The organism is Mesorhizobium sp. M0663, from assembly GCF_040320585.1.
Classification (GTDB): Bacteria; Pseudomonadota; Alphaproteobacteria; order Rhizobiales; family Rhizobiaceae; genus Mesorhizobium.
The window spans coordinates 1-54,621 of record NZ_JAMYPX010000030.1 but is presented as its reverse complement, the minus strand read 5'-3'; the positions used below and the strand labels follow the sequence as shown (position 1 = coordinate 54,621).

Annotated in this window: 53 protein-coding genes and 3 pseudogenes (1 of these 56 only partly in view); 32 read left to right on the top strand and 24 right to left on the bottom strand. The window is 63.6% G+C overall.

The annotated features are described in order from the left end of the window. Positions 1-704, bottom strand: the 5' portion of a protein-coding gene (gene rph / locus NKI54_RS30430) for a ribonuclease PH (protein WP_023678981.1). It extends 13 nt beyond the left edge of the window; 704 of the gene's 717 nt are visible here — the first part of the coding sequence; it begins with the start codon at positions 702-704; its stop codon lies off the left edge, out of view. Between the two features lie 146 nt (positions 705-850). On the opposite strand from rph, the gene hrcA reads away from it, so the two are divergent. The 6 genes from hrcA (at position 851) to NKI54_RS30400 (ending at position 6,303) form a co-directional block, all read left to right on the top strand. Further along, complete coding sequence (gene hrcA, locus NKI54_RS30425) at positions 851-1,963, top strand: heat-inducible transcriptional repressor HrcA (RefSeq protein WP_502898278.1); 1,113 nt, start codon at positions 851-853, stop codon at positions 1,961-1,963. 36 nt (positions 1,964-1,999) lie between these two features. Further along, positions 2,000-2,197, top strand: a complete 198-nt coding sequence (locus NKI54_RS30420; protein WP_023678983.1) for a hypothetical protein — start codon at positions 2,000-2,002, stop codon at positions 2,195-2,197. A gap of 99 nt (positions 2,198-2,296) precedes the next feature. Further along, complete coding sequence (locus NKI54_RS30415; RefSeq protein WP_352636219.1) at positions 2,297-3,652, top strand: PQQ-dependent sugar dehydrogenase; 1,356 nt, start codon at positions 2,297-2,299, stop codon at positions 3,650-3,652. Between the two features lie 87 nt (positions 3,653-3,739). After that, on the top strand, positions 3,740-4,357 hold the full coding sequence (locus NKI54_RS30410) for a LysE family translocator (protein WP_352693339.1): 618 nt from the start codon (positions 3,740-3,742) through the stop codon (positions 4,355-4,357). Between the two features lie 166 nt (positions 4,358-4,523). Beyond that, the gene (gene cysK, locus NKI54_RS30405; protein ID WP_023678986.1) at positions 4,524-5,504 is read left to right on the top strand and encodes a cysteine synthase A; all 981 of its coding nucleotides are present in this window, start codon (positions 4,524-4,526) and stop codon (positions 5,502-5,504) included. Between the two features lie 175 nt (positions 5,505-5,679). Continuing rightward, positions 5,680-6,303, top strand: a complete 624-nt coding sequence (locus NKI54_RS30400; protein WP_352575452.1) for a glutathione S-transferase family protein — start codon at positions 5,680-5,682, stop codon at positions 6,301-6,303. Positions 6,304-6,318: 15 nt separating this feature from the next. On the opposite strand, the gene NKI54_RS30395 is transcribed toward NKI54_RS30400, so the two are convergent. Continuing rightward, positions 6,319-7,575 carry an RNA polymerase sigma factor gene (locus NKI54_RS30395; RefSeq protein ID WP_352591729.1) on the bottom strand — a complete coding sequence of 419 codons (1,257 nt, stop codon included), beginning with the start codon at positions 7,573-7,575 and terminating at the stop codon, positions 6,319-6,321. Beyond that, positions 7,575-7,928, bottom strand: coding sequence for a YciI family protein (locus NKI54_RS30390; protein ID WP_023718846.1), 354 nt, complete (start codon positions 7,926-7,928; stop codon positions 7,575-7,577). Before NKI54_RS30390 ends, NKI54_RS30395 begins: the two co-directional genes overlap by 1 nt. A gap of 258 nt (positions 7,929-8,186) precedes the next feature. Here NKI54_RS30390 and NKI54_RS30385 point away from each other — a divergent pair, with 258 nt between their 5' ends. The 3 genes from NKI54_RS30385 to NKI54_RS30375 all read left to right on the top strand — a co-directional run bounded on the left by NKI54_RS30385 (position 8,187) and on the right by NKI54_RS30375 (position 11,784). After that, a complete protein-coding gene (locus tag NKI54_RS30385) occupies positions 8,187-9,146 on the top strand; it encodes a TAXI family TRAP transporter solute-binding subunit (protein WP_352457892.1) in 960 nt (319 codons plus the stop codon). A gap of 161 nt (positions 9,147-9,307) precedes the next feature. After that, a complete protein-coding gene (locus NKI54_RS30380) occupies positions 9,308-11,404 on the top strand; it encodes a TRAP transporter permease (protein WP_352591726.1) in 2,097 nt (698 codons plus the stop codon). After that, a complete protein-coding gene (locus NKI54_RS30375; RefSeq protein ID WP_352451865.1) occupies positions 11,401-11,784 on the top strand; it encodes a DUF1850 domain-containing protein in 384 nt (127 codons plus the stop codon). Before NKI54_RS30380 ends, NKI54_RS30375 begins: the two co-directional genes overlap by 4 nt. A 123-nt stretch (positions 11,785-11,907) precedes the next feature. On the opposite strand, the pseudogene NKI54_RS30370 reads toward NKI54_RS30375, so the two are convergent. The 3 genes and pseudogenes from NKI54_RS30370 to NKI54_RS30360 form a co-directional block, all read right to left on the bottom strand. Continuing rightward, positions 11,908-13,422, bottom strand: a pseudogene (locus NKI54_RS30370) (DUF4166 domain-containing protein); the annotation flags it as partial. Positions 13,423-13,471: 49 nt separating this feature from the next. Continuing rightward, positions 13,472-13,852, bottom strand: a complete 381-nt coding sequence (locus NKI54_RS30365; protein ID WP_352591904.1) for a thiol-disulfide oxidoreductase DCC family protein — start codon at positions 13,850-13,852, stop codon at positions 13,472-13,474. Positions 13,853-14,109: 257 nt separating this feature from the next. After that, complete coding sequence (locus tag NKI54_RS30360) at positions 14,110-14,256, bottom strand: hypothetical protein (protein ID WP_023678994.1); 147 nt, start codon at positions 14,254-14,256, stop codon at positions 14,110-14,112. Positions 14,257-14,663: 407 nt separating this feature from the next. Here NKI54_RS30360 and NKI54_RS30355 point away from each other — a divergent pair, with 407 nt between their 5' ends. The 3 genes from NKI54_RS30355 to ligD all read left to right on the top strand — a co-directional run bounded on the left by NKI54_RS30355 (position 14,664) and on the right by ligD (position 18,649). After that, on the top strand, positions 14,664-15,170 hold the full coding sequence (locus tag NKI54_RS30355; protein ID WP_352693344.1) for a YciE/YciF ferroxidase family protein: 507 nt from the start codon (positions 14,664-14,666) through the stop codon (positions 15,168-15,170). A gap of 119 nt (positions 15,171-15,289) precedes the next feature. Beyond that, a complete protein-coding gene (ku, locus tag NKI54_RS30350) occupies positions 15,290-16,141 on the top strand; it encodes a non-homologous end joining protein Ku (RefSeq protein ID WP_352591723.1) in 852 nt (283 codons plus the stop codon). A 9-nt stretch (positions 16,142-16,150) separates the two neighbouring features. Then, entirely contained in the window at positions 16,151-18,649 is a 2,499-nt protein-coding gene (gene ligD, locus NKI54_RS30345; protein WP_352693337.1) for a DNA ligase D, read from the top strand. Between the two features lie 119 nt (positions 18,650-18,768). Here ligD and NKI54_RS30340 read toward each other — a convergent pair whose 3' ends face one another. Further along, the gene (locus NKI54_RS30340; protein WP_352591717.1) at positions 18,769-19,443 is read right to left on the bottom strand and encodes an ArsR/SmtB family transcription factor; all 675 of its coding nucleotides are present in this window, start codon (positions 19,441-19,443) and stop codon (positions 18,769-18,771) included. Between the two features lie 69 nt (positions 19,444-19,512). Between NKI54_RS30340 and NKI54_RS30335 the strand changes: the two genes are divergently transcribed. The 3 genes from NKI54_RS30335 to NKI54_RS30325 all read left to right on the top strand — a co-directional run bounded on the left by NKI54_RS30335 (position 19,513) and on the right by NKI54_RS30325 (position 20,498). After that, a complete protein-coding gene (locus NKI54_RS30335) occupies positions 19,513-19,728 on the top strand; it encodes a DUF1127 domain-containing protein (protein ID WP_023678999.1) in 216 nt (71 codons plus the stop codon). 96 nt (positions 19,729-19,824) lie between these two features. Further along, the gene (locus NKI54_RS30330) at positions 19,825-20,157 is read left to right on the top strand and encodes an NIPSNAP family protein (protein WP_352591714.1); all 333 of its coding nucleotides are present in this window, start codon (positions 19,825-19,827) and stop codon (positions 20,155-20,157) included. After that, entirely contained in the window at positions 20,154-20,498 is a 345-nt protein-coding gene (locus NKI54_RS30325; RefSeq protein ID WP_352591711.1) for an antibiotic biosynthesis monooxygenase family protein, read from the top strand. The genes NKI54_RS30330 and NKI54_RS30325 overlap by 4 nt, the downstream gene beginning before the upstream one ends. Before the next feature lie 6 nt (positions 20,499-20,504). Here NKI54_RS30325 and mbfA read toward each other — a convergent pair whose 3' ends face one another. Beyond that, a complete protein-coding gene (gene mbfA, locus NKI54_RS30320; RefSeq protein ID WP_352451856.1) occupies positions 20,505-21,488 on the bottom strand; it encodes an iron exporter MbfA in 984 nt (327 codons plus the stop codon). 181 nt (positions 21,489-21,669) lie between these two features. Here mbfA and NKI54_RS30315 point away from each other — a divergent pair, with 181 nt between their 5' ends. The 3 genes from NKI54_RS30315 to NKI54_RS30305 all read left to right on the top strand — a co-directional run bounded on the left by NKI54_RS30315 (position 21,670) and on the right by NKI54_RS30305 (position 23,914). Continuing rightward, positions 21,670-21,987, top strand: coding sequence for a hypothetical protein (locus tag NKI54_RS30315; protein ID WP_023718860.1), 318 nt, complete (start codon positions 21,670-21,672; stop codon positions 21,985-21,987). Positions 21,988-22,189: 202 nt separating this feature from the next. Next, positions 22,190-23,167: a threonine/serine dehydratase family protein gene (locus NKI54_RS30310; RefSeq protein WP_352693335.1), complete on the top strand. Its 978-nt coding sequence runs from the start codon at positions 22,190-22,192 to the stop codon at positions 23,165-23,167. A 93-nt stretch (positions 23,168-23,260) separates the two neighbouring features. Then, positions 23,261-23,914 (top strand): glutathione S-transferase family protein, encoded by a 654-nt coding sequence (locus tag NKI54_RS30305; protein WP_352636234.1) that lies wholly within the window; start codon positions 23,261-23,263, stop codon positions 23,912-23,914. 36 nt (positions 23,915-23,950) lie between these two features. Here NKI54_RS30305 and NKI54_RS30300 read toward each other — a convergent pair whose 3' ends face one another. Genes NKI54_RS30300 through NKI54_RS30285 form a run of 4 tightly spaced genes read right to left on the bottom strand, consistent with a single transcriptional unit; the run spans position 23,951 to position 27,679 of the window. Continuing rightward, complete coding sequence (locus NKI54_RS30300) at positions 23,951-25,087, bottom strand: ABC transporter permease (RefSeq protein ID WP_023679006.1); 1,137 nt, start codon at positions 25,085-25,087, stop codon at positions 23,951-23,953. A gap of 8 nt (positions 25,088-25,095) precedes the next feature. Continuing rightward, on the bottom strand, positions 25,096-26,016 hold the full coding sequence (locus NKI54_RS30295; protein ID WP_023679007.1) for an ABC transporter ATP-binding protein: 921 nt from the start codon (positions 26,014-26,016) through the stop codon (positions 25,096-25,098). Continuing rightward, on the bottom strand, positions 26,013-26,966 hold the full coding sequence (locus NKI54_RS30290; protein ID WP_023679008.1) for an HlyD family secretion protein: 954 nt from the start codon (positions 26,964-26,966) through the stop codon (positions 26,013-26,015). The genes NKI54_RS30295 and NKI54_RS30290 overlap by 4 nt, the downstream gene beginning before the upstream one ends. Beyond that, the gene (locus NKI54_RS30285) at positions 26,963-27,679 is read right to left on the bottom strand and encodes a CerR family C-terminal domain-containing protein (protein WP_352693333.1); all 717 of its coding nucleotides are present in this window, start codon (positions 27,677-27,679) and stop codon (positions 26,963-26,965) included. The genes NKI54_RS30290 and NKI54_RS30285 overlap by 4 nt, the downstream gene beginning before the upstream one ends. Positions 27,680-27,767: 88 nt before the next feature. Here NKI54_RS30285 and NKI54_RS30280 point away from each other — a divergent pair, with 88 nt between their 5' ends. The 3 genes and pseudogenes from NKI54_RS30280 to NKI54_RS30270 all read left to right on the top strand — a co-directional run bounded on the left by NKI54_RS30280 (position 27,768) and on the right by NKI54_RS30270 (position 30,043). After that, positions 27,768-28,241 carry a CYTH domain-containing protein gene (locus NKI54_RS30280; protein ID WP_023679010.1) on the top strand — a complete coding sequence of 158 codons (474 nt, stop codon included), beginning with the start codon at positions 27,768-27,770 and terminating at the stop codon, positions 28,239-28,241. After that, positions 28,238-29,185 carry a CHAD domain-containing protein gene (locus NKI54_RS30275; RefSeq protein WP_023679011.1) on the top strand — a complete coding sequence of 316 codons (948 nt, stop codon included), beginning with the start codon at positions 28,238-28,240 and terminating at the stop codon, positions 29,183-29,185. Before NKI54_RS30280 ends, NKI54_RS30275 begins: the two co-directional genes overlap by 4 nt. A gap of 41 nt (positions 29,186-29,226) precedes the next feature. Then, positions 29,227-30,043: pseudogene (locus NKI54_RS30270) on the top strand (C40 family peptidase). Here the strand turns inward: NKI54_RS30270 and NKI54_RS30265 are convergent. Next, positions 30,040-30,828: a helix-turn-helix domain-containing protein gene (locus tag NKI54_RS30265; RefSeq protein WP_023679012.1), complete on the bottom strand. Its 789-nt coding sequence runs from the start codon at positions 30,826-30,828 to the stop codon at positions 30,040-30,042. The pseudogene NKI54_RS30270 and the gene NKI54_RS30265 sit on opposite strands and share 4 nt — an antisense overlap. Positions 30,829-30,943: 115 nt before the next feature. Here NKI54_RS30265 and NKI54_RS30260 point away from each other — a divergent pair, with 115 nt between their 5' ends. Then, a complete protein-coding gene (locus NKI54_RS30260) occupies positions 30,944-31,804 on the top strand; it encodes an SMP-30/gluconolactonase/LRE family protein (protein WP_023679013.1) in 861 nt (286 codons plus the stop codon). Between the two features lie 36 nt (positions 31,805-31,840). Here the strand turns inward: NKI54_RS30260 and NKI54_RS30255 are convergent. The 3 genes and pseudogenes from NKI54_RS30255 to NKI54_RS30245 all read right to left on the bottom strand — a co-directional run. Then, positions 31,841-32,065, bottom strand: a pseudogene (locus NKI54_RS30255) (sodium-independent anion transporter); the annotation flags it as partial. A 259-nt stretch (positions 32,066-32,324) separates the two neighbouring features. Further along, positions 32,325-33,026: a phosphatase PAP2 family protein gene (locus NKI54_RS30250; protein WP_023679016.1), complete on the bottom strand. Its 702-nt coding sequence runs from the start codon at positions 33,024-33,026 to the stop codon at positions 32,325-32,327. Between the two features lie 14 nt (positions 33,027-33,040). After that, entirely contained in the window at positions 33,041-33,379 is a 339-nt protein-coding gene (locus NKI54_RS30245) for a hypothetical protein (RefSeq protein WP_023679017.1), read from the bottom strand. A gap of 203 nt (positions 33,380-33,582) precedes the next feature. Between NKI54_RS30245 and NKI54_RS30240 the strand changes: the two genes are divergently transcribed. After that, positions 33,583-35,574, top strand: coding sequence for a PhoX family protein (locus NKI54_RS30240; RefSeq protein ID WP_352636239.1), 1,992 nt, complete (start codon positions 33,583-33,585; stop codon positions 35,572-35,574). A gap of 101 nt (positions 35,575-35,675) precedes the next feature. On the opposite strand, the gene NKI54_RS30235 is transcribed toward NKI54_RS30240, so the two are convergent. From NKI54_RS30235 to NKI54_RS30220, 4 genes are all read right to left on the bottom strand, one after another. After that, positions 35,676-36,356 carry a GNAT family N-acetyltransferase gene (locus NKI54_RS30235; protein ID WP_352636241.1) on the bottom strand — a complete coding sequence of 227 codons (681 nt, stop codon included), beginning with the start codon at positions 36,354-36,356 and terminating at the stop codon, positions 35,676-35,678. Further along, positions 36,353-36,844, bottom strand: a complete 492-nt coding sequence (locus tag NKI54_RS30230; protein WP_023679020.1) for a MarR family winged helix-turn-helix transcriptional regulator — start codon at positions 36,842-36,844, stop codon at positions 36,353-36,355. Before NKI54_RS30230 ends, NKI54_RS30235 begins: the two co-directional genes overlap by 4 nt. 161 nt (positions 36,845-37,005) lie before the next feature. Continuing rightward, entirely contained in the window at positions 37,006-37,767 is a 762-nt protein-coding gene (locus tag NKI54_RS30225) for an ABC transporter permease (protein WP_352451914.1), read from the bottom strand. A gap of 14 nt (positions 37,768-37,781) precedes the next feature. Beyond that, the gene (locus NKI54_RS30220) at positions 37,782-38,708 is read right to left on the bottom strand and encodes an ABC transporter ATP-binding protein (protein WP_352571566.1); all 927 of its coding nucleotides are present in this window, start codon (positions 38,706-38,708) and stop codon (positions 37,782-37,784) included. Between the two features lie 262 nt (positions 38,709-38,970). On the opposite strand from NKI54_RS30220, the gene NKI54_RS30215 reads away from it, so the two are divergent. From NKI54_RS30215 to NKI54_RS30205, 3 genes are all read left to right on the top strand, one after another. Further along, on the top strand, positions 38,971-40,344 hold the full coding sequence (locus NKI54_RS30215) for a cytochrome ubiquinol oxidase subunit I (protein ID WP_352591691.1): 1,374 nt from the start codon (positions 38,971-38,973) through the stop codon (positions 40,342-40,344). Next, positions 40,341-41,345, top strand: a complete 1,005-nt coding sequence (locus tag NKI54_RS30210; protein ID WP_352571564.1) for a cytochrome d ubiquinol oxidase subunit II — start codon at positions 40,341-40,343, stop codon at positions 41,343-41,345. Before NKI54_RS30215 ends, NKI54_RS30210 begins: the two co-directional genes overlap by 4 nt. Positions 41,346-41,444: 99 nt before the next feature. Further along, complete coding sequence (locus tag NKI54_RS30205; protein ID WP_352571563.1) at positions 41,445-43,979, top strand: mechanosensitive ion channel family protein; 2,535 nt, start codon at positions 41,445-41,447, stop codon at positions 43,977-43,979. A 199-nt stretch (positions 43,980-44,178) separates the two neighbouring features. On the opposite strand, the gene msrA is transcribed toward NKI54_RS30205, so the two are convergent. From msrA to NKI54_RS30185, 4 genes are all read right to left on the bottom strand, one after another. Continuing rightward, positions 44,179-44,907: a peptide-methionine (S)-S-oxide reductase MsrA gene (gene msrA, locus NKI54_RS30200; protein ID WP_352571562.1), complete on the bottom strand. Its 729-nt coding sequence runs from the start codon at positions 44,905-44,907 to the stop codon at positions 44,179-44,181. A 77-nt stretch (positions 44,908-44,984) separates the two neighbouring features. Continuing rightward, positions 44,985-45,305 (bottom strand): hypothetical protein, encoded by a 321-nt coding sequence (locus tag NKI54_RS30195; protein ID WP_352636245.1) that lies wholly within the window; start codon positions 45,303-45,305, stop codon positions 44,985-44,987. Positions 45,306-45,384: 79 nt separating this feature from the next. After that, complete coding sequence (locus tag NKI54_RS30190) at positions 45,385-46,095, bottom strand: DUF1223 domain-containing protein (RefSeq protein WP_352571560.1); 711 nt, start codon at positions 46,093-46,095, stop codon at positions 45,385-45,387. Between the two features lie 179 nt (positions 46,096-46,274). Next, on the bottom strand, positions 46,275-47,360 hold the full coding sequence (locus NKI54_RS30185) for a TadE/TadG family type IV pilus assembly protein (RefSeq protein ID WP_352693329.1): 1,086 nt from the start codon (positions 47,358-47,360) through the stop codon (positions 46,275-46,277). 157 nt (positions 47,361-47,517) lie between these two features. Here NKI54_RS30185 and lepA point away from each other — a divergent pair, with 157 nt between their 5' ends. The 6 genes from lepA to NKI54_RS30155 all read left to right on the top strand — a co-directional run bounded on the left by lepA (position 47,518) and on the right by NKI54_RS30155 (position 54,574). After that, positions 47,518-49,323, top strand: a complete 1,806-nt coding sequence (gene lepA, locus NKI54_RS30180; protein ID WP_352636247.1) for a translation elongation factor 4 — start codon at positions 47,518-47,520, stop codon at positions 49,321-49,323. Between the two features lie 256 nt (positions 49,324-49,579). After that, positions 49,580-50,092 carry a hypothetical protein gene (locus NKI54_RS30175; RefSeq protein WP_352636249.1) on the top strand — a complete coding sequence of 171 codons (513 nt, stop codon included), beginning with the start codon at positions 49,580-49,582 and terminating at the stop codon, positions 50,090-50,092. Positions 50,093-50,369: 277 nt separating this feature from the next. Next, positions 50,370-50,744 (top strand): hypothetical protein, encoded by a 375-nt coding sequence (locus NKI54_RS30170; RefSeq protein ID WP_352571556.1) that lies wholly within the window; start codon positions 50,370-50,372, stop codon positions 50,742-50,744. 546 nt (positions 50,745-51,290) lie between these two features. After that, positions 51,291-51,914 (top strand): CDGSH iron-sulfur domain-containing protein, encoded by a 624-nt coding sequence (locus tag NKI54_RS30165; protein ID WP_352636251.1) that lies wholly within the window; start codon positions 51,291-51,293, stop codon positions 51,912-51,914. An 88-nt stretch (positions 51,915-52,002) separates the two neighbouring features. Continuing rightward, positions 52,003-52,374, top strand: a complete 372-nt coding sequence (locus NKI54_RS30160) for an endonuclease domain-containing protein (RefSeq protein WP_352636253.1) — start codon at positions 52,003-52,005, stop codon at positions 52,372-52,374. A 172-nt stretch (positions 52,375-52,546) separates the two neighbouring features. Continuing rightward, the gene (locus tag NKI54_RS30155) at positions 52,547-54,574 is read left to right on the top strand and encodes a hydantoinase/oxoprolinase N-terminal domain-containing protein (protein WP_352636255.1); all 2,028 of its coding nucleotides are present in this window, start codon (positions 52,547-52,549) and stop codon (positions 54,572-54,574) included. The last annotated feature ends 47 nt before the right edge of the window (positions 54,575-54,621 follow it).

Sequence of the window (54,621 nt, the reverse complement as noted above, 5' to 3'; positions counted from 1 at the left end):
ATTTGCTGCAAGCTGACCAGGCGCTGAATACCTTTCTTGGCGAGCCCCATCAGCGCCGCGAACTGCTCTTCCGAGAACGGCTCGCCCTCGGCCGTGCCTTGGATCTCGACGATGCCGCCCTTGCCGGTCATGACGAAATTGGCGTCGGTGCCGGCCGAGGAATCCTCGATATAGTCGAGGTCGATGACCGGCTGGCCATCATGGATGCCGCAGGAGATCGCCGCAACGTGATCCTTCAGCACCTTGCCCAGGCTCGCCATCTGGCGGGTTTCCATCCAGCGCAGGCAGTCGTAGAGCGCCACCCAGCCGCCGGTGATCGAAGCGGTGCGCGTGCCGCCGTCGGCCTGGATCACGTCGCAGTCGACGGTGATCTGCTGCTCGCCGAGCGCCTGCAGATCGACCACGGCGCGCAGGGAGCGGCCGATCAGCCGCTGGATTTCCAGCGTGCGGCCGCCTTGTTTGCCGGCCGAAGCCTCGCGGCGCATGCGCTCGCCGGTCGAACGCGGCAGCATGCCGTATTCCGCCGTCACCCAGCCCTTGCCGGAGTTGCGCATCCAGCCCGGCACCTTTTCCTCCAGGCTGGCCGTACACAGCACATGCGTGTCGCCGAACTTCACCAGGCACGAGCCTTCCGCATGCTTGGAGACGCCGCGCTCGAAGGAGATGGGGCGCATTTCGTCGAATTGGCGTTTGGAAGGGCGCATTCAGGCTTCTTTCTTTCTTCGGAATCTTGGCCGGGGAATCTTGGCCGGCTTGTAGCCGCACGGGGCGTGAGGCGCAAAGGAAAATGGACCGGTTGCGCCGACACCGCGGAAGTCTATATCTTCGGGGCGGAGGTTTTTGGCTCGAAATGACAAAGGCAGTCGATCCCGGTTTGCAGTCGCACGTGCTCCCGTCGCACGCGCTGCAATCGCCCGCGCTTCAATCGCTCGACATGCGTTCGCGCGACATCTTCCGGCGCATCGTCGATTCCTATTTGAGGGATGGCGAGCCGGTCGGTTCGCGCAGCCTGTCGCGCATCCTGCCGTCGTCGCTGTCGCCGGCCACCATCCGCAACGTGATGAGCGACCTTGAGCATCTCGGCCTGATCTATGCGCCGCACATTTCGGCTGGCCGGCTGCCGACCCAGGCAGGCCTGCGCTTCTTCGTCGATGCTTTCATGGAACTTGGTGACCTCTCCGACGAGGAGCGCCGCACCATCGAGGCCCAGGTGCGCGCCTCCGGCTCGGGCGCGACGCTGGAGCATATGCTGACCGAGGCCAGCCAGATGCTGTCCGGCATGTCGCGCGGCGCCGGCCTCGTGCTCGCCGCCAAGAATGAGGTGGCGCTTAAGCACATCGAATTCATCCAGCTAGAGCCGACCAAGGCGCTGGCCGTGCTGGTCTCGCAGAGCGGCGACGTCGAAAATCGCGTCATCGATCTGCCCGCCGGCATCACCATCTCGCAATTGCACGAAGCCTCCAACTTCCTCAACGCCCATATCCGCGGTCGCACCCTGGCCGAGGCGCGGGTCGAGATCGCCCGCATCAAGGAAGAGACCAGGGCAGCCCTCGACACGCTGTCGCAGGATCTGGTCGAGAAGGGCCTGGCGGTCTGGGCAGGCGCTGAAAGCGGCGTGCCTGGGCGGCTTATCGTGCGCGGCCGCGCCAATCTCCTGGAAAACGTCACTGCCCAGGCCGACATAGAATTGCTGCGGCATCTGTTTGAGGATCTGGAGACGCAGGATGGGCTGATCCAGCTTCTCGACCTCGCCGAGGCAGGCCCAGGCGTGCGCATATTCATCGGTTCGGAAAACAAGCTGTTTTCGCTGTCTGGCTCCTCGCTGGTGGTGGCACCCTATCGCGACAAGGACGCGCGCGTCGTCGGTGCGCTCGGCGTCATCGGGCCGACGCGGCTGAATTATGCGCGCATAGTACCGATGGTCGACTATACCGCGCAGCTGATTTCGCGCATGCTGAGCTAGGAGCCGCCGCGGGCCTGCCGCAAGGAGGAGAAAAGAATGGCGCTGGAATCGTTCAAGGCCCAGATCAGTCTGCTGCTCGAAGAAATGATCAACCAGCCAGAGGATCAGCACGAGGTGCAAGAGCAGTTGCGCGAGAAGCTGCAAGAGATGCGGGCGATGGGTTTGCCGCTGCCGGCCGATCTGGTCGCGCTGGAAAAGCGCCTCGACGACGACTTTTACGCCTCGGGCAACTGAACGGGTTCGGCTTCAAATCCTCGTGTGCTGGACGGCCGCTTGGAACGATCAATACTTGATGCCGTTTGCCCTGTTCGAGGCGAATCCCGGAGGACGTTGATGATCCGATCTGGCGGCTTTGCGGCCGTTGCCGCTGCCCTCCTTGTTGCGACACCGGCAGCCGCCCAGCAGGCGGACCAGAATGTGCTCAAAGGCGAAGTCGCGTTTGGCGATTGGCACGCCGACAGGCCTGGCGTCCGACGCCTGATTGGGCCGCGAGACATGCCGGCAGCCGACCCCGCCCAATCCGCTTCGAACGGCGCCGGCGTGGCGGAACGGCCCGAAAGCGCCAAGCCAGAATTGCCGTCGGGCTTTTCGGCTGAAATGATCGCATCCGGCATCGTCAATCCACGTGTCGTGCGCGTCGCTCCGAATGGCGACCTGTTTGTTGCCAACAGCCATGCCGACCAAATACGCGTCTATCGTCTCGCCGAGGGCAGCGCCAAGCCCATCGAGAAAGCGATCTTCGCCAAGGGGCTCAATTATCCCTACGGCATCGCCTTCTATCCGCCAGGAGACAAACCGCAATGGGTTTATGTCGCCAACAGCGACAGCATCGTCCGCTTCCCCTATCGCGATGGCGACCTGAAGACATCCGGCAAACCAGAAACCATTGTCGCCCAAATCCCGTCGGGTGGTCACACGACCCGCGACATCGCCTTCTCGCAGGACGGCAAAACGCTTTATTTGTCGGTTGGCTCCGCCTCGAACGTCGCCGAGGATATAGGCAAGGAGCCGGATAGCGGCCTCGACGCCTGGACCAAATCAAAGCCGCTCGGGGCGGCCTGGGGCTCCGAGGACGGCCGTGCCGATGTGCTCGCCTTTGACCCGGATGGGAAAAATCCCCGAACTGTCGCCACCGGCCTGCGCAACTGTACGGGCATGACCGTGCAGCCCGCCACCGGCGCATTGTGGTGCGTCGTCAATGAGCGCGACGAACTCGGCGACAATGTGCCGTTCGAATTTGCAACAGCGGTCAAGCACGGCGGATTCTATGGTTGGCCTTGGTACTACATTGGCAATAACGAGGATCCGCGCCATCAGGGCGAGCGGCCAGACCTCGCCGGCAAGGCCACTGTCCCCGATGTATTGATGCAGGCGCATTCGGCGCCGATGAATATAGCCTTCTACGACGGCAAGAACTTCCCGGCGGATTATCAGGGTGACGCCTTCGTCGCCATGCATGGTTCGTGGAACCGTGGCGCCAGGACCGGCTACAAGGTGGTGAGACTCAAATTCAGGGATGGCAAGCCGACCGGCGAATATGAGGACTTCATGACCGGCTTCGTCATCTCGAACGACGCCGTCTGGGGCCGCCCGGTCGGTGTCGCGATGGCCAAGGACGGCTCGCTGATCGTCACCGAGGACGGTAATGGCACCATCTGGCGCGTTACCTACGAAGACGGCCGCTCCTGAACGGCGGTGTCGCCTGCTGCGCTGGCGCAATCGAATCCGGGCCGAGGGAATTCACCCAACTTCAACATTGTGCGACAAGCGCGAATCATGACACTCACCGGGTTTCTCGCCTATAGTGCCGCCCTCGGCATCGCCGCAGCCATCCCCGGCCCCGGCGTCACCGCGCTCGTTGCGCGTGCGCTGGGTTCCGGCTTCCGCTCGTCGCTGGCCATGTCGTTCGGGCTGATGCTCGGCGACCTGACCTATCTCACTGCCGTGGTGCTCGGCCTGGCTTTCGTCGCACAAACTTTCGGCATGGTCTTCCTGGCCATCAAATGGCTGGGCGTCGCCTACCTCGCCTTTCTTGGCTGGCGTTTCTGGACGAGCGGCATCACGCCGGAGACGGTGGAGGTGAAGAAAGGCAAGGGCGGCTTGGCATCCAGCTTTATAGCCGGCCTTGCCGTCACGCTCGGCAATCCGAAGACGATGATCTTCTATCTTGCCATCACCCCGACCATCGTCGATCTGAAGACGATCACGCTGGCCGATTACGGCATCCTCGTCGCGCTCACCATCGTCGTCCTGCTCGTGGTGCTGGTGCCCTATCTGGCGCTGGCGGCCAAGGCGCGCTGGTTCCTGAAGTCGCCGCGGGCGCTGAGGGTACTCAACCGCACCGCCGCGGGCTTCATGGTCGGTGCGGCGGCGGCAATTGCCGCCCGCCAATAGATCTCCTTCGCCAATCCGCCCAAGGATTGCCACGCCTTGCAAGGGCGGGGGTACTCAGCACGAACTTCACTCGGATATTTTTCGATCGACAGCCTATCTTGCGCGGCGGATGGCTCTATCCTAGGCCCCGCCCGACTCTTGCCGCTTGACCTCTGGGAGGAAATCAATGAACAAGCCCGCCACCCCCGCACACGTGCCCGGCCGCGGCCGCATCTACAATTCGATCACCGAGACGATCGGCGACACGCCGCTGGTGCGGCTTGATAAATTCGCCAGGGAGAAGGGTGTCGTCGCCAATCTGCTGGCCAAGCTCGAATTCTTCAACCCGATCGCCTCGGTCAAGGACCGCATCGGCGTGTCGATGATCGAGGCATTGGAGGCTTCGGGCAGGATTACGCCCGGCAAGACCACCCTGATCGAGCCGACCTCGGGCAATACCGGCATCGCGCTCGCCTTTGCCGCCGCTGCCAAGGGCTACAAGCTGATCCTGACCATGCCGGAAACCATGTCCGTCGAACGCCGCAAGATGCTGGCTCTGCTCGGTGCCGAACTGGTGCTGACCGAAGGGCCGAAAGGCATGAAGGGCGCCATCGCCAAGGCGGACGAGCTGGCGGCAACGCTGCCCGACGCTGTCATTCCGCAGCAATTCGAAAACCCGGCCAATCCGGAAATCCATCGCCGCACCACGGCCGAGGAAATCTGGAACGACACCCATGGCGAAGTCGATATCTTCGTTGCCGGCATCGGGACCGGCGGCACCATCACCGGCGTCGGCCAGGTGCTGAAGAAGCGTAAGCCCTCGGTGCATGTCGTCGCCGTCGAACCGGAAGCCTCGCCGGTGCTGTCGGGCGGCCAGCCAGGCCCGCACAAGATCCAGGGCATTGGCGCCGGCTTCGCGCCAAAAATCCTCGACACGACGATCTATGACGAGATCGTCAAGGTCTCGAACGAGGATTCGGTTGCCAATGCACGGCTCGTCGCTCGGCTCGAAGGTGTGCCGGTCGGCATCTCGTCGGGTGCCGCCCTGCAAGCGGCGATCGTCGTCGGCTCGCGGGCCGAGAACAAGGGCAAGAACCTCGTCGTCGTCATCCCCTCTTTCGCCGAGCGCTATCTCTCGACGATCCTGTTCGAGGGATTGGGCGCTTAGACACGAGCGTTTTTGACCGGTCAGTAGCGATCCTTCGCGATGCCCTCCGACATCAAATACTCTGTATCACGCGTCGGCGTGGACCGCTGAAAAACCACCTGTGGCGGGCGTCGTTCGCTTGAGCGGCGGGTCCCTTCCGTATCAAATCGTCGCTGCCCGGCAGGTGGAGGACTTCATGTACAAGCTCTATACGCGTGCCAATACCGGCGGCTTTGTCATCGAGGCGGCGCTCGCTTTGGCGGGCGTGCCTTTCGACCAGATCGACGTTCCGAAGGGCCGACCCGACCAGGCCTTTTTAGATATCAGCCCCTTGAACCAGGTGCCGGTCCTGATCTTGCCGGACGGACGCTCGATGACCGAATCGGCGGCGATCTGCATCCTGCTGGCCGAGCGCCACCCGGAAGCAGGACTGGCGCCCGCAGCAAGTTCGGCTGACCGTGCCGACTTCCTGCGCTGGATGTTTTTCATGTCCTCCGTCATCTATTCGGCTGACCTGCGGTTCTTCTACGCTCATCGCTACACGACCGATCCCCGCGGCGTGGACGCTGTCAAACGGGCGGCGGTCTCGGAAATGGATCGCAGCTTCGCCATTCTCGATGCCGCCCTCGCAGGCCATGACTGGCTGGCCGGCGACCGGCTCTCGCTGGCCGACATCTATCTCGTCATGTTGGTGGCCTGGCATCCGGAGGTCGCGAAGGTTCCAACCGCTTGGCCGAATATCGAACGCCTGTGGGCCAATTTGCGGGAACATCGAGTGATAAAGAGGCTAAATGCTTCCCACGACATGTGGCCGGCCTAAGCACTCCGCCTTGTCTCAGTGTCTTTCCGCGTGGCCGAGCCATGCCCGTCGTTCCTGCAGGAACCGGCGCACGGCCGGATCGCGTTCGAGGCCGATAGCCCGGTCATAGGCCTCGCTCGCTTGCGGAACTTTGCCGAGTCTGGCCAGCAGGCCCGCGCGGGCGGCCCAGTAAGGTTGATAGTCATACAGCCGCTTGTCGCCGCTGAGTTGATCAAGCGCGCCCAATCCTGCTGAAGCACCTTCGGCCTCGGCAATCGCCACCGCACGGTTGATCGACACCACCGGCGAGCCGGCAATCACCGACAGCGCGTCGTAGAGCTCCTTGATCGCGACCCAGTCGGTACAACCGGTCAGCCGCCGTGTCGTATGGGCGGATTGCACGGCGGCCTCGAGCTGGTAGCGGCCGACAACACCCTCGGCGGCCGCGCGCCCGAGCAGCGCCTCCGCTTCATCGATCAGGGTGTCGTCCCACAATGCAAGATCCTGCTCGGCCAGCGGCACATAGTCACCCGCCGCATTGCGCCGGGCTGCACGCCGCGCCTCGGCGAACAGCATCAGCGCCAGCAGGCCGAGTGCTTCCGGCTCATCCGGCATCAGCGAGGCGATCAGACGGCCGAGCCAGATGCCTTCGGTCGCGAGATTGCGGCGCCGCGTTTCGGTGCCGGCCGGGTCGGACCAACCTTCGGCAAACGCCGCGTAGATCGCTTCCAGAACGGTGCCCAGCCGCTCGCCGAGCTCGGCCCGCTCCGGCACGCGGAACGGAATGCCTGTCTCGCGAATTCGCGTCTTGGCGCGCACCAGCCGCTGGCTCATCGTGGCTGGCGAGACAAGAAAAGCCGAGGCGATGGTCGCTGCGTCGAAGCCCAGGACCGTCTGCAGGATCAGCGGTGCTCGCACGCCGGCCTCAATCGCGGGATGGGCGCAGGCAAACATGAGCCTGAGCCGCTCGTCCGGCAGGTCTTCCTCGGCCATGCGCGCCTCCATCTCCTCGGCGATCAGTCTCAGGTGGTCGCGGCCCGCCTCGCGTGTCAGCCGCCGTCTGACCGCGTCGACGCGGCGCTTGCGTGCCACCGCCAGCAGCCAGGCTTCCGGCTTGTCGGGCACGCCCGCCTGTGGCCAACGCTCGAGCGCCGCTGCAAAGGCATCGGCCAATGCGTCCTCGGCAGCGGCCACGTCGCGCGTGCGTGCGGCGAGATAGGCGACCAGCTTGCCGTAGCTTTGCCGGGCGGCCGCTTCCGCCGCCGCCCGCGCAGTATCGGGCAATTCCGGCATCACATGGTGAGTTCCCAGATCGGCCGCACCTCTACCGTGCCGGTGCTGGCGCCCGGGCAGCGCGCCGCCCAGGCAATGGCGGCGTCGACGTCCTCCGCTTCGATCATATAGAAGCCGGCAAGCTGCTCCTTGGTGTCGGCATAGGGGCCGTCGAGCACGTTGGTCTTGCCATTGGCCATCCGCACCGAGGTAGCGGATTGCGTCGGCTTCAGCCGGTCGCCGGCGAGCCAGGCGCCGGATTTCTTCAACGCTTCGGTGTAGGCGACGTACGCGCTCGACATCTGTGTCACCGCATCTGCTGGCGCGGCTGCCATCCCCGCTTCGTTTCCATAGATCAAAAGCATGTATCGCATGGTCTTCTCCCGTTTCTCGAAGGCCGCATCGTTGCGAGCCGGACTTATGTCGCGCGGCCCTGCCGGATTTCGACAAGCGCTGGAAAAATCTTTCTGCCGCGATGCGACCTCGCGCAAGCGCCAACGTGTTGCGGCACTGCTTAGCCGTTCGTCTAATCGCTGCTATTGCGGGTTGGCATTTCCCGCCCGCTGTCTAAACTCGCTTCGCTTCGTGCCGCCGAGGAGGGCACGGCGGCGAATTTTCAGGGAGGAAATCGCATGCTCAATTTCAGGACGAAATTTGTTGCAGCCGGCGTGCTGGCGCTGTCCCTTGGCCTTGGCGCGGTATCGGTCAAGGCACAGGAATTCATCAACGTGCTGACCGGCGGCACGTCCGGCGTCTACTATCCGCTCGGCGTCGCGCTGTCGGAAATCTACGGCAAGGGCATCGAAGGCGCGCGCACCCAGGTGCAGGCGACGAAAGCGTCGGTCGAAAACCTCAACCTGCTGCAGCAGGGCAAGGGCGAGATCGCCTTTGCGCTCGGCGATTCCGTCAAGCTGGCCGCCGAAGGCAATACCGAAGCAGGCTTCCCAGGCAAGCTCGACAAGCTGCGCGGCATTGCCGCCATCTATCCCAATTACATCCAGATCGTCGCCAGCAAGGAATCCGGCATCAAGACGCTCGCCGATCTCAAGGGCAAGAGCCTTTCGGTCGGCGCGCCGGCCTCAGGCACCGAGCTCAACGCCCGCACGATATTTGCCGCTGCCGGGCTGAAATACGAAGACCTCGGGCGGATCGAATATCTGCCCTTCGCCGAATCGGTGGAGCTGATCAAGAACCGCCAGCTCGACGCCACGCTGCAGTCGGCTGGCCTTGGGGTCGCGTCGATCCGTGACCTCGCCACCTCAGTGCCGGTAAACATCGTTGCCGTGCCGGCGGAGGACGTCGCCAAGATCGGCTCGCCCTATCTTTCCGTGGTCATCCCCAAGGGCACCTACGAGGGCCAGACCGAGGATGTTGCGACCGCCGCCGTCGGCAATTTCCTGATCACCAGCGCCGATGTCTCCGACGAGACCGCCTATCAGATGACGAAACTGCTGTTCGAGCATCTCGATCAGCTCACCGCTGCCCACGCCGCCGCCAAGGCGATCGACCCGGCCAAGGCGCTCGACGGCATGCCGGTGCCGCTGCATCCAGGCGCCGAGAGGTATTACAAGGAAAAGGGATTGGTGAAGTAAGGAGCCATCCCTCCCCCTTGAGGAGAAGGTGAACAGCTGCCGAAGGCGAATGGACGGGTAGGGTCGGTTGAGGTCGCGCACTGCCGCACCGACCCCACCCGCCTCGCTTCGCTCGGCACCCTCCCCTCGAGGAGGGGACCGCCCCGCCAGGAACCCCGCTAATGACCGTAACCCCGACCGCTCTTTCCCCCACAGCGGAAGCTCCTGTCGAAGGATTGCCGCCTGGCTTCGGCGAAGGCATCGCCGGCAAGGCGGCTTTTTTTATCGCCATCGCCTTCTCCATCTTCCAAATCTACATCGCCGTCTATGGCAGCCTGCCGAGCCAGGTTATACGCGCCATGCATGTCGGCTTCCTGCTGCTGCTCGGCTTTGTCCTAATCGCCAATCTGCGCGCCAAAAGCGTCCCGGCGAAAGCAGTGTTCTGGACGCTCGGCCTGCTTGGTTTCGCCACCGGTCTGTACAATTGGGTGTTCTATGCCGACCTCATCCGCCGCTCCGGCTTTCTCACCACGCCTGACCTGATCGTCGGCGCGGTGCTGGTCGTGCTGGTCTTCGAGGCGGCGCGGCGGTTAATGGGGCTGCCGCTCGCCGTCATTGCCTTCATCTTTCTCGCCTACGCATTTGCCGGCAATCATCTGCCGCCGCCGTTCATCCATCGCGGCTATGATTTCGCCCAGCTCGTCGACACCTTCGCCTATGGCACCGAAGGCATCTACGGCACGCCGATCTATGTCTCGGCCGCCTACATCTTCATCTTCGTCGTTTTCGCCGCCTTTCTTGAGCGCGCCGGCATGATCGCGCTGTTCAACGATTTTGCGCTTGGCCTGGTCGGCTCATGGCGCGGCGGCCCGGCGCAAGTCTGCGTGCTGTCCTCGGCGCTGATGGGCACCATTTCCGGCTCCGGCGTCGCCAATGTGGTGGCCAGCGGCCAGTTCACCATCCCGCTGATGAAGCGCTTCGGTTTCCGCTCGGCTTTCGCCGGCGCCGTCGAGGCGACCTCGTCGATGGGCGGCCAGATCATGCCGCCGGTGATGGGAGCGGTTGCCTTTATCATGGCCGAGACCCTGAACATCCCCTATGCCGCGGTGGTCAAGGCGGCGATCATTCCGGCGCTGCTCTATTTCGGCGCCTGTTTCTGGCAGGTGCACCTGGAAGCCGGCAAGGCCGGCCTGCACGGCATGGCCAAGGCCGACCTGCCCAATCCGTGGGATGCGGTCAGACAACATTGGCCGCTGGTACTGCCTCTCGCAGCACTGATCTACCTGCTGTTTGCCGGCTACACACCGGTGTTCGCCGGCACCATGGGCCTGGCGTTGACCATTGTGCTTATCCTCGGCACGCCGCTGGCAGCATCGATCGGGCCGCTCGCCTTCCGCATCGTCTTCTGGCTGGCGCTCGGGCTTGCCGCGGCTTCCTTCATGAAATTCGGCGTCAACATCCTCAGCCTGGTCATCGCCGTGCTGGTCGCCGCCTGCCTCACCTTCAAGGGCGGGCGCGAGACGCTGCGCATATGCGTGGATTCCCTTGCCGAAGGAGCAAAGAACGCGCTGCCGGTCGGCATTGCCTGCGCCATTGTCGGCATCGTCATCGGCACGTTGACGCTTACCGGCATCGCCTCGACCTTCATCGGCTGGATCATCTCCATCGGCGAGAACAATCTGTTCCTGTCGCTGTTGCTGACCATGCTCACCTGCCTGGTGCTCGGCATGGGTATCCCGACCATCCCTAACTACATCATCACCTCGTCGTTGGCCGGGCCGGCATTGCTCTCGCTCGGCGTGCCGCTGGTGGTCAGCCACATGTTCGTCTTCTATTTCGGCATCATGGCCGACCTCACTCCGCCGGTGGCGCTGGCCGCCTTCGCCGCCGCGCCAATGGCCAAGGAGAGCGGCCTCAAGATCGGCATCCAGGCCACCAAGCTTGCCGTCGCCGGCTTCGTCGTGCCGTTCATGGCGGTCTACACCCCGGCGCTGATGTTGCAGGACCCCGGCCCGATCGCCGCCCAGTTCGGCTATCCCGTCGAGGTCGTCTATATCGTTGCCAAGGCCTGCATGGGCATCGTCCTGTGGGGCGCCGCGGCTGTCGGGTTCCTCGCCCGGCGCATGGCCTGGTGGGAACGTCTCGTCGCCTTCGCCGCCGGCGTGCTGCTGGTTGCCGCGCTGCCGCTCACCGACGAGGCGGGCTGGGCGCTGTCCCTTGCCTGGATCGGCTGGCACTGCTGGCGCGCGCGGCAGGCTTCGCTGGCTAATTCAGCATGAGCCTCTGCATCGTCGCGGCCGGCAAGACGGTGACGCTCGCGGTCGCTGCCTTCACGCTCTCCTGGGTGCATTCGGTGGAGAAGACCCAGTGGCAGGAAGACTGGAAGGTGCTGCCGTCCGGCCTGCAGCTGGTCGAGGCCCGCATCAAGGGATCGGGCGCCGGGATGGAGCCGCCGCAAGGCTCGGTGCTGAGAAACGGCTGGTGGGTCTATGCGCCCAAGGTCGGGCCACAGCGGCGCCTCGCGCTCGCCGCCTCGGGCGCCACGGGTCAGGGCTGGACGCTGTGCACGGCGCAGGACTGTCGCGAACTGGCCAAGCTGGCAGGCGGCACGATCTCGCTGGAGCCGTGCGGGCCGGAGGGCTCCAGCCAGCCGCGGTAGCGGGCGATCATGCCGGCAAGCGGATGCGAGATCTCGACATGGAAGCGGAAGCGGCCATTTCACCGTTTCGTAGGAAGTCGAGCGTGGACCGAGCCACATCGGAAGCGGCAGGCCAAAAAAACTCCAGCGGCGCAAGACCAGCGCCAGCCGGCCGTCTTCGGCAACCAGCGCCATCGCGAAGGTCAGCGGGCCGAAGCGTTCGCACAGCAAGCGCTGCGATCGACCCCGGCCTGCGGACTGTAGGCTCGAAAGACTGTGCTTGCCGAATGTCCGGGTCCAGGTCTCGCCGTCCTTGTCGGTGTCGAAGCGGACATGAACCGGGATGTCCTCGCTTGCCCCGGGGAAGCCGACCGTCCAGGCCATTAGCCGGCCAAGAACATTGCGCCCGCGTTCGACGCGCGCGCGGCCTGCGGCCGTGATCGTACGGTCATGCATTGACCGAATTGCCTCGGGAAGGCCTTGCCAGGCGGCACCGAGCAGCTCGGCATAAAGCGGCTTGTCCTCGTCCGCCGCCCCGTTCCTGAAGCCGGTGTAGATTGTCCGCCCGGCGAACAGGGCTTCATAATCCCGGAGCTCCAAATCGCGCACCCCCGCCCGTGCGCCCGGCGCGGGCTGATGTCCGGCCAGCGCTTTGCGGGCCAGTGCTTCGACCGCCATCGACGGGATCAGCGGCCCGTCATTGCCCTCGGCCAAGAGATGCCACGAGCGCTTGACGATGGCGCCCGCCCGGTCCGATCCCTCCACCTCGACGAACATGCCGCCGCGATGCTCGCCCCAGCGCAGCCGGTTCGTTGCCTGATGCATCAGCGGCGCCAGTGGCGAAAGCGAACCGATCAATCCGGCGCGCACCAGCCAGGCGAGGCCGATCAGGGCGCGGTGCAGCACCTCGGGTACCGGCCCGGCTCCCATCCAGATGGTCCTCGCCTCCGGCCAAAGCGCGGCCAAGGCGCGCAGGTCCGGAACGTCGACCAGAGAAAACAGCGCGTTTCGAAGCGGCAGCCGGCCCGGCGGCGCGATAGTGTAGCGCAGCTGCTCGGTAAACGGACGGCCTTGTTCGGGACGGCCATTGCGAACAAGCCGCACCGGCCGACCGGCATAACCGGCGATAGCCCGGATGACGTTCGCGCCGACGCCGGCAAAGGGCGAAGGCGCGATGCCGCCGCGAATGCCGTCGACCCGCGTCAGGTCCGAAGACAGGCGACGCACCACCGCCGCCGTCAGCACCGGAAAGCTCGAGACGCCGGACAGCACGAAGACGCCGGCGTTTCGCGCCGCCTCGTCGAACGCAGAGACACCGGCGACGAAATCCGAGCCGTCGGCTAGATCGAGATAGTTGATGCGCTGGGCGATGCAGGCCTCGATCAGGCGATAGCGTCCCTCGCCATAGGCCTGGAACGGACCGCTCGCGTCGACTACAATATCAGGCTCAAATGCAGCGAGTTGCGCGGCGAGATCGCCGTCACGGTCGAACAGTGCCGGCACCAGCTGGGCTGCTGTCGGGGCGCGCTTCTTGCAATACGCGTCAGCCTTGGCGAGCGAGCGCCCGGCGACAAAGAGGATCAGATGCGGCTCGCCCTCCAAAAGCTCGACGGTGCGACCGCCAAAGGTGCCATAGCCGCCGACGACAAGAACCTTCATCCGCAGTTCCCCCAAAATGCCCCGCCCGCTCCCGGCCACGGCAACGAACCTAGCAGATCAATCTTGCCCTCACCTCGGCGGAAGGGATTTCGCAATTGTCCTTCTTGCCGAACAGGGCGTAGCGGTTCTTTGCGATGCGGTCGTAGAGCCAGTCGCGAAGCGGGCGCGGCAACAGCAGCAGGATCCGCGCCGCCCGCCACGGCCAGCCGAGTTCGGCCATGACGGCAACGAAACTGTCCAGGCGGGTGAAAGCCACGCCATCGACGATGACGAGATTGGTCTCGTAGCGATCCGTCCGCAGCCCGTATTTCTTGAACAGCATCTCGCCGAAGGGCGACTGCGCCGTTACGAAATGGAAGCGGCCCTTGCGGTCGAGCTTCACCACCATGCGCACAAAGCCCGAGCACAACACGCAAATACCGTCGAACACGATCAACGGGCGACTTGATTCGAATTCTGGCGGCTCAGGAGAATGGTTCGGCTTGACGATCACGTGACGCCCGGCAGCTGGTGTCAGGCGACACTAGGCCTGCCGGCGGCTGGATCAAAGCCCGGAATGCTAGAGGCTTGGCGTTGTCGCACGCCGTCTGTCGGTCAGCGCAGGGCGCTCGGCGCGATAGGTCGTTGACCGATTGTCGGCGTCGGGCCGGCAGATACGGCTGTCGTGACGGCTCTCCATGCTCATCATCAGCGCACGCTGATCCCAAGCGTGTTGCCACGGCGCGCGCAGGCGGGGCCTGGGCCGCGCATATAATAGCGCTCAGGCCGATAGGTCGGCGCGACGAATTCGCGGATGGCGGCGGCATAGCCGGCGATTTGATTCCAGAAGCTCATTTTACTCGGTCCCTGTCCCGTTTCGGATGTCCCTTCCGAATTGCGGGGATCATAGCGTCCAGGCGTGAATAGTCGGTGAACGCGATGTTAATCTCTGGTCGAAAATGCCTTTGTTCATGGCTGGAATGCGGCTGATTCGCGGTGTTTCCATGCAGTCCGTCTGCATTTCGTCCAGTGTGACTTTTGCATCACATATGTTTCGCCTGAATGTCGCAGAGGCGCGGTTTTGTTTCAGGTTTTGCCGGACCGCGAAATTTCCGTGCACGCGGCCGGAAAACCAGGAACCGGCCCGTCAGCCGCACGTTGATTTCCCAGTGCCGGGACGAACCGGCTTCGCAGACTGTGGTGCTCGGGTGGGCCGCAGCCAAAAAATCCGAAACTGCAAGAGCAATGGAAAGGCAAAGGCCATGGGTTTCTTTTCGAAGGATATCAAAACCCTCGACGACCTCTTCGTGCACACGCTGCGCGACATCTATTACGCTGAAAAACAGATCGAGAAATCGCTGCCGAAGATGATCGACAAGGCGAGTGATCCGCAGCTGAAAGCGGGCTTTGAGAAACATCTCGCTCAGACCAAGGGTCATATCCAGCGTGTCGAGCAGGTGTTCGAACTGCACGGCGTGAAGGCCAAGCAGGTCGACTGCCCGGCCATCGACGGCATTCTCGAAGAAGCCGACGACGTCAGCGGCGAAATCGCCGACAAGGAGGTCCTCGACGCTGCGCTGATCGCCTCCGCCCAGGCGGTCGAGCATTATGAGATGACCCGTTACGGCACCCTGATTGCTTGGGCCAAGCAACTGGGCCGCAGCGACTGCGCCAATGTGTTGGCCAACAACCTCAAGGAGGAGCAGGCAACCGACCGCAAGCTTACCGAAATAGCGGAAAGCAAGGTCAACCTGCAAGCCGTCGAGTAGGGCAGTGAGCGAGAACAAGGCAAGGCTGGGTTGAAAGCTCGGACTTGCCTTTTGCGCCGCCGGAACCGGAACGGACTTTGCCCGTTCTCGGTTGAACATTGTCGCGCAGGGAGTTTGTCATGGCGCCGCGCCCGGCCTGGAGAGGGTATCTCAAGCTTTCGCTGGTCACTTGCGCCGTCGAACTGACCAATGTCGTCACCCAGGCCGAGAAAGTCTCGTTCCGCGTGCTCAACCGCAAGACCGGCAATACCGTCAAGCGCGTCTATGTCGATTCGGCAAGCGGCAAGCCGCTCGATGAAGGCGACGAGATCAAGGGCTACGAGATCGGCGACGGCGACTTCGTCCAAATCGAGGAGGAGGAGATCGAAGCCGTGCAGATCGAATCCTCGCATACGATGAGCCTCGATGGTTTCATCGAAAAATCCTCGATCCAGCAGATCTATCTCGATGCGCCCTACTATGTGACGCCTGCGGACGAGGTCTCGGAAGAGGCCTTCGCCGTCATCCGCGACGCCATGGCCGCCAAGAAGACGGCGGGGCTAGCCCGCATTGTGCTCTATCGCCGCGAACGTCCGGTGGTCATTGAGCCGTTGGGCAAGGGTCTGCTGCTGACGACCCTGCGCTATGGCGATACGGTTCGCAGGCCCGAGATGGTGTTCGGCGACATCAAGCCGGTGAAGACCGACGCCGAGATGATCAGGCTGGCCGAACACATCGTCGATGAGAAACAGGCGAAGTTCGATCCTTCCGAATTCGAGGACAAATACGAAAACGCCCTGATCGAGCTGGTCCGCGCCAAGAAGGCCGGCAAGAAGGCACCGAAGACCAAGGCGGAACCACGGCCCTCCAACGTCGTCAACCTCTTCGATGCGCTGAAGAAGAGCCTTTCGTCGGAAGCCGGTGCGCCGGCAAAGACCGAACGCCCGGCAAAAGGCGCCAAGTCCAAAGCCGCCCGGCGCAAATCTGCTTAGGATCCGCCCATGGCCAGCCTCGAGCAGTATCACGCCAAGCGCAATTTCAAGAAGACGGCCGAACCAGCCGGCAAGGTTTCGCACGGCAAGAAAGCCGTGCCGGGTGGCATCTTCGTCATCCACAAGCATGCCGCCACCAGGCTTCACTACGACCTTCGTCTCGAGCACGGCGGCGTGCTGTGGAGCTGGGCGGTGACGCGAGGCCCGAGCCTCGACCCGCACGAAAAGCGGCTCGCCGTGCATGTCGAGGACCACCCGATCGACTATGCGCCGTTTGAAGGCACCATCCCGAAGGACCAATATGGCGGCGGCTCGGTCATTGTCTGGGATGAGGGAACTTGGGTCCCCGATGGCGACCCGGCAAAGGCGATGAAGAAAGGCCATATCAGTTTCGAACTGCATGGCCACAAATTGCATGGCGCATGGCATCTGGTGCGGCTGAAGCCGCGTCCGGGCGAAAAGCGTGACAACTGGTTGCTGATCAAATCCGACGATGCCGCCGCGCGTCCGGGCGAGGACATTTTGCAGGAGGCGCCGCAATCGGTGAAATCCGGCCTGACCATCGAGGAGGTCGGCGAAGGCAAGACCGCCGACGGCAAGAAGCCAAGGGTCTGGCAGTCCGACAGGCCGGCTACCGGCAAGAAGGCAGTCGCGGCAAGGCGGCTCGAATTCATCGAACCGGCGCTCGCAACGCTGGAGCGGGACGCGCCGCCCGGCAAGGACTGGCTGCATGAGGTGAAGTTCGACGGCTATCGCATGCAGTCGCAGCTTACCGGCACCGAGGTGCGGCTTTTGACACGCGCCGGCCTCGACTGGACCGACAAATTCGGTGGCGCAATTGTCGCGGCACTTGGCGGCCTGAAATGCACCGATGCGATCATCGACGGCGAAATCGTCGTGCTGGCGGATAACGGCGTCTCGTCATTCTCGCTGCTGCAGCAAGATCTGTCGGCGGGCCGCACGGATCGTTTCATCTACTACGTTTTCGACCTGTTGCGTCTCAACGGTGAGGATATCCGTTCCGAGCCGCTGGTCGAGCGCAAGGAAAGGCTGCGCACTTTGCTCGCCGGACAGGCCGAGGATCAGGCCGTGCGCTTCAGCGACCACTTTGCCGAGCCCGGCAAGATCATGCTGGAGCATGCTTGCCGGCTGGGGCTCGAAGGCGTCGTCTCCAAGCGCGCCGATGCGCCCTACCGCAGCGGCCGTGTCCCGTCCTGGGTGAAGTCGAAATGTACGGCGCGCGAGGAATTCGTCATCGGCGGCTACATGCCGTCGGACAAGACCGGGCGGGGCCTGCGCTCGCTGCTGGTCGGCTATCACGAGGGCGGCAAGCTGCGCTATGCCGGCCGCGTCGGCACCGGCTTCACGGCCAAAAGCACCAACGAGCTGAAGAAGAGGCTTGATGCGCTGAAGATGACAACCTCGCCCTTCGACAGGGCGGTGCCAAGGGGCAAGGGGCTGGTCTGGGTCAAGCCCGAACTTGTCGGCGAAGTGGAGTTTCGCAGTTGGACGTCGGACCGTATAATACGCCACGCGTCGTTCCAGGGATTGCGCGAGGACAAGCCGGCGGAGGAAGTCGTGCAGGAGAAACCGAAAGCACGCTCAGCCACGGCCGAGCCGAGGCCAAAGCCCGCCGAACCCGCCGGCGCGGCGAAAACCTCGGTTACACTGTCCCGCCCCGACAAGCTTCTGTGGCCCGAGGAGAACGTATCGAAGCAGGATCTGGTTGATCACTACGCGCTGGTCTGGCCGCGCATGAAGCAATTCGTCATCAACCGGCCGCTCAGCCTCGTGCGGGCGCCGGACGGCGTTGGCGGCCAACGGTTCTTCCAAAAACATGCCTCGGCCGGCATGCACGACAAGATCGCAGTGATGAAGGATCCCACCGACGGCGAGGAGATATTGTTCATCCGCGATTTCGACGGTGTCGTGGCCCTGGTGCAGCTCGGCGTCGTCGAGATCCACATCTGGGGCTCGACCACGGACGAACTGGAAAAACCCGACCAGATCATCTTCGATCTCGATCCCGACGAGGGTGTCGACGTGAAGGCAGTGCGTGCCGCGGCGCTCGATATCCGCAGCCGGCTCGACGAACTGTCCCTGCCTAATTTCGTCAAGACCTCGGGCGGCAAGGGCTATCATGTCCTCGTCCCGCTGAAGCCGTCGGCGGACTGGGACGAGGTCAAAGGCTTCGCCCATGAGTTCGCCCGAGCGCTCGAGCAAGCCGCACCCGACCGCTACACGGCGACGCTGTCGAAGAAGGCGCGCACGGGCAAGATTTTCGTCGATTATCTGCGCAACGGCCGCGGCGCCACCACGGTTGCGCCTTATTCGTCGCGCGCCAAAAAAGGCGCCACGATATCGATGCCAGTGACCTGGGCGGAAATCGAGGCCGGATTGCCGCCGAACGCCTTTCCGATCGGCGACAAGACGACGCTGAAGCGGCTCGGGCAAGCCGATCCCTGGGCGGATTTTTTCAAGCAGGCCAAGCCGCTCAAGCGCGGCTAATGCATGTCGCGCAAAAATGTGCAGCGGTTTGCGACAACGACATGCTTCAAAACAAAAAGTTACAGCGGTTCGGCGTTTCCGTGAAACGACGAACCGTTCTAGCGCATTGAAGCGAGCCGTCAGGCGAGAAACGTCGTCTCGAAGGCCTGCTTGCCTACCGGTGAAAAGATCACGGCACGGCTGTCCTTCTCGCGCCGTGCCCATTTCTCGGCGAGGATCTTGTCGAGAATGGCGGCGCCCAGCGTGCCGGCGAGGTGCGAGCGCCTCACGCTCCAGTCGAGGCAGGCGCGGCACACCGGTCGCCGCGCTTTGGTATGGATGTCGATGCCGATCGCGGCGAAATGCGAGGTGGCCGACGGCCCAAGCTGAATCTCCTCATCATCGCGCAGGAGCACTTGTCGAGCGACGAGACGGTCCAGCATCGCCACCGCCTGCTCGCCGGCGAGGTGGTCGTAGCAGACCCGCGCCACGCGCATGGCCGCGTCGCGAGGGCCGGGTCGCACCCTCTGCGGCCCGACCGCGGCGGCAACGCCGGTGATAGCTTCGATCATTCCTGCCACCTGCGGGCAGGCGAGGCCATAATAGCGGTGCCGCCCCTGGCTCGCCAGTGTCAGCAGCCCGCCTTCCATCAGCTTCGACAGATGCGAGCTCGCTGTCGGAAGCGACACCCCGGCTTCGAGTGCCAGTTCGCTCGCCGTCAGTGCAGTGCCGCCCATCAGTGCGGACAGCATGTTTGCCCGCGCCGGATCGCCCACCAGGCTGGCTGTGCGGGCTATGTCAGGTCCTTCGCGCATAGTTCGTTCCTCATCGAAGCATCCTCGTCAGATAAAGCATTAGTCTCGATGCAAATCAAGGAGACAACGATGCCTGCAAGGACCATTCTCAGCGCCGCGCCTGCTCGCCGGCCGTTCCCGTTCATTGTCTTGCGCCGCTTGCGGCTGCGGCTCCTGAAGCGGTGGTACGACCGTCATTTGCAGCGTCTCGACCTCGCCGAGATCGACGATCATCTGCTGCGTGACCTTGGCCTGACACCTGAAGACGTCCGCCGCGAATGCGCGAAATCGTTCTGGCAGGCATGATCAGCGAGGGATTTGCCTAGCATATCGATCTTCGGAACGTTTCGATCCGGCTCGAACTGTGACCGCAAGAAAACATCCACCGCCAAGGAGGCGAAAATGACCATCACCTGCTTCATCCGCTACGAGATCGATCCGTTCGGCAAGGCGGCGTTCGAGGAATATGCACGCAATTGGGGGCAGGCGATCCCGCGCTGCGGCGCCGATCTGATCGGCTATTTCGCGCCGCGCGAAGGCTCGGCCACCACGGCTTATGCCGCCTACAACATCGACAGTCTTGCGGCCTACGAAGCCTACCGCGCCCGGCTCGCCGCCGATCCCGCCGGCAAGGCGAACTACGAGTTCGCCCGACGGGAAAAATTCATTCTGAAGGAGGACCGCATCTTCCTCAAGCTGGCCTCCGGGCCGCATGCTCCTTTGGTGAAGCCATGATCGCCGTCATCTTCGAGGTCGAGTCGGCGGCGGGCAAGCGCGATGCCTATCTCGGCATCGCCGCCGACCTGCGCCCACTGCTCGACGGCATCGACGGTTTCCTGTCGATCGAGCGCTTCCAGAGCCTTGCCGATCCGAACCGCATCCTGTCGCTGTCCTTCTGGCGCGACGAGGACGCGGTGAAGACCTGGCGCAACACGCAGGAACATCGGCAGGCGCAGAAGGCCGGGCGCGGCGGTATCTTTGCGGACTATCGTTTGCGCATCGCCCATGTCGTGCGCGATTACGGCCTGACCGAACGCGCCGAGGCGCCTCAGGACAGCCAGGCGGTAAATGGTTAAGGACTGTTAGGCATTCCCGATCAGCACCCCTGCCGCAAACACCAGCGCGCCACCCAGCACCACCTGGAAGGCGGCGCGCCAGAATGGCGTCTGCATGTAGCGGTTCTGCACGAAGGCGATCGCCCACAGCTCGAAGAAAACCACCACGGCGGCGACAATGGTCGCCGTCCAAAAAAGCGGGATTAGATAGGGCAGCGCATGGCCGAGCCCGCCCAGCGTCGTCATGACGCCGACGGTCAGCCCGCGTTTTGCCGGCGAGCCGCGGCCCGATAATTTGCCGTCGTCGGAAGCCACCTCGGTGAAACCCATCGAGATGCCAGCGCCGATCGAGGCGGCAAGCCCGACCAGAAAGGTCTGGAACGTATCATGCGTGGCAAAGGCGGCGGCAAAGATCGGCGCCAGCGTCGACACCGAGCCATCCATCAGCCCGGCCAGCCCCGGTTGGACATAGGTCAGGATGAACTGGCGCTGCTCGGCTGCTGTTTCTTCGTCCTTGACCGCGCCCGGCACATGCTTTTGCTCCAGCCGCTGCGCCAGTGTCTCGTGGCCCTGTTCTGCGATCGCCAGGTCGTCGAGCAGCTTTCGCGTCGACGCATCGCCTGTGCGTTTGGCCGCCTCGATATAGAACAGGTAGGCCTGCCGCTCCATGGCCTCGGCTTGGCTGCGCACATGATCGATGCCGAGCGGCCTCACCAGCCAGTCCGGCTTGCGTTCGTAATAGCCCTTCACATGTTCGCGCCGGATCAGCGGTATGCGCTCGCCGAAACGCTTGCGGTAAAGCTCGATCAGCGAATCGCGATGGCCGTCCTCCTCCTCCGCCATCTCCTCGAACACCTTGGCCGATTGCGGAAAGCTCTCCGCCAGCCCGTCGGCATAGGCGCGATAGATGCGCCCGTCATCCTCCTCGGAGGAGATGGCGAGCGCCAGAATCTCCTGTTCCGAGAGCGATTCAAAGGGACGGCGGCCGAAGCCGAAAACGCGGGAAAGCATGAGAAATTCACCCCAGTTTAGAACAGTTCTAAACTAGGGCCTCGCACGTCGCCGGTCAATCGTGTGCGCTCCACTCATGCTCAAAAGGTACAGGCTTCAAAATCCCGAACACATCGCCGTTGCTATCGGCAAACGTTCACTTATATAACCGAATCTCAACCAAGAGAAAGGAACGCCGCAGATGCCGGAAAAACAGCAGCCGTTTGATCCCAAACCGGTTCTCGATCTTATCGCTAATATCGAGGCGGATCTGCAGCGCCTGAAAGGCCTGGTCGAGCAGCAGGTCGAAAAATTTGATCCCGCCAATCCGCACAACAAGGCTCCCGACGGCAAGTTGACCGAGGAGGGTGTCGAGTGCTGCTATCGCCTGTTCGACGAGGGCAAGTCGCGCTATTCGGTTGCCCAGCAGATGAAGATCTCCTTCGCCGCCGCCACCCACCGCTTCAACACCTGGCGCAAGATGGGCGGCCCCAAACGGCAAAAGACGCTGTTGGGGTGAGGAGCGGCAGGCTATGCCGGTCAATCGACAACGATTTGTCGACTGAAGCGACGAACGCATGGCAGAGGGCCGAGGAGGCGGTGGGGACAGTCACGCCCCACTCTCCTGCCTCCAAGGACGAATTGTAACGGTCACATTTTTTCATTGGTGCGCCGCCTCCCTTTCCGTGCAGCATAGGCGGTCTCATCTCAGGACCCTAGCCATGACCATCCCTCCCGGCATCGCCGATATTCACAGCGCAGCAGTGCGATTGTCCGGACTGATCGTCGAAACGCCGCTGATCGAATCGCCGGAGTTGAACAATCGCTTCGGCGCCAGGATCCTGTTCAAGCCGGAGACGTTGCAGCGCACCGGCTCGTTCAAGTTCCGCGGTGCATACAACAAGCTCTCCTCGCTCTCGGCGGAAGAACGCGCCCGCGGCGTCGTCGCCTTCTCGTCGGGTAATCACGCGCAAGGCGTCGCCGCCGCGGCGGCGATGTTCGGCGTCAAGGCCGTAATCGCCATGCCTACCGACGCGCCGGCGATGAAGGTCGGCAATGTCAGGAAGATGGGCGCCGAAGTGATCACCTTCGACCGGGTCCGCGACGATCGCACTGCCGTCGTCCGTTCTTACGTGGAAAAGGGCATGGTCCTGGTGCCGCCTTACGACGATCCGGCCATCATCGCCGGCCAGGGCACGGTCGGCCTCGAATTGATGCGCCAAGCAAGCGCGCTTGGCGTCAGCCTCGATGCGGTGGTGGTTCCCTGCGGCGGTGGCGGCTTGAGCAGCGGCATTTTGATCGCGGTCAAGGACGCCTCGCCGGGCACCGCCGTCTGGGCCGTGGAACCCGAGCATTTCGACGACACACGCCGTTCGCTGATCAAAGGCGCCAGGGTGTCGAACGCGCCCGGCCACACCTCGATCTGCGATGCCCTTCTCGTCGCCGAGCCCGGCGCGATCACTTTCGAAATCAACCGCAAGAATCTCGCCGGCGCCATCGCCGTTTCCGACAGCGCGGTGACACAGGCGATGCGCGACGCGATGGCTTGCTTGAAGCTGGTCGTCGAACCTGGCGGTTGCGTCGGCTTGGCCGCGCTGTCGTCAGGCGAAATCGACCTTGCCGGCAAATGCATTGCCGTGGTGCTCTCCGGCGGCAATGTCGATCTCAGCACCTATGCCGAGATCATTGCTGCCGGCTAGGATAGCAATCAGTTCCAGCTCATGTGCCGATTTCGAGGTGCTCAAGCGTCCGTTGCACCCGGTCGAACCGGTACCCTTCAAAGACTGAGATCAATGAAACTGTTCTTCAGCCGCAATCCCAATCCTCGCCTCGCGGTCGCGGTGGCACGGTATCTCAACGCCAAGGTCGAGTTTGAATTCGCCTCTCCCTTCGCTCCGGGCCAGGCCGAGCGATTTCGCCCGCTCAATCCAAATCTTTCATTGCCCATCCTTATAGGTTCGGGAAAAAGCCTCTGGGAGGCCGACGCCATAGCTTGTCGGCTTTCGCGCGATATGCATTCGGATTTCTGGCGCGCTGGCGACGACGAGCCCGAGATGATCCGATGGCTGAGTTGGGGGAAAGAGAACTTCGCAAGAGCCTGCGATGTCGTGCATTTCGAACGCGGGACCAAACAGCGCTATGGGCTCGGCCCGATAGATCAGGCGCGGGTTGAGGAGGGCCTGAGCGACTTCCGCACGGCCGCTGCCATACTTGATGCCGAGCTTTCCCAGCGAGAATGGCTGGTCGGCGCTTCGGTTTCCTATCCCGACTTTCGAATGGCGACGTTTCTGCCCTTCAACGATGTCGCCCGATTGCCGCTCGATGACTATCCCTCTGTCAGTCGCTGGTATCTTCAACTCGAAGAAATCGACGCCTGGCGCGATCCCTTCGAAGGGCTCAATGCGCCTGAGTTGACACCGGTCCCGGGCCAGGCCAAGTCCGTGTGAATCTCGATCATTTGCAAAAGCGGATCGAGTTCGACCCTAATCCAGCGTCCGGCGGAACCGCACCAGCGCAATACCGGCGAACAGGGCCACGAACACCACCAGCCAGCCGATTTCCGTTGCCACCGCCGGCAGTTCGGCGCCCTTCAGCATCACCGCGCGGATGATGCGCAGGAAATGCGTCAGCGGCAGCACCTCGCCAAAGACCTGCGCCCAGTCCGGCATGCCGCGATAGGGGAACATGAAGCCGGACAGCATGATCGACGGCAAGAAGAAGAAGAAGGTGAGCTGCAGGGCCTGCATTTGCGTGCGGGCGATCGTCGAGATCGTGTAGCCGAGCAGCACCAGCGCCAAGACGAAGATAAGGACCGCCGTCAACAGCAGCGACATCGATCCGGTGAAGGGGATGGCAAACAGAAGCTTCGAGGCTGCCAGCACCACCAGCACCTGCACGGCGCCGACCGCCAGATAGGGCAGCACCTTGCCCAGCATGATCTCGAGCGGGCTTGACGGCATCGCCAGAAGGTTCTCCATCGTGCCGCGCTCGGTCTCGCGCGTCAGCGCGATCGAGGTCATCATCACCATCGTCATCTGCAGGATGACGCCGAGCAGGCCGGGCACGATGTTGTATTGCGAGACGGCTTCCGGATTGTAGCGCCGGTGCACCACCACCTGGAGCTGGCCCCGGGCAGCCTCGGCCGCCGTTTCCTGCATGCCGCGTGCCCTGAGCAGCGCCTGGTTGGCGACGGTGCCGAGCGTCGAGATGGCGCCGCTGGCGACGGCCGGATCGGTCGCATCCGCCTCGATCAGAATCTGCGGGCTGTCGCCGCGCTCGACCCGCCGGGCAAAATCGGCGGGAATGGTGACGACGAAGGCGACGTCGCCGCGCGCCATCAGGAATTCGGCTTCGGCGGCACTTTGCGCGACGTGGTCGAAGCGGTAATAGCCGGTGGTCTGCAGCGCCGAAACCATGGCTCGTGTGTAAGGATCGCTGCTCATCGCCACCAGCGCTGCCGGCAGGCTCTTCGGATCGTTGTTGATGGCATAGCCGAACAGCACCAGCTGCATCAACGGTACGCCGAGCATCATGGCGAAGGTGATGCGGTCGCGCCGCATCTGGATGAACTCCTTGATCAGCAGCGCGCCTAGCCTGGCGAACGAAAAGATGCTGTTTATCCCATTTTTCATCCCATGTTGTCCTTCGAACCGGACATGAACTGGATGAACACATCCTCCAGGCTGGTCTCGCCGGGCGTCACCGTAACGCCCTCGTGCTCTTTCTCGACATCGGCGAGCGCTGCCTGAAGTGCCGTCCTGTCGGAGCCGACGACATGCAGCGTCGCGCCGAACGGCGCCACCTGGTCGACGCCGGGGCGGCCATGAAGTGCGGCAGCGACCTGATCGAGCCGCGGCCCTTGCAGGACGAAGGTGGTCAGCCCGGCATTCCTCACCACGTCCTCGACCGTGCCGGTGGCCAGCATCTTGCCGTAGGAGATGTAGCTGATGCGATGGCAGCGCTCGGCCTCATCCATGTAATGGGTGGAGACCAGCACGGTCAGGCCGCCGCTCGCCAGCCGGTGGATCTCGTCCCAGAATTCGCGTCGCGCTTTCGGGTCGACGCCCGCCGTCGGTTCATCGAGCAGCAGCAGTTTCGGCTTGTGCATGATGCAGGCGGCCAGCGCCAGCCGCTGCTTCCAGCCGCCGGACAGGGTACCGGCCAACTGGTTCCTGCGCGATGTCAGGCCGAGCTCCTCAAGCGTCTTAGCCACGTGCTCGTCGAGCGGCTTCAGCCGGTACAGCCGAGCCACGAATTCGAGATTCTCGCCGATCGTCAGATCTTCGTAGAACGAGAATCTCTGCGTCATGTAGCCGACTTCGCGTTTGATCCGCAGGCTGTCGGTGCGGATGTCGAAGCCCAGAACCGTGCCTTCGCCCTCATCCGGCGTCAGCAAGCCGCACATGATGCGGATGGTCGTCGTCTTGCCCGAGCCGTTCGGCCCGAGGAAGCCGACGATCTCGCCCTCGGCCACAGCCATAGTCACATGATCGACGACGGTCTTGTCGCCAAAGCGTTTGACCAGGCCGTGCACGTCGATGACGTTCATTTTCCGATGTCCGCCAGATCGACGTCGACGATCTGCCCGGGCTGCAAGGCGCTGGCGTCGCCCTCCGGCCGCGCTTCGACCAGATAGACCAGCTTTTGCCGGGTCTCGAGCGAGTAGATCACCGGCGGCGTGAATTCCGGATCGGGCGACACATAGCTGACGCGTGCCTTCACGCCCGACCCGCAGCCGTCGCAATGGACGTTGAGCAGCGTGCCGACGTCGACCGAGGAGAACGCGCTTTCCGGCACATAGACGCTGAGCTTCACCGCGCCGTCCGGCAGCATGGAGATGACCGGCGCGGTCGGACCGGCCGTGTCGCCTGGATAGCGGATGACATCGTTGACCCGGCCGGGCGAGGGCGCGGTCAGCACACGCTTCGACAGCCGCCATTGCGCTTGCTCCAGCGCCGATTGCGCCTGCCTGACTTGATTGTCGGCGGCCTTGATAGTCTCCGGCCGTGCCGGCAGGCCGCCGACCGCGAGATTGGCCTCCGCCTGGCCGACCTGCGCGTTGGCCGTCTCGAGAGCCGCGGAAGCCGTGTCGTAGTCGGCCTGTGTGCCGGTGCCGCGTTTGAACAGATCGCTGGCGCGGGTGTATCTGCGTTTGGAGTCGGCGGCTTGTGCTTTGGCCATGTCGACCTGCGCCTTGAGCACCGCGATCTCTTCCGGCCGCTTGCCGACCTGCAGATCGGCGAGTTGCGCCTGGGCTTGCGCAAGCGCTGCCTCGGCTTGTGCGATGGCGATCTTGGCGTCGGCGTTTTCCAGCGTCACCACCGGCGTGCCGGGCGCGACGCGGTCGCCTCGCTTGACCGCAATCGTCTCGACCTGCGCCACCTCGATCGGCGCGAGCAGCACATAATCGCCCTCGACGTAGCCGACGGCGAGCGGTGCTGCCGGCGCGCAGGCGCTGAAAAGCTGGGCGGCAAGCGGCAAAGAACAGAGCAGGCTCATGATCCACGATCCTTCCGGACAGCCAAATCGCGCCGAGCTAAAATCGCGCTGAGATTGTCGGTTATTGTTGCCGCGATCTTGCCGGCCTCGTCGTCGCCGATCTCGCGCCAGCCCATCCGGCGCATAACTGCCTCGCGGCCGATGCGGAAATAGACGACCTGGCCGATCAGCGTGAATACGGTGAGTTTAGTGCGCTCGCTCTCGGCCGGCTCGCCCGTCGCCTGTTCCCAGATCAGGCAGAGTCGGTGATGCGCCGGTTCGAACACGCCATCATAGATACGGTCGAGCGCGGCGGTTGGATGAGACAGCTCACGCAGGACGAACTGTACAATCTCGCCGGCTTCCGGCCTTGCCGCGATGAAGGCGACCATCCGCTCCAGTGCGACGGCCAAATGTGCCCGCGCGGCCTCGGCGTCCGCCAATGCCGCGGCCGGCGCTTGCAGATTGCCGATCGCCTGGCCGGCAACGGTCTGGATGTTGTCGACGATGTAGTCGGCCGCCGCGTTGCGGAGCCCTTCCTTGCCGCCGAAATGATAGGCGATCGAGCCGATATTGGCCTTGGCCTCGGCCGCGATCTGGCGCGTTGACGTGCCGTCGAAACCCTGGCGTCCGAACAGCTTCAGCGCCGCGCGCACGAGTGCCGTCCGCGTCATATCCGCGGCGGTCTTGGGCGCCTCATGAGGAAGGCCGCTGGCGCTGGGCGATTTGATCATGGCCAACAATTTAATCAATCGAATGATTAAAGTCAAGTGCGGTCAAGCGGCTTGCCAACTCTGGCCGTGCGCGCTTTAGTGCCTGGCCATGGGCAAGGAAATCGAGCGTAAGTTCCTGGTCTCAGGTGAGGAATGGCGGGCAATGGTCGAGGCGGACATTCATATCCGTCAATTCTACCTAGTCGCCGAACCCAGCCGCACGGTGCGTGTGCGCATCAGCAACGATGCGGCCGCCAAGCTGACGCTCAAGTTCGGCAGCCAGGCACGCGAGCGCGACGAATTCGAATATCCGGTACCTTTGGCGGAGGCGCAGGAGATGCAGGCCTTTGCCATCGGACATGTCATCGAGAAGACACGCCATCATGTTAGACACCGCGGCTATCGCTACGAAGTCGATGTCTTCGGCGGGACGCTTGCGGGGTTGGTGATCGCCGAGCTCGAGACGCCGGATGATGTACAGGACGAAATGCTGCCACATTGGCTCGGCCGTGAAGTCACCGGCGAGCCGAGATTTTACAACGCGTCGCTCGCCCTTGGGGGGATTCCGGAGATCGTCGCATGAGCTTTCGTATCGATCCGCGCATGTCGCTGACCGGAGAGGTCAGGCGCATCCTCGCCGAGGAGATCGGCAAGGCGCTTGTCCATCTGGACGCCGCGCGTGACAGGCCCGAACAGGGGCTGCACAAATGCCGCAAACGGCTGAAGAACGTCCGCGCCTTGCTGCGCCTTGTCCGTTCCGGAGACGAAACATTCTGCGTGACGGAGAATCAGTGCTACCGCCAGGTGGCGGCCCTGCTTGCCGGTCCGCGCGAGGCGACCGCACTGGTGGAAACAATCGACCGGCTGGCGGCAAGCTTTCCCGAGCAAAGTGCCGGCGATGGCCTCGGTGCCGTGCGTGACAGGCTCGTCGCGCGCCAGCATGAACTGCATGGCGGAGCAGGCCTCGATGCTGCGATAGGCGCGGCGATTTCCGCTTGCGAGGAAGGTGTCGCCCGGATCGACAAGCTCGCTCTGCCCGACCAGCCGGAGCAGGCTGCCGACGTGCTCGCCGAAGGCGCGCGCACCACTTTGCGCCGCGCCAGGAAAGCGCTGGACAAGGCGGCTTCGCGCGGCGAAGCCGATGACTTTCACGATCTGCGCAAGGCGGCCAAGACGCATGGCATGCACCTGTCGCTGCTCGGCAGGCTGTGGCCGACGCCGATCAAGACGCGGCGCAAGGCCGTCGACGAATTGGGCGAGCGGCTTGGCGAGTTCCACGATGTGTTCGTCATGCGCGCGCTTCTAGATGCCGAGGACCAACCGCTCGGCCCCCCTGAGGAGACGCGGTTGCTTGCCAAGCTGCTGAAGCGCTCGGAAAAGGGCCTGAAAAAGACCTGCCTCGCCGAGGCGGCCGAGCTTTTCGGCGACAGTCCGAAGCGCTCGACGAGGAAGCTCGCCCGCAAGGTGCGCGAAGATCTCACAGCGGCACCGCAGCACGAAGACGCCGGCGCGCCTGGCGTGGGCTGATCATGGTCTAATTTGCCGCCCTGTGGTAATCGCCGTCTGGCATGACCGAGCCCGGCGACACGCTTCTGACCGACTTGGCCGCTGGCTTGCAGGCCGGCTGCAGGAGGAATCGACCTTCTACGAGCCTTACACGCCGTCGGATGCCGAAACGCTGCGCCGCACGCTTGAGCCCGGCGACATCCTACTCATCGAAGGTAACCAGAAGATCTCGGCGGCGATCAAATACCTCACCCAGTCGACCTGGTCGCATGCCGCCTTCTATGTCGGCGATGCATTACCGGAGCCGGAGGACGGATCGGAGCGGCGGCGCCTGATCGAGGTCACGCTCGGCGATGGCTGCATCGCCGTGCCGCTGTCGCGCTATCGCAGCTACAACACCCGCATCTGCCGTGCGAGTGGCCTGGCTCCGGATGACCGCGAAGCGGTCGTCGCGTTCATGATCGGCAGGCTCGGTCTCAGATACGATCTCAAGAACATATTCGACATGCTGCGCTACTTCTTGCCGACGCCGCCGGTGCCGGTGCGCTGGCGCCGCCGCATGCTGGCTTTCGGTTCCGGCGACCCGACGCGCGCCATCTGCTCGTCGCTGATGCCGAGGCCTATGGCCTGATCCGCTACCCGATCCTGCCGGAGATTACCCGGGCGCCTGGCCGTGCCTCGGCCCAGTCGAGCTATTCGCGCAGGGAAATCCTGCACATCTGCCATCACTCGCTCTACACGCCGCGCGATTTCGACCTGTCGCCCTATTTCCGTATCGTCAAGCCGACGCTGGAATACGGCTTCGACTACCGGCAGATGGTCTGGGATGACAAGCCCAGGATTGCCGATGCCGAGACAAGGGCTCAGGGTGGCGGCTAGGCCGGTAGCTTTGCGGCGGCCCGGCCGGGTGTCCGCGCGCCTGCGTCGCGCGGATGCGGCCCGATCGGCATGATCACCGGGAACGGCGTTGCGCCGAACGCGAACGTCCATTTGTAACCGACCAGCCCGTCTTCGGGCGTCGTGTGCTGGTCGTGATGGGCAAGCAATTTGGCGCGCTCCGCCAATTCCTCAGCCTCGCGCTTGATCATTTCCGCCGTTTCCGGCCGCATCCGCCTGGAGAAGCTGACGAACGTCGCCTCGCGCTCAAGATGGGTAATGGCCCAGCCGATGAAATTCTTGTTGGTCATCTCGAACAGCGGCCGCAATGGCCCGTCGAAATTCCACTGGATCGGCGCCTCGACCAGCAGCCTTGCCGACAGGCCGCGACCGAGCGCGACCAGGCCGAGTTCCTCGAGGTCGCGCAGATAGAGGAACATCGAAGCCTCGCTCAGCCCTTGTGAGCGCATGATGCCTTCGGGCGTGAATTTCTCGGAAAGCATGACAAAGACGAACAGCAGTGCCGGCCGCCCGGCGAGCTTGCGCTCGATCTCCGGCGCGATCTGGTTGGCGGGTCCTGGTCCTCTGTTCATAGAGCCGAGCACGTTCTCCAACTCTACGCCGGCGGCAGTGCAGATCTCCATCAGCCGGTCGAGCTTGCAGTTGCGCTCGTGGAAGATGCGCTTCACCGTCGGCTCGGAAACACCCATCCGCTCGGCAAGGACGCGATAGGTGATGCCCTTTGCCTTAAGCGTCCGCTTCAGCGCTTCGAAGATCAGGCCGTTCATGGGATGCACCTCTTTTGCACGATTTGGTATCAGCCTTCGGTACTAGTCCTGATAGATCTTCCCGAAAAGTATCGAAAGGCCTAGCTCTCCGCCAGTCCATTACAGGAGACTAGCCATGAAGAGCCTCTTCACCTCGATACTTCTCGCCCTGGTCGGCATCGCGGCCGCGCCAGCAGTTCAGGCCGCTGAACTCTGGCGCACCGGCGGCCTCGAGCAGCCTGAATCGGCGCTGTTCGACGCCGCCGGCCAGCGCGTTATCGTCTCGAACATCGTCGGCAATCCCGGCGAAGCCGACGGCAACGGCTATCTGTCGATCCTGTCGATGGACGGCAAGCTAGTCACGCAACACTGGACCGACGGCATGGACGCGCCCAAGGGCATGGCGATTGTCGGCGGCAAACTCTACGTCGCCGACCTCACCCATGTGCGCGTCGTCGATCTCGCAAGCGGCAAGCTAACATCGACGATCGACGTGCCGAACGCGGTCTTCCTCAACGACGTGACCGCCGACGCGTCCGGCAAGATCTACGTCACGGATATGCTTGCCGATACGATCTATCGCATCGACGGCGACCGGCCCGAACTGTTCGTCAGGGATGCGGCGCTTGCTTCGCCGAATGGCATCTTCGCCGATGGCGGCCGGCTGATCGTCGCTTCCTGGGGCAAGGGCATCAAGCCCGACTTCAGCACCGCGGAGCCGGGCGGCCTGCTCTCGGTCGATCTTGCTACCAAGGCCGTTTCGCCACTGCCCGGCGCGGAAAAGTTTGCCAACCTCGATGGCGTCGTTGCCATCGGCGGCAGCATCTACGCCACCGCGTATATGACCGGCACGCTCTACCGCTACAAAGCCGGCGGCACGCCGCAAGCGGTTGCGACGTTCAAACCGGGCAGCGCCGACATCGGCACCGACGGCAAGTCGACAATCTTCGTGCCGCTGATGAACGACGGCGAGATCGCGGCATTGGGCCTCGACTAAGCCAGCCATCGGCTCAGGCGGCGGGCGCGGCTTTCTTCAGCTGCGCCCGCGATCCGTGATCGAGGCGGCATAAGTCACCAGCGGCCGCTTGACGCCGTGGTTGATCAGCATGCGGCGTATCTGCGGCGAAGCGCCTGATATAATGAAGCGAACGCCGGCGCGGCTCGCCTTGTGGGCCGCACCCTCGATGACATTGGCCGCCGTTGAATCGAAGAACGGCACCGCCGAACAGTCGAGGATGAAGTTCCTGCGCTGGCGCGGTCGGCGACGTCTTCCTGCACCAAGGATTGATGGTCTGCCTCCAAACATGCAGCACTCTTTGCCAGCCGATGCGCTGTCATGCTACAAACCTCGGCATCGTTTGGCGGGACATCCACTGCGATCCCGATTTCACAGGCACGACTTCAAAAGGATGAGCGGGTGAAGATATTCAAAGCGTTGGCGACCTCGACAGCCTTGCTGTCGATGGTTTTCCTGCTGGCAGGCTGCGGTCATGGCCTGATCAACAGGCTGATTTGAGTCAGGTGCCGTCGGCCCGCCCAAGCCATCGCTGCAGGAACCGTGCCGCAAGCCAGCACAGCATCGCCCAGGCAAAGCCGGCGCACCAGCCGGCCAATACGTCGGACGGCCAGTGGACGCCGAGATAGATGCGGCTGATGCCGACCACCACCGTCGTCAGCACCGCCAGCCCGAGTACATAGATCTTCGTTGTCCGCCCGGGCAAAAACCGCGCCGCCATGCTGCCCAGCGTCAAATATGTCACCGCCGACAGCATGGCGTGGCCGCTCGGAAACGAAAGCGATGCCACATCGGCGAGATGCGAGACCAGATCAGGGCGCGGCCGGTCGATGTCGAATTTCAGCACGCTTGACAGGAGCTGGCCGCCCGCTACCGCGACGAACATGAGAAGCGCCGCGCCTGGCCTGCGGATAAGGAGCAGGTAGACGATCATTGCTGCCGTGATCACCACCAGTACGCTGGCGCTGCCGAGGCTGGTGATGTCGCGCATCGCCCCTTCCAGCCACGCCGGTCCGATCGGATTGTCGGGCTGCCCGGCCTTGCGGAAGGCAAGCAGGATTTCGGTGTCGAAGGCATGCGGCGTGGTGGCCCGCGCCAGCTCCATCAGCTCCTCGAACCCCCACAGCCCGCCGGCAATGACCAGCCCGGCCAGCAGAACCGGGAACTCCAGCCAGTTGCGCAGTCTGCTTGCAATCTTCTTCATCGGCCCGATCGCAGTTACAGCCTTTGCAGATAGGGCCCGAGCGTGATCAGCGCCACAGCTGCGATGGCAAGCACGATGCCGGTTGCCTGTAAGGCATTGACGCGCTCGCCGAAGAAGACCAGCGCCACCACATTCACCGACACCAGCTGGATCACCGCCGACAGGCTGAACGACACCGACATGCCGAATTCACGGATCAGCCTCAGCATGATCAGATTGCCCAGCGAATAGAGCGCCAACGTCAGCACAATCTTGCCGAGGCTCGGCGCCAGCCCCCACTGTTTTGCGGCCATCGCCGCCAGCAGGAAGATTACCGTCGAAACGCAGAGCTGCCCAAGTCCCCAGAAACTCACTTTTGTTCTCTCCCGATGTGTCCCTACGCGCCTGCCGCAGCTCTTGTTTCCGAAGCGCCGGTCGCGGTCAAGCGGGCCCGATGTTGGACACGAAATCGCAGATGGTAATTAGCCGGCATGTCATCAAACTGTGACCTGCCGGCGATACCGGATTGGCCAGGCAACACGCTCCAGCAATCCATCCAGCCAGAGGCAGGCCCACTATGACCGAACATCGCTCCCCTGACGCCCATTTCCGCACCAGCGTGCTCGAGGAAAATGATGGGCCAGGAGCCAATCCCACCAACAACCGCACCATGGGTGAGATCATCGCCGCGCGGTTCTCGCGCCGGGGCTTCCTCAAGGGCTCGCTTGCCGTCTCGGCCATAGCCGCTACCGTCAGCCCGCTGGCGCTGATCACCGCCGACAATGCCCGCGCCGCCGAAGGCTCCGCCTTCGCTTTTGACGAGCTCGAGGCCGGCATCGACGACAAGCATCACGTCGCACCCGGCTATGACGCCGATGTACTGCTGCGCTGGGGCGATCCGCTGTTCGCCGATTCGCCGGAATTCGATCCGACAAAACAGTCGGCGGAAGCCCAGGCCAGACAATTCGGCTACAACAACGACTATGTCGGCTATATCCCGATCGACGGCTCGGCCGAGCACGGCCTGCTGGTGGTCAACCACGAATACACCAATCCGCACCTGATGTTTCCGGGCCTCGTCACCATCGTCGACGGCAAGGCCAAGCAGGCGCCCCTCAGCAAGGAACAAGTCGACGTCGAGATGACGGCGCATGGCGGCACTATCGTCGAGATACGCAAGGTATCAGGCAAATGGCAGGTCGTTCGCGACGGCAAGCTCAACCGCCGCATCACCTCCAACACCGAGATCGCGCTCTCCGGCCCGGTCGCCGGCCACGACCGCGTCAAGACCAGCGCCGATCCGACCGGCACGAAGATCATCGGCACCATCAACAATTGCGCCGGCGGCGTCACGCCATGGGGCACCTATGTCATGGCCGAGGAGAACATCCACGGCTATTTCTCGGGCGAGCTGCCGCAGGGGCATAAGGAAGCCGCCAATTACAAGCGCCTCGGCATTCCCGAAGGTGCCTATGAATGGGCAGCGCATTACGACCGTTTCGACATCGGCAAGGAGCCGAACGAGCCGAACCGCTTCGGCTGGATCGTCGAGGTCGACGTCCAGGATCCGACTTCGGCGCCGAGGAAGCGCACCGCGATGGGGCGCTTCAAGCATGAGGGCGCCGAATCAATCGTCGCCAAGGATGGCCGTGTCGTCTTCTATCTCGGCGACGACGAGCGCTTCGACTATGTCTATAAGTTCGTCACCACAGGCAAGTTCGATCCGGACGACCGCGCCGCCAACATGGATTTGCTCGACGACGGCACCTTGCATGTCGCCAAGTTTGCCGACGACGGTTCGGTCGAGTGGCTGCCGATCGTCTTCGGCCAAGGGCCGCTGACGGCGGAGAACGGCTTTGCCAGCCAGGCCGACGTGCTGATCGAGACGCGCCGCGCCGCCGACCTGCTCGGCGCCACCAAGATGGACCGTCCGGAAGACATCCAGCCCAATGCCACCAACGGCAGGGTCTATGTCATGCTGACCAACAATTCGAAGCGCAAGGCCGACCAGGTCGACGCCGCCAACCCGCGTGCCGAAAATGCCTTTGGCCACATCATCGAGATCGTCGAGGACGGCGGTGATTTCACCGCGACAAAGGGCAGGTGGGAAATCCTGCTGAAATGCGGCGATCCCGCTGTGGCCGACGTCGGCGCCACCTTCTCGACCGCAACCACCGCCAATGGCTGGTTCGGCATGCCGGATAATTGCGCGGTCGATTCGGCCGGCCGCCTCTGGGTCGCCACCGACGGCCAAGGCCCGAAAGCCACCGGCCGCACCGATGGTCTGTGGGCTGTCGATACGGAGGGGACGGCACGGGCGACATCAAAGCTGTTCTTCCGCGTGCCGATCGGCGCCGAAATGTGCGGTCCCCTGTTTGCGCCGGACGACCAGACCGCCTTCGTTGCCGTCCAGCATCCGGGCGACGGCGGCGAGGACTGGGAGGCTTTCGGCCGTCCGTCCTACTATGAGGATTTGTCGACGCGCTGGCCCGACTTCAAGCCGGACATGCCGGTGCGCCCGGCGGTCGTTGCCATCACCAGGCAAGGCGGCGGCAAGATCGCGGTCTGACACGCAGCAAGGTCTTGCAGTCTCAAGGAAGGATTTCGGCCATACGAAATCCTTCCTTCCGATACGGGATGCATCCATGCTGCGCATCAGGCGCCGACTAATCATTCGCTGCGCTGAACCACGGCGACATTCATTGTGCTTCGCAACCTGAAGCCGATGGACTCGTATAACGCTATGGCCGCGGCGTTGCTGGCATAGGCGTGGAGATAGGGAACTTCGCCGCGCGCCACTATCCGGTTTGCCACGAATAGGGACAGCAGCTTGCCCAGGCCACCGCCGCGAAATTCCGGATGTGAGCACACCCCGCTGAGTTCGGTATAGCCAGGTTGCTTCATGCGCTCGCCGGCCATTGCCGCAAGCCTGCCCTCGATTTTCACACCCCAAAAATCGCCCAGGCTCAAGGCTTCGAGCGTGAATGGGCCAGGCTTGGTGAGCAATGCCAGGGCGAGCATCTCAGCAGCATCGTCTCGGGTCAGACGATGCACGCGCGGGTCGGAGACGATCTGCAATGGCTGCTCGGCGATCATCTGAACCCCGGCTGCGGTCGAAGTCGCGGAAAGCCCGGTGGGCAGAGCAATCGCGTCCGCTTGAAGCAGGATCACACTCTCGCCCGGGGAGACAAGCTTTTCGAGCGCCCGCAGGCTTTCCGGGTCGTCCGCGCCAGTGGCGGCGAAAGGGACGATCGACGGCCGATATCGCATGGCGAGGTTGTCACCCTCCGCGACGGCCCGATGTCGCGTCTGAAGCGCGCTCCAGATAGGGCGGTCGAGCAGATGTCTCATTGCGCGGCACCCTCAGGCTTATTTACACGACGGTCGAGAGGGGCAGCGGCGAGGCCGTCCTCGATGGCAGCCAGCTGCTCAAGAAGTGGCCCCGAAAAACCTGCGCACAAATCCGCGACCACGTTCTCGATGCAAGGCCAGACGTCGCGCTTTGCGACATCGACCAGCCGCCGGCCGTCCCGAGTAAGCGAGACGATCCTGCGCCGCTGGTCATCGGTCGACGGACTGACCTCGAGCAGTCCCAATCCGGCCAGAAGCGAGACGCTTCGCGTTACGCCTGGCTGCGCGATGCCAAGGGATTGCGCCAGTTCCCCGACCGACAGCGGACCCAGTCTGTCGAGCGCGGCCAGCAGCGGGTATTGGCTCGCCTGAACCGGGACATCCAGCCTGTCGAGCAGGCGCTGCGCCTCCGCTTGCAGTTGCTCGCCTATACGCTTCAGCCTGCTGCCCAGGCACAGGAAGCCAAGCGATCGTATGACGTCTTCCATAGGTCAATTCATCCCATGAACATCGATAACATGATATATAACAATGCATGAAAAGCAAGATCGAGGCATTCAAGCGCGGGTTCCAGGCATCGGGCGTATGTCGCCTTCGGCAAGGAAAGGTCGATCGATAAGGCTGCTTCGCCTGGACGAGGCCCGTTCGATCAGTTGCGCAGCCGGTAGCCGGTCCTGAAGATCCAGGCGACGATCGCTATGCAGATGAGCAGGAAGACCACCGTCATGCCGAGGCTGACGCCGACCGAAACGTCGGACTTGCCGTAGAAGCTCCAGCGGAACCCACTGACCAGGTAGACCACCGGGTTGAACAGCGTCACCGTGCGCCAGATGCCGGGCAGCATGTTGATCGAATAGAAGCTGCCGCCGAGGAAGGTCAGCGGCGTGATGATCAGCAGCGGCACCAGCTGCAGCTGCTCGAAGCTCTTCGCCCAGATGCCGATGATAAAGCCGAACAGGCTGAAGGTCACCGCCGTCAGCACCAGGAAGGCGAGCATCCAGAACGGATGCTCGATCGTCAGCGGCACGAACAGCGAGGCCGTCGCCAGGATGATCAGGCCAAGCACGATCGACTTTGTCGCCGCGCCCCCGACATAGGCGATGACGATCTCCAGATAGGACACCGGCGCGGACAGCAATTCGTAGATCGAGCCGACGAATTTCGGAAAATAGATGGCGAAGGAGGCGTTGGAGATCGATTGCGTCAGCAGCGACAGCATGATCAGCCCCGGTACGATGAAGGCGCCGTAGCTGATGCCGTCGATCTCGGTGATGCGCGAGCCGATGGCCGAACCGAAGACGACGAAATAGAGCGACGTCGAAATGACCGGCGAAACGATGCTCTGCAGCACAGTGCGAAGGGCGCGCGCCATCTCCACCCGATAGATCGCCCATACCGCATGAAGATTCATGGCCGCGCGCGGGTTCATGCCGGTTTCCTCACCAGATTGACGAAGATCTCCTCGAGCGAGCTGTTTTCCGTATCGATGTCGCGGAACTGGATGCCGGCCGCCTCGAGCTCGCGGATCAGCGAGGCGACGCCCGGCCGTTCGCTCTGGTTGTCATAAGTATAGGTCAGCTGTCCGCCATCCGGCGAAAGCTCCAGCGCGTAGTGCGAAAAAGCATCGGGAACGGTGGCCAGGGGACTGCGCAGTTCCAGCACAAGCCGTTTGCGGCCAAGCTTGCGCATCAGCTCGGCCTTGTCCTCCACCAGCACGATCTCGCCGCGGTTGATGACGCCGACGCGGTCGGCCATCGCCTCGGCTTCTTCGATGTAATGCGTGGTCAGGATGATGGTGACGCCGTCTTCGCGCAGCCGGCGCACCATCGCCCACATGTCCTGGCGCAGCTCGACATCGACGCCTGCCGTCGGTTCGTCGAGGAACAGGATGCGCGGCTCGTGCGACAGCGCCTTGGCAATCATCAGCCGGCGCTTCATGCCGCCGGACAGCGTGATCGCCTTGGCGTCCTTCTTGTCCCAGAGCGACAGGTCGCGCAGCACCTTTTCGACGAACGCCCTGTCCGCCGGCTTGCCGAACAGGCCGCGGCTGTAGTTAACCGTCGCCCACACGCTCTCGAAGGCGTCGATGGTCAGTTCCTGCGGCACCAGCCCGATCAGACTGCGCGCGGCGCGGTAGTCGCGGTTGATGTCATGGCCGTCGACGGTGACGGAACCCGACGAGCGGTTGACGATGCCGCAGACGATCGAGATCAGCGTTGTCTTGCCGGCGCCATTCGGCCCGAGCAGCGCAAAGATCTCGCCGCGCACGATGTCGAGATTGATCTCCTTCAGCGCCTTGAAGCCGGTGGCGTAGGTCTTGGTGACCCCGGAAATCGAGATGATCGGCTGCATGGCTGAAAACGACTGCTTGAAACAGAGTTGTTGATTTAATCCGCTGAATGTCGGTTCGCAAATCCGGATGTCAATGGCGCTCCTGACAGTTCTGGACCATCGAGGTCGCCGGAATAGGCAACACCTGCCCGGTCGTCCAGCCAAATTCCACGTAAAAGCAGATTAACCGCACTGCGGCGTTCCGCCTCGCGGCGGGACGCCGCTTTGACCGTCCGGTGCATCAAGTCTATCCTTCAACAAACAAGCAGCAGCCAGAGCCGCCATGGACCCGCTCATTCTGTCGCGCATACAGTTCGGCGCGAACATCTCGTTCCACATCCTGTTCCCGGCGATCACCATCGCGCTCGGCTGGGTGCTGCTGTTCTTCAAGCTCCGCTACAACGCGACAAACGATTCCGCCTGGATGCGCGCTTATTTCACCTGGGTTAAGGTATTCGCGCTGTCCTTCGCCATGGGCGTGGTTTCCGGCGTCACCATGAGTTTTCAGTTCGGCACCAACTGGCCGGGCTATATGGAGACGGTCGGCAACATTGCCGGCCCGCTGCTGGCCTACGAAATCCTGACCGCCTTCTTCCTCGAGGCGGCGTTCCTCGGCATCATGCTGTTCGGCTTCCGCCGTGTCTCGAACCGCGTCCATACACTGGCGACGGTGCTGGTGGCCGGCGGCACCACCTTGTCCGCCTTCTGGATCATCGCGCTCAATTCGTGGATGCAGACGCCGGCCGGCTTCGAAATGCGCGATGGTGTTGCGCACGCCACCGACTGGTGGGCCGTTGTCTTCAATCCGTCCATGCCCTACCGGCTCGTCCATATGCTGCTTGCTTCGGGCCTGACCGTCTCGTTCCTGGTCGCCGGCCTGTCGGCGCTGCGCTATCTCTACGGCGATCGCTCGGAATCGATGTGGAAGGCGCTGCGCACCGGCGTCTTCACCGCCGCGATCCTGATCCCGATCCAGATCTTTGCCGGCGACCAGCACGGCCTCAACACGCTGGAACACCAGCCGCAGAAGATCGCCGCGATGGAGGCCAACTGGAACACCGGTCCCAACGTGCCGCTGGTGCTGTTTGCGCTTCCCGATGAAGCGGCCAAGGAGAACAGGTTCGAGCTCATCATTCCCGATGGCGCCAGCCTCATCCTCAGGCACAGCGCCGGCGGCATCGTACCGGGGCTGAACGATTATGCCGGCAACCATCCCCCGGTATTTCCGGTGTTCTGGGGCTTTCGCATCATGGTCGGCACCGGCCTCCTGATGCTCGCCGTCTCCTGGTCGGCGGCCTTCTTCCTCAAGCGCCGCCACGGCCTGCCCAAGCCGCTGGCGCTTGTCATGGTGCCGATGGCGCTGTCCGGCTGGCTGGCGACGCTGGCCGGCTGGTACACCACCGAGATCGGCCGCCAGCCCTGGCTGGTCACCGGCGTGCTGCGTACCGCCGATGCTGTCGGGCCGGTCGCCGGCAGCCATATCGCGCTGTCGCTCGCGGTCTATCTCATCCTCTATGTGCTGCTCTTGATCGCCTATCTCGGCGTGTTGGTGCATCTGGCATTGAAGGCGGCGAAGGATGGTGACACCTCGCCGCTACCGGGCGTCATGAACAGGCCGCTGTCGCAGCCGGTTGCGCAACCAGGAGAAACATCATGAGCTTCGACTGGCCGACCCTGCTGCCTCTGATCTTCGCCGGCCTGATGGGCCTCGCTATCCTGATCTACGTCATCCTCGACGGCTTCGATCTCGGCATCGGCATCCTGTTCGCCGCAGCCGAAGACACCGAACAGGATACGATGATCGCCGCCATCGGCCCGTTCTGGGACGCTAACGAGACCTGGCTGGTGCTGGCGGTGGGCTTGCTGCTGGTCGCCTTTCCATTGGCGCACGGCACCATTCTGACGGCGCTCTACATTCCGGTCTTCGTGCTGCTGGTCGGCTTGATCCTGCGCGGCGTCGCCTTCGATTTCCGCGCCAAGGTGCCGGCCGGCAGGAAGCACCGCTGGAACCGCATCTTCTTCCTCGGCTCGGTCATCGCTTCGCTGGCGCAAGGTTATATGCTCGGCGTCTATGTGCTCGGCCTCGACGTCGGCCCTGGCGGCATGGCGTTCGGCGCGCTGGTGGCGCTCTGCCTTGCCGCGGCCTACGCGGCGATGGGCGCGGCCTGGGTCATCTATAAGACCGAAGGCGATCTGCAGAAGAAGGCGGTGCTGTGGCTGCGCACGGCGTTGGTGCTGACCGCGCTCGGCATGGTCGCGGTATCGCTGGCCACGCCCTTTGCCAGCGCGCGCATCTTCGACAAATGGTTCGTCTGGCCGGCCATGCTCTATTTGTCGCCGCTGCCGATCCTGTCGGCAGTGCTGTTCCTGTGGCTGTGGCGCCAGACCTTCCATCTGCCGAAGCCCGACGACCGCCACGCGCTGCTCCCGTTCCTGACATTGGCCGCGATCTTCACGCTCGGCTTTGCCGGCCTCGCCTGGTCGTTCTACCCCTTCGTGGTGCCCGACCGGCTGACCATCTGGCAGGCTGCTTCGGCACCCGAAAGCCTGGCCGTCATCCTGGTCGGGACGGTCGTCGTGCTGCCGATCATCATCTTCTATTCGTTCTTTGCCTACCGGGTGTTCGCCGGCAAGGCGACGGATCTGACCTATGACTGACCGGTATCGCCGTCGCCTGAAACAGAATATTCATCTTCAAGCGGAATAACCTTCTCTGGCCGGCCCAGCAGAATCGCCGGCAAGAAGAAGGGCAACAGAATGAACCCCTTTTCTGCGGCAGGACAGGATCGGCTGCTGCTTTTGCTGATCCGGACGGTCGCGCTGATCGGCGCACTCGCGCTTGCCGGCCTGCTGCCGGCCATGCCGCAGGCGCATGCCCAGGACGCGGCCAACTGGACGGGCGTGTGGGACACGAAGTGGCGCGGCGGCGGCGCCCAGATCAAGTTCGAGCAGACGGGCACTGACGTAAAGGGCGTGTACCCGCTTTATAACGGCCGTATCGAGGCCAAGGCCGAAGGCGACAAGCTTGTCGGCCACTGGTTCGAAGGCGACCGCCAGGGCGCCTTCACCTTCGTCCAATCGCCTGACGGCGGCAGCTTCATGGGCCGCTTCGATGCCGCCACCGCCGAATGGTGGACAGGTGTGCGCGTCAGCGCCGTCGAGGACGTCCGTGTCGACCAGTCGAGCCCGATGAGCACCATGCGCTCGTTCCTGCAGACAATGAACGAGAGCGGCGCCGACAATGTGCCGCGCGCCACCGGTGGCGGCATGGGTCTTGCCGGTCTGGCAGCGGGTCTCGTCGACGTCACCGAGGCCGACCGCGGCGGCCTCAACATGCCCGATTACACCAAGCTTCTGTTCACCGTCATCGACAACGCGACGTTCCGTCTGTGGAGCATGCCGCATGATGCGATTTCCGGAGACGAGGTGACGGCGACGCTGCCGCAATACGGCACCAGGATCTCCTTCGACGTCACTTTTCGTCGCAAGAATGGCGACTGGTTCATCGTCGGGCCGCCACTTGCCCAGCTCCAGGCCAAGCTCGCCGAATTCCAGGAAGCGCGTGGCGAAGCCGTCGACATGGTCGACGATCCGAGCAGGCTCGCCTCGCCGCGCGACACGTTCAAGGTATTGTTGAGCGGCCTCACCGAAGCCGGCGACCCGGCGCAGGCGGCGCTCGACCTGCGCAACTACAGTCAGGCGGTGCGTGGCGACGAGGCGTTCCTGCTCGAGCGCTATCTCAAAAAGGTCATCGACCGCATCGGCTACGTCTATTGGCAGGAGATCCCCGACGATCCGAAGAGCAACACCCCCTTCGTCTATTTCGAGCATCCCGTCGGCAACATCGTCATCGGCCCGGTCGAGACTGAGAAGGGCAAGATCTGGCAGTTCACGCCCGAGACGCTCGCCCACATCCGCGCGCTCTACGCCGATGTCGAAGACGTGCCGGTGGCGCCGGAATTCGCCGCCTTCGCCAGCACCGACCCGTTCTTCATCGCCCGTGGCCTCGCCCGCGAGATCAGCCCCGGCCTGCTCACCCGCGCCGGCCCGATGGAGCGCTGGCAATGGTCGATGCTCGGCCTTGCCGCACTGGCCGGCATCGTCTTCGGCTTCATCGCCAATGCGCTGATTTCCTTGTTTGTGCGAAGGACGGACAGCCCGGCCTTCTTCCGCATTGTCGAATGGGCGGTGCGCTCGATCGTGCTTGGCTTCTTCCTGCTGTTGACGCTGCGCCCGCTCGGTCTGCCGCAAGTGGTCGCCGCCCCGGTCAAGGCAATCGCCTGGAGCCTGGTCGTGATCGGCGCCGTGCCGGTGGTCTGGCACCTGATCGGCAAGGTCGCCGACCATTACCGTGGACTGTGGCAGGTGCCCGGCTATCACGACACGCTGATTTCGCTGTCCACCGGCGTGGCGCGCGTCGCCGTGCTGGTCGTCGCCTTCCTGCTGCTGGCCGAAGTGCTCGCCATCCCCTACGAAGGCGTCATCGCCGGTCTCGGCATCGGCGGTCTGGCGGTGGCGCTGGCCGCGCAGCCGACGCTGCAGAACTTCCTCTCCGGCCTGACGCTCTATGCCGATCGGCCGGTCAGCGTCGGCGACTTCTGCAAGTTCGGCGACCAGTCCGGCACGATCGAGCATATCGGCATGCGCTCCACCCGCATCCGGTCGCTCGACCGCACGATCATCTCGGTGCCAAACTCGGATTTCGCCGGCATGCAGATCGAGAACTACGCGCATCGCGATCGCACCCGGTTCGCGACGACGCTGCAGCTGCGCTACGAAACGACGCCCGATCAGCTACGTTACGTCCTGGCCGAGCTGCGCAAGCTGCTGATTGCCCATCCGCGCGTCACCGATGAGCCCTGCCGCGTGCGCTTTGCCGGCTTCGGCGCCTATTCGCTCGATATCGACGTGTTCACTTATATCAAAACCGCCGACGTGGCCGATTTTCAAGCCATCCGCGAGGACATTCTGTTGTCCATGATCAACATCATGGATGATGCCGGCGCGCAGTTCGCCTTCCCTTCGTCACTGGAATACAGAGCCACCGACCTTCCGGTCGACGACGAAAAACGCATCGCCGCGGAGAAAAGGGTCAGCGATTGGCGCGAGGCGCAAAATCTGCCTTTCCCCGACTTCAGCCAGATCGACAAATCCGCCCTCAACAATACACTTGCCTACCCGCCTGAGGGCTCGGCGCATTATCGCGAGACAGAGCCCGACCCGGACTCGGCCGTGGCAAAGGCGACGCTGGAGAAGGTGCGCTGGAGCCTGCCCTGGAAAAAGGGGGAGTAGTGCGAAGCGCGGAAACTGCTGATCTCCCCCCTTGAGGGGGAGATGTCGCTGAAAGCGACAGAGGGGGTCGCCGCGCGTGGAGTGCCAACTTCGTCTTCCTCGATATGCTGGACCGCGTCGCGCCAACCGAACCGACCCCCTCTGGCCTGCCGGCCATCTCCCCCTCAAGGGGGGAGATCAGCAGGCCCCCCGCAAAAGCTCAGCTCTTGTTGGCGGCCAGCACCAGCACCGGCTTTTCGCGGTAGAGGTTGGGGAACAGCCGCTTCAGATTCTCGACCTTGGGCAAATCGTTGTAGACGATATAGGGATAGGTCGGGTTGAGCGTCAGAAAGTCCTGGTGATAGTCCTCGGCCGGATAGAAGGTCTTGCCGGTCTCCAGCGTCGTCACGATCGGCTTGGGAAACACCTTGGCCTTGTCGAGCTGGGCGATGTAGCTTTCGGCGATCTTTTTCTGTGCGTCGTTTTCGGCAAAGATCGTCGAACGGTACTGGGTGCCGCTGTCCGGGCCCTGGTAGTTCAGTTGCGTCGGGTTGTGCGCCACCGAGAAATACACCTGCAGCAGCTGGCCGTAGGTCACCTCGGACGGCTCGTAGGTGATCTCGACGGATTCGGCATGGCCCGTCCGGCTGGTGCCGACCATTTCATAGACGGCCGTGTCCTTGTCGCCGCCGGTATAGCCGGAAACGGCGCTGGTGACGCCCTTGACGTGCTGGAACACGCCTTGCACACCCCAGAAGCAGCCGCCGGCGAAGACCGCCTTTTCGGTGCCGGCGGTGGCCTTCTCGTCCATTGCCGGCGGCGGGATCACCACCGCGTCTTCGGCCGAAACTGCCGGCGTCTGCCAGAACACGGCCGCGGCGGCCGTGAGGATGAGCGCGGCAAGTGCTGCTTTTGCGAAAATCGACGATCGTTTCACGGCTCCGGTCATGTCTGATCTCCCATGATGCTGGTGTGGATTATACGACGGATAGGTCCGCCGGGCTCTCACATTGCTGTGCGCATCGCCTATTTGGCCAGAGCCATGGCATCGCAGGCCTTGGTCGCTTCGGCTTTCTTCATGGCGTCCGTCTCGGCGGCGGCCTTGGCCATGCAGTCCGCCTTCATCGGATCTGTCGCCTTCATCGCGGTCGTGGCCATCGCGTCAGCCGCCATGGCGCCGGCCGGCTTCATTGCGTCCGTTGCCGGTTTCATGGCGTTTGTTGCCATGGCGTTCGCCGGCTTCATCGCATCTTCGGCCCGCGCCGCGCCTCCTGCGAACAGCGCCGTCGAGCAAAGTGCGAAGGCGAGTGCCGCCAGGGTCGGGCGATTGGTCAAAGGATTGGTCATGATGATCTCCTAGGGTTTGGCAGGGGTTGACGGCATGCAGCGGCGCCGCTGCGGCGTTGCGCAAATTTCGGAACGGGTTCTAATTCGCTGCGGCAGCGAGGATCGGCCCGCCGCCCGGCACCTGCACCAGCACCGCTGTGCTGAGGCCGCCCGTCGCCGCCGGCAGCGGCAGTGCGGTGGCGTCGCCGGTCCAACTGCCCAGCCTGGTCAGCGAATGCACGACATTGGCGTGCGGCAGCGTGCGGCCGGTGTTTTCTCCGCGCGCCACCGGCACCTCGACGACGCCCTTGCCGTAACGCACCAGCCAGACATCGGCCCTGCCGCCGGGCACCGGACCGGCGCCGATGCTGACCTTTCCGCCGGCGAGCGACAACGAAGGTCCGTCAGCGTGGCCGCCACTCGAAATCAGCTGCTCGATCTCGCCCGGCCTGGCGCCGACGGCATCGGCCCTGCCGTTGACCACCACTTGCGGCGTGAACGGGCCGGAACGGCCGAGCGACGGTTCATAGCGGACCTGGCGCTGCGTGAATTCTTCTTTGCCGAATGTGTCCTTCCAGCCGAGATAGTCCCAGTAGGTGACGTTGAAGGACAGCGCCAGCACGCCGGGCCGGTCCTTGACCTTGATCAGATTGGCGTTGGCCGGCGGACAGGACGAGCAACCTTGGCTGGTGAACAGCTCTACGACGGTCAGCGTCTGGCCGGCGGCCGCGCTGGTTGCCGACAGCACAGTCGCGGAAAACAGTGCCGCGGCGAGCCCCATCAGGGCTGTGCTGCGTTTCGATCCGGTCATCGCTGTTCTCCTGTGCGGTTCCATGTCCACACTTCGCCGCCGACACACGGTTCGTTACAGCATCACCGCTTCGTGATTGAGGAGAAGTCCGAGTTCCTAGAGCATTAGCGAGAGCCGAGGGGATGTCCGATCTCCCCCCTTGAGGACCCACAAGGGGGAGATCGGCACTCAAGTCGCCCCTATTGTGTGAGCACGGTTTCCGAAGGCCGCTTGTTGAACGCGCACTTGCCGGTCACAAAATAGGAAAAATCGGCATCGTCTATGGTGTTGTTGGTAAGTGATCCGCCATCTTCCCACGCTTGACTGCTGGTGATGCCGCACGGCACGGCCTCAAAGATGTCGACAGTCTTATTGGCCAGCGTCTTGACCTTGTCGATAAACAATCGGTCGGACGTGGCCGGATCGTCCGATCGCAGGGTTTCTTTCGTGCCCGAGGCCAGATAGCCGCCGCCAAGACCAGGATTGGGATTCGGAATCTTCATCTCCAGAGACAGGTTATCCATGTCCTTCACGTCGATCACCGCACCGGCGCCGGTCGCGGGATACATCGTGTTGACGCAGGTGGTTGCGTATTTCCTGGTACCGCTGATCTGAGTGATTGTGCCGGTGGGCAAGCCATAGAAGCTGGTCACCGTGACGGTCGTGCATACTTGTTTCTGGACCAGCGTCTCCGTCGTTCCGTTGATCGTGTAAACAGAGGACGTCCCGTAGCCTTTGGGATCGCCAAACCTGTTGTACGCGTAGGAGATCCTCATCAGCTTGTTGGCCGCCGCGTCACCGGGTTTGGTGCCGTAGAGCGTCACCGTCTTGTCCCACCAGCCAGAGATCTTGTCGACCTTGAACGTGGCTTGCACCAATGCCGGCCGCTTTGTCACTGCCGACGCAACGCCGACCTGCACCGTGTTGATCCTGGCGATCTGCATGAAATTCGTCGGCATGGCAAAGCCGGCCGAAGCCTTGATGCTGGCGGCGCCGTCGGTGGCGACGACGAAGCTGTCGAGCTTGGCCGTGCCTTGCCCGCCATTGGCCAGGTATGCCTCCTGCAGTTTTACCTGGCGGTCCGCCAGTGAGGTGTCCGTCGCAAGCGTCGTGATCGACAGCGACGCTGCATCGAGGGCGTTCTGCATCGATGCCCTGGTTGAAACCGCAGAGGTATAGTCGATGGAAAAACCCAATGCGGCAACCATCGGGATAAGCAAGATGGCGAGCAATGGCGCGAACGAGCCGCTCACCGATTTGAGAAATTTGCGTGCTGACAACGGCATTCCGATCCCCCCGAAACGGCGATGGCCAGTGGCTATCACGCCGGGCGCGAACTATGCTCTAATCTCATGGATCAAAGTTTAACGACTTTGCCGCCCCGCCGCCGCACCCGCGCCCCGCCGCTTGCCGATGTAGCGTGCCCCTGCTAAAGCGCGCCGCATGACCACGCCGATCAAAAACATCCGCAACTTCTCCATCGTTGCCCATATCGACCATGGCAAATCCACGCTTGCCGACCGGCTGATCCAGTCGACCGGCGGGCTGGAGCTGCGCGACATGAAGGAGCAGGTGCTGGACTCGATGGACATCGAGCGCGAGCGCGGCATCACCATCAAGGCGCAGACGGTGCGGCTGAAATACCGCGCCAACAATGGCGAGGACTATATCCTCAACCTGATCGACACGCCCGGCCATGTCGACTTCGCCTATGAAGTGTCGCGCTCGCTCGCCGCCTGCGAAGGTTCGCTGCTGGTCGTCGACGCCTCGCAAGGCGTCGAGGCGCAGACGCTGGCCAATGTCTACCAGGCGATCGACAACAACCACGAGATCGTCGTGGTGCTGAACAAGGTCGACCTGCCCGCCGCCGAGCCCGAGCGCATCCGCGAACAGGTCGAGGAGGTGATCGGCATCGACGCCTCCAACGCCGTGCTGATTTCGGCCAAGACCGGCCTCGGCATTCCCGACGTGCTGGAAGCCATCGTCAACGATCTGCCGCCGCCGCGCGAGGGCGACATCACGGCCCCGCTGAAGGCGATGCTGGTCGACAGCTGGTACGACGCCTATCTCGGCGTCATCGTGCTGGTCCGCATCATCGACGGCGTGCTGAAGAAGGGCCAGACCATCCGCATGATGGGCACCGGCGCCAGGTACCTGGTCGAGCGCACCGGCGTCTTTACGCCAGCCCGCATCAATGTCGACGAGCTCGGCCCCGGCGAGTTCGGTTTCTTCACCGGCTCGATCAAGGAGGTTGCCGACACCCGCGTCGGCGACACCATCACCGAGGACAAGCGGCCGACGGCGCAAGCCCTGCCGGGCTTTAAGCCGGCACAGCCGGTGGTGTTCTGCGGCCTGTTCCCGGTCGACGCCGCCGATTTCGAGGATCTGCGCGCCGCCGTCGGCAAGCTGCGCCTCAACGACGCCTCCTTCTCCTTTGAAATGGAAACCAGTGCCGCACTTGGCTTCGGCTATCGCTGCGGCTTCCTCGGCCTGCTGCATCTCGAAATCATCCAGGAGCGGCTGGAGCGCGAGTTCAATCTCGATCTCATCGCCACCGCACCGAGCGTCGTCTACCGCCTGCTGTTGAACGACGGCACGGTAAAGGAACTGCACAACCCGGCCGACATGCCCGACGTGGTCAAGATCGCGGCCATCGAGGAGCCGTGGATCCGCGCCACCATCCTCACCCCCGACGACTATCTCGGCGGCATCCTGAAACTCTGCCAGGACCGGCGCGGCATCCAGGCCGACCTGTCCTATGTCGGCAAGCGCGCCATGCTGATCTACGATTTGCCGCTCAACGAGGTGGTCTTCGACTTCTACGACCGGCTGAAGTCGATCTCCAAGGGCTACGCCTCGTTCGACTATCACCTCACCGACTATCGCGAGGGCGACCTGGTCAAGATGTCGATCCTGGTCAACGAAGAGCCGGTCGATGCGCTGTCGATGCTGGTCCACCGTACGGCGGCGGAAAAGCGCGGCCGCCAGATGTGCGAGAAGCTGAAGGAGCTGATCCCGCACCATCTGTTCAAGATCCCGATCCAGGCGGCGATCGGCGGCAAGGTCATCGCGCGCGAGACCATCTCGGCGCTGCGCAAGGACGTCACCGCCAAATGCTACGGCGGCGACGTCTCGCGCAAACGCAAGCTGCTCGACAAGCAGAAAGAGGGCAAGAAGCGGATGCGGCAGTTCGGCAAGGTGGATATACCGCAGGAGGCGTTTATCCAGGCGCTGAAGATGGGGGATTGAGAAGCCGGTTGGCGCGCACAGCGCGCCAAGCCATCGATCCAGTGAATCGATGGCAGGCTTCGAAAGCGGGGGAGCTGCCGGAGGCAGCGGGCCCCCCGCCAGCGCGGCGCTGAAGCTGCATGGTGGGATTGGGCAGAAGCGTGCGACAGGTCAGCAAGCTGGATACGCGCCGGCCATTGCGACCCTTCAGGACAGCGGACCATCATTGGAGAATGTCCCGCCTTGAAGTATCCTTGCGGCTTCGGGGAGACATCACATGCGCTCCACTCTGGACATCGTCGCCGCGATCGGCCTCGCCATGGGCGGCGCCTTCGGGCTCGCCGGCACCTTCGTCGAGAGCGCGTCCCTCCGCGAAACACTCTGGACGATCGACGGCACAGCGCTCGTGGTGGCGACCGCGCTGCTGACGATGAAATATCAGCGGCAGGGCAATGACTGGGTGGCGGCCGGATTTCTGACCTTTCTCGCCGGCGAGAGCCTGCTGCTCTCCGGCAATGCGGCGGGGCTTGAGGCCAGCGTGCCCTCCTATGTCGGCGGTATCTCGCTTTGGGCGGCGGCGCTGGTCATGGTCAGCGCGCCGAAAACCTTCGCGCTGTGGATGCGGCTTACCGCTGTCGTGGCCGCCTTGCTGTTTGTTGCGTCGGCGGGCCTGATCCTCTGGGGGGCGCCGTTGCTGCCGACCTCAGAGCCGCTGCCCGCTGCCGGATATCCCTTCCTGGTGCTTACATTCATCGGCTGGATCTGGACACTGCTGAAGCCTGGCCGTTGAGCCCGGTCGGACCGCCCCCGCTCCGGCCGCTTCGCGGCCACCTCTCCCCCACTTTGTGGGGGCGAGGAACCCAGGTCTTGTGAGGCTTCGGTGATTGGCATTCCTCGCCCCACGAAGTGGGAGAGGTGGTTTGCGAAGCAAACCGGAGAGGGGTCTTCCTTGGCAACGCTGCGCTTTCGCGATGTGCAAATGGCGCACCCCCTTCCACCCATCCCGCCGCCATGCCATGTTCTCGCTCGCGGCCGGGCAGGCCGCTTCATTCCGGGGGGAAATCATCATGTCGTCCTACGCTTTCGCGCGCCGCGTCGCCGCGTCGCTGTTCATTGTCACGCTGTTTGCGCCCGTCGCGCATGCCGGCGATGTCACCTTCGAGATCAAGAACAGCCATCCGAACGCCATGCGCGTCGAGCTCTACAGCCAGGACCGCGATCATGTCTGGCCGGGCAACAATCAGGATTACTATCTCAACGACGGCGAGACCAAGGCGATCCCGCTGTCCTGCAGTGACGGCGAATCGATCTGCTACGGCGCCTGGGTCGATGGCGACGAGAATACCTATTGGGGCGTCGGCCCCGGCAATACGGAAAAGTGCGACGATTGCTGCTACACCTGCAGTGGCGGCGAGACCGAGGAAATCGATCTGGTTCCGTGAGTTGCCCGTCTCTTGTTGGGGGGCAATCGCGTATGGGCAAGTGCCCCCTCACCCGGATTGCCAACCGAATTGTGAAGGGCAATTCGGGGCAATCCGACCTCTCCCCGAGGGGAGAGGAGGTCGCCTGCGCTGCGCCAGGCTCTTCTCCCCGGCGGGAAGAAGGTGGCCGCCCACGAGTCTTGCCTCCGCAGCCCGAGGGCAGGCTCCGCGGCCGGGGGACTTCATAGGCGATTGCTCCACCCTTATGGGGGAGAAGCCAGCGCAAAGCGGGCAGGGGCGTCCCGCCAACGTCAGGCCGGAAACGCCGGAATTTCAAAGCTGAAACAAAAAACCCGCCTCGGCAGGCGGGTCGTTGGAGCCAATTAGCACCATACGCAAATTAGTAGCATAGCTGCCGGCACAAAGCAAGAACAAAATGTGGTGCTGCGCGCAAAAAATGCGAATTCCCTTACCGCCGCGCCCGAGGTCGGCCCTCACGAGGGGGAGAATGCTGCCTTGACGTCGTCCTGACTGTCGCCATAGCGTAGTCCGACAGGAGACCCACCCATGGCAGTGGTCGAAGGCGAGAAGATCGACATCGGCTTTTCGGGAAAACGCTGCATCCATTCGCGCAACTGCGTGCTTGGCGATCCGCATGTTTTCGTGCCCAACGCGCCCGGCCAGTGGATCCATCCGGATGCGGCCAGCGTCGAGAAGATCGTGGCGCTCGCCGAAGCCTGCCCGTCCGGCGCCATCACCTATGTCCGCAAGGATGGCGGGCCGCAGGAACAGCCGCCGGTGGTCAACACCGTGCGCATCAGGGAAAACGGCCCGCTGGCCGTCCATGCCGAGATCGTGCTGGGCGGCGAAACGTCTTACCGCGCGACGCTCTGCCGCTGCGGCGCTTCGGAAAACAAGCCGTTCTGCGACGGCAGCCACGCCAAGGCCGGCTTCACCGCCACCGGCGAGCCGGCGCTGAAAGACGCGCCGGCGCTGGAAGTGCGGAATGGCCCGCTGACCGTGACGCCGACGACCAACGGCCCGCTCAAGCTCGAAGGCAATGTCGAAATCGTCACCGGCACCGGCCACACGGTCGACCGTACGCAACGCACCTTCCTCTGCCGCTGCGGCCACTCCGCCAACAAGCCGTTCTGCGATGGCTCGCACAAGCGCGTGGGGTTTGTGGGGTAGGCGGCACAGCTGCCAATCTCCCCCCTCGTGGGGGAGATGTCCGGCAGGACAGAGGGGGGCGCCGTAGAGCGCCAATGTCAGCAGTACAATGCCTCATACGCCATTGCCTTCAAAACACCGCGCAAATGCGCGATCGATGCGTAAGGTCATGACACCAGCTGAATTGAAGCTCTGGAACGAGCTTCGTGCGCACCGGCTGGTGGGACTCGGCTTCCGGCGTCAATTCCCAATCGCAGGTTACATCGTCGACTTCGCTTGCCCGGACAAGAAACTGATCGTCGAGATCGACGGCTCCCAGCATACCGAAGCCGATGCTGTTGTCAGAGACGAAGCAAGGACAGTGCGCCTGGAACAGGATGGCTGGACCGTTCTGCGCTTCTGGAACGACGACATCATCCGCGACATCGACAATGTCTGCCAGCATATTGTGATTGCGGCTGGGCTCGCCGAGGTGCCTTAGATCGCGGCAAGGCCGGCGATCCTTCGCGCCCCCCTCTGTCCTGCCGGACATCTCCCCCACGAGGGGGGAGATTGGCCGTCACCACGATCATCGCCTGGTGGCCCAGCGCTCGTGCCTTTATCGGCCCGTTCATATCCGCTAAGGGGCGGAGACGAATTCTCCGGACCCAAATATGACCGCCAAGCCCAAACCCTCACCCCTGTTCCTCGGCATCGACACCGGCGGCACCTATACCGACGCGGTGCTGTGGTCGGAAGCCGGCGGCCCCGGCGGAAAAGTGCTGGCCAAGGCCAAGGCGCTGACCACGCGCCATGATCTGGCGGTCGGCATCTCCGGCGCGGTCGATGCGGTGCTCGAAATGGCCGGCACCGACCCGGCAGCGATCAAACTGGTGTCTATGTCGACGACGCTAGCCACCAATGCGCTGGTCGAGGGCCAGGGCGGCCGCGTGGCGCTGGTGATGATCGGCTTTGCCGAGGGCGACCTTGCCCGCGACGGGCTGAAGGCGGCGCTCGGCACCGACCCGGTGGTGTTCTGCCCCGGCGGCCACGATGTCCATGGCAATGCGGCAAAGCTCGATCTTTCCGGGCTGGAGGCAGCTTTGCCGGAACTGGAAAAGTCGGTGTCCGGCTTTGCCGTCTGCGCCTATTTCGCCACCCGCAACCCGGCGCATGAGCTTACCGCTCGCGACCTGATCCGCGACAGGACCGGCCTGCCGGTCACCGCCAGCCACGAACTGTCGGCCAAGCTCGGCGGCCCGCGCCGGGCGCTGACGACATTGCTCAACGCCAGGCTGATCTCGATGATCGACCGGCTGGTCGCGGCAACCGAAGGCTTTTTGGCGGCGCGCAACATCGCCGCCCCGCTGATGGTGGTGCGCGGCGACGGCGCTTTGGTCTCGGCCGCCTTTGCCCGCCAGCGGCCGATCGAGACCATCCTGTCCGGCCCGGCCGCCAGCCTCGTCGGTGCCCGCCACATGACCGGCCTCGACGATGCCGTGGTCTCCGATATCGGCGGCACCACCACCGACGTCGCCGTGCTCGACAAGGGCCGGCCGCGACTTGATCCGGAAGGCGCCACCGTCGGCGGGTTCCGCACCATGGTCGAGGCCGTCGCCATGCGCACCTTTGGCCTCGGCGGCGATTCCGAAGTGGCGCTGGAGGACGGCGCGCTCAGCCCGAAGATCCTGCTCGGCCCGCGCCGCTTGGTGCCGCTGGCGCTGGCCGGCTTGATGCATGGCGAGGCCGTCACGGCGGAGCTCGAACGCCAACTGCGCGCGCCCAACCCCGGCCGCATGGATGGCCGGCTGGCGGTGCGCACCGGCGTGCCGGAGCGGCTGGCGGCCGGACTGACCGGTGCCGAAGCCAAGCTTTACGAGCTGATTGGTGCCGTGCCGCAGGCTCTCGACAGATTGCTGTCCTCGAACGCCCAGAACGCCACCTTGAACCGGCTGGTGTCGCGCGGGCTGGTGCATGTCGCCGGCTTCACGCCGTCGGACGCCGCGCATGTGCTGGGCAGGCAGGCCAATTGGGATGCGGCCGCGGCGCGTCTGGGTGCCGAGCTGTTCGCGCGCAGGCGCGACGGCCGCGGCCAGTTCATCGCCGCCTCGCCGGAGGCGATCTCGGAACGGGTGCTGACCGCGCTGACCCGCCTGTCGGCCGAAGTCATCCTCGAAACCGCCTTCGCCGAGGACGGGCTGGATGGCGCGGCGACCGTCGCCCATGCCCTGGTCCAGCGCGCCGTCGACGCGCATCCCGGCATCGCCCGCTTGAGCGTCGCCCTCGACCGTCCGGTCATCGGCCTCGGCGCCTCGGCGCCGCTGCATTATGCCGGCCTGGCCGAGCTGGTCGGCAATGAATGCGTGGTGCCGCAGGATACCGACGTCGCCAACGCGCTTGGCGCCGTCGTCGGCCAGGTGCGGGTATCGGCCGAGGCGCGGGTCAGCCAGCCCAAGGAAGGGCTGTTCCGCGTTGCCTCCGGTGAAAGCGTGCGCGATTTCAACGACGAAGCAGCGGCGATCGCCGCAGCGGAGAAAGATGTGCGGGCGATTGCCGCCGGGCGGGCGAAGGACGCCGGCACCGACAGCGCCGAGATCGAAATCGCCAGCGAGTTCCGCGTCTCCACCGTAGAGGGCCAGCGCATGTTCATCGAGGCGCACGTCGTGGCGGTGGCGTCGGGACGGCCAAGGATTGCGGTGTGAGCGCGTAATCTCCCCCCGAGGGGGAGATGTCGCCGAAGGCGACAGAG

Bases quoted from the DNA above. Each gene is read 5' to 3' on its own strand.
- hrcA (WP_502898278.1), top strand. From the start codon at position 851: ATGACAAAGGCAGTCGATCCCGGTTTGCAGTCGCACGTGCTCCCGTCG.
- NKI54_RS30420 (WP_023678983.1), top strand. From the start codon at position 2,000: ATGGCGCTGGAATCGTTCAAGGCCCAGATCAGTCTGCTGCTCGAAGAA.
- NKI54_RS30415 (WP_352636219.1), top strand. From the start codon at position 2,297: ATGATCCGATCTGGCGGCTTTGCGGCCGTTGCCGCTGCCCTCCTTGTT.
- NKI54_RS30410 (WP_352693339.1), top strand. From the start codon at position 3,740: ATGACACTCACCGGGTTTCTCGCCTATAGTGCCGCCCTCGGCATCGCC.
- cysK (WP_023678986.1), top strand. From the start codon at position 4,524: ATGAACAAGCCCGCCACCCCCGCACACGTGCCCGGCCGCGGCCGCATC.
- NKI54_RS30400 (WP_352575452.1), top strand. From the start codon at position 5,680: ATGTACAAGCTCTATACGCGTGCCAATACCGGCGGCTTTGTCATCGAG.
- NKI54_RS30395 (WP_352591729.1), bottom strand. From the start codon at position 7,575: ATGCCGGAATTGCCCGATACTGCGCGGGCGGCGGCGGAAGCGGCCGCC.
- NKI54_RS30390 (WP_023718846.1), bottom strand. From the start codon at position 7,928: ATGCGATACATGCTTTTGATCTATGGAAACGAAGCGGGGATGGCAGCC.
- NKI54_RS30385 (WP_352457892.1), top strand. From the start codon at position 8,187: ATGCTCAATTTCAGGACGAAATTTGTTGCAGCCGGCGTGCTGGCGCTG.
- NKI54_RS30380 (WP_352591726.1), top strand. From the start codon at position 9,308: ATGACCGTAACCCCGACCGCTCTTTCCCCCACAGCGGAAGCTCCTGTC.
- NKI54_RS30375 (WP_352451865.1), top strand. From the start codon at position 11,401: ATGAGCCTCTGCATCGTCGCGGCCGGCAAGACGGTGACGCTCGCGGTC.
- NKI54_RS30360 (WP_023678994.1), bottom strand. From the start codon at position 14,256: ATGAGCTTCTGGAATCAAATCGCCGGCTATGCCGCCGCCATCCGCGAA.
- NKI54_RS30355 (WP_352693344.1), top strand. From the start codon at position 14,664: ATGGGTTTCTTTTCGAAGGATATCAAAACCCTCGACGACCTCTTCGTG.
- ku (WP_352591723.1), top strand. From the start codon at position 15,290: ATGGCGCCGCGCCCGGCCTGGAGAGGGTATCTCAAGCTTTCGCTGGTC.
- ligD (WP_352693337.1), top strand. From the start codon at position 16,151: ATGGCCAGCCTCGAGCAGTATCACGCCAAGCGCAATTTCAAGAAGACG.
- NKI54_RS30340 (WP_352591717.1), bottom strand. From the start codon at position 19,443: ATGCGCGAAGGACCTGACATAGCCCGCACAGCCAGCCTGGTGGGCGAT.
- NKI54_RS30335 (WP_023678999.1), top strand. From the start codon at position 19,513: ATGCCTGCAAGGACCATTCTCAGCGCCGCGCCTGCTCGCCGGCCGTTC.
- NKI54_RS30330 (WP_352591714.1), top strand. From the start codon at position 19,825: ATGACCATCACCTGCTTCATCCGCTACGAGATCGATCCGTTCGGCAAG.
- NKI54_RS30325 (WP_352591711.1), top strand. From the start codon at position 20,154: ATGATCGCCGTCATCTTCGAGGTCGAGTCGGCGGCGGGCAAGCGCGAT.
- mbfA (WP_352451856.1), bottom strand. From the start codon at position 21,488: ATGCTTTCCCGCGTTTTCGGCTTCGGCCGCCGTCCCTTTGAATCGCTC.
- NKI54_RS30315 (WP_023718860.1), top strand. From the start codon at position 21,670: ATGCCGGAAAAACAGCAGCCGTTTGATCCCAAACCGGTTCTCGATCTT.
- NKI54_RS30310 (WP_352693335.1), top strand. From the start codon at position 22,190: ATGACCATCCCTCCCGGCATCGCCGATATTCACAGCGCAGCAGTGCGA.
- NKI54_RS30305 (WP_352636234.1), top strand. From the start codon at position 23,261: ATGAAACTGTTCTTCAGCCGCAATCCCAATCCTCGCCTCGCGGTCGCG.
- NKI54_RS30295 (WP_023679007.1), bottom strand. From the start codon at position 26,016: ATGAACGTCATCGACGTGCACGGCCTGGTCAAACGCTTTGGCGACAAG.
- NKI54_RS30290 (WP_023679008.1), bottom strand. From the start codon at position 26,966: ATGAGCCTGCTCTGTTCTTTGCCGCTTGCCGCCCAGCTTTTCAGCGCC.
- NKI54_RS30285 (WP_352693333.1), bottom strand. From the start codon at position 27,679: ATGATCAAATCGCCCAGCGCCAGCGGCCTTCCTCATGAGGCGCCCAAG.
- NKI54_RS30280 (WP_023679010.1), top strand. From the start codon at position 27,768: ATGGGCAAGGAAATCGAGCGTAAGTTCCTGGTCTCAGGTGAGGAATGG.
- NKI54_RS30275 (WP_023679011.1), top strand. From the start codon at position 28,238: ATGAGCTTTCGTATCGATCCGCGCATGTCGCTGACCGGAGAGGTCAGG.
- NKI54_RS30265 (WP_023679012.1), bottom strand. From the start codon at position 30,828: ATGAACGGCCTGATCTTCGAAGCGCTGAAGCGGACGCTTAAGGCAAAG.
- NKI54_RS30260 (WP_023679013.1), top strand. From the start codon at position 30,944: ATGAAGAGCCTCTTCACCTCGATACTTCTCGCCCTGGTCGGCATCGCG.
- NKI54_RS30250 (WP_023679016.1), bottom strand. From the start codon at position 33,026: ATGAAGAAGATTGCAAGCAGACTGCGCAACTGGCTGGAGTTCCCGGTT.
- NKI54_RS30240 (WP_352636239.1), top strand. From the start codon at position 33,583: ATGACCGAACATCGCTCCCCTGACGCCCATTTCCGCACCAGCGTGCTC.
- NKI54_RS30235 (WP_352636241.1), bottom strand. From the start codon at position 36,356: ATGAGACATCTGCTCGACCGCCCTATCTGGAGCGCGCTTCAGACGCGA.
- NKI54_RS30230 (WP_023679020.1), bottom strand. From the start codon at position 36,844: ATGGAAGACGTCATACGATCGCTTGGCTTCCTGTGCCTGGGCAGCAGG.
- NKI54_RS30225 (WP_352451914.1), bottom strand. From the start codon at position 37,767: ATGAATCTTCATGCGGTATGGGCGATCTATCGGGTGGAGATGGCGCGC.
- NKI54_RS30220 (WP_352571566.1), bottom strand. From the start codon at position 38,708: ATGCAGCCGATCATCTCGATTTCCGGGGTCACCAAGACCTACGCCACC.
- NKI54_RS30215 (WP_352591691.1), top strand. From the start codon at position 38,971: ATGGACCCGCTCATTCTGTCGCGCATACAGTTCGGCGCGAACATCTCG.
- NKI54_RS30210 (WP_352571564.1), top strand. From the start codon at position 40,341: ATGAGCTTCGACTGGCCGACCCTGCTGCCTCTGATCTTCGCCGGCCTG.
- NKI54_RS30205 (WP_352571563.1), top strand. From the start codon at position 41,445: ATGAACCCCTTTTCTGCGGCAGGACAGGATCGGCTGCTGCTTTTGCTG.
- msrA (WP_352571562.1), bottom strand. From the start codon at position 44,907: ATGACCGGAGCCGTGAAACGATCGTCGATTTTCGCAAAAGCAGCACTT.
- NKI54_RS30195 (WP_352636245.1), bottom strand. From the start codon at position 45,305: ATGACCAATCCTTTGACCAATCGCCCGACCCTGGCGGCACTCGCCTTC.
- NKI54_RS30190 (WP_352571560.1), bottom strand. From the start codon at position 46,095: ATGACCGGATCGAAACGCAGCACAGCCCTGATGGGGCTCGCCGCGGCA.
- NKI54_RS30185 (WP_352693329.1), bottom strand. From the start codon at position 47,360: ATGCCGTTGTCAGCACGCAAATTTCTCAAATCGGTGAGCGGCTCGTTC.
- lepA (WP_352636247.1), top strand. From the start codon at position 47,518: ATGACCACGCCGATCAAAAACATCCGCAACTTCTCCATCGTTGCCCAT.
- NKI54_RS30175 (WP_352636249.1), top strand. From the start codon at position 49,580: ATGCGCTCCACTCTGGACATCGTCGCCGCGATCGGCCTCGCCATGGGC.
- NKI54_RS30170 (WP_352571556.1), top strand. From the start codon at position 50,370: ATGTCGTCCTACGCTTTCGCGCGCCGCGTCGCCGCGTCGCTGTTCATT.
- NKI54_RS30165 (WP_352636251.1), top strand. From the start codon at position 51,291: ATGGCAGTGGTCGAAGGCGAGAAGATCGACATCGGCTTTTCGGGAAAA.
- NKI54_RS30160 (WP_352636253.1), top strand. From the start codon at position 52,003: ATGCCTCATACGCCATTGCCTTCAAAACACCGCGCAAATGCGCGATCG.
- NKI54_RS30155 (WP_352636255.1), top strand. From the start codon at position 52,547: ATGACCGCCAAGCCCAAACCCTCACCCCTGTTCCTCGGCATCGACACC.